This window comes from Bombilactobacillus mellis (assembly GCF_000967245.1).
GTDB lineage: Bacteria > Bacillota > Bacilli > Lactobacillales > Lactobacillaceae > Bombilactobacillus > Bombilactobacillus mellis.
In genome coordinates, this window is sequence record NZ_KQ033878.1 from 520,519 (window position 1) to 578,189 (window position 57,671).

Below are 57,671 nucleotides of genomic sequence, written 5' to 3' on the forward strand. Positions count from 1 at the left end.
CCAAAAGTAATAATGAAATATAAAACCATAGTAACGACTAGTGGCATAACTCCCCGATAAGTATCAGACTGTACAATCTTAGATTGATAAATTAAATCTTTAACACCGATCACAGAGACAATTGAACTCTCCTTAATTAGTGACACAAACTCGTTTCCAAGAGCCGGCCAGATATTTTTCATCGCTTGCGGTAAAATAATATATTTCATTGTCATTGAACGTGACATTCCTAATGAACGCGAGGCTTCAGTTTGTCCAACAGGGATAGAATTAATACCGGAACGAATAACTTCAGCAACATAGGCAGCGGAATTTAGGGAGACTGCAATTATTCCTGAAAGTAATGACGGGATATTAACAATTAAACCTAAACCAAAATAAACAAACAACAATTGAACCATCAAAGGCGTGCCCCGCACAAACTCGATATAACTGGTAGCAACTACTTGAGCAAACTTATTATGACTTAACCGCATTAAAGATAAAATTACTCCCAGTAAAAATCCAAAAACAACCGAAATTGCAGAAATAAGGATTGTATAACCTAAACCAGCGGCAAAGAAATCTTTATAAGCCCACATAGAGTTATTAGCCTTAGACTTTTTTTGTGCCTGCTTTCCTTTTTGGGCTTTAAAACTGCCGCTGACCATATATTTGCCGGCCTCAGGTAGATATTTTTTATTAATAAGATCCTTCGACTTAATGTCAGCAATAGATGTATTAGCTGCATTAACTAAAGACTGAGCTCCTTTAGGAAAAGCAATAGCCGTTCCGGGAACTTTGACATTAAAGCCGGCATCAATCGCCATTAAACCCTTGGTATTATTAGCATAAGCTTCTGCAGAGGCTTGATCCAAAACTACTGCGGCTACTTTATGGGTTTGTAAAGCTAACATTAAATCAGTAATTTTATCCATACCTTTGAGCTGAACTTTTTTGACATCTTTTTTCACCCAATTATACTGAATAGATCCTGTTTGCGCCCCTACGGCTTGTCCTGTTAGGGCTTTATAACTAGTAAATTTGTTCTTATCGGCTTTATTAATAACTAAATCCATGCCACCATGAAAATAAATATTACTAAAATCAACACTTTTAGCTCTTTTGGCTGTTTTACTCATTCCGGCCATTACCATATCCACTTTACCGGTTTGTAAAGCTACCAGTAAAGAATCAAAGTCCATTGATTTGATTACCAATTTAACGCCCATATCTTGAGCAATCTTTTGTGCAATTGCAACATCCATTCCAACAATTTTAGATTTTCCATGAGCAATAAATTCATAAGGGGGAAAATCCGGACTGGTACCCATAACCAAGGTACCCTTATTTTTTACCTTTTGTAAATATTCATCATTTGTCGGCGTATTGTTATCCGCTGCCTGAACTCCCAAAGTACCAATATTACCAATAAATAAAATTGTTATTAAGATTACTGTTAGCCAGTGCCCCAATTTTTTCATTTGTTCTACTCCTTTTCTCTAATTACAATCTACAAATCCATTTGTCATACAGTAGTTTTTTCATAAAATACCTCATCTTTCCAGAAAATAAAAAGAGGAACCCCCATAATGAGGCTCCTCAATTGAACAAAGAAAAAGCCTGCATCTGAGAGAACCCATGCAGACTTAGTTATTGCTGGAGTTAGAAGTCGGCATGGACACGATCTGACGTCTCAGGTCGCATCCATACGGATCAACCCGAGTATTACCGGCTTCGCAGGCGAATATTTAATTGTAATAAATATGAATTAATCATTGCCTTTCTCCTTAACCTTGTCTAATTAATTTCTAATTTTAAAGTATTGATAACTGTATGTCAACCTTTTTTTAATAATATTAATTTGATTTTTTTAAAGAAATGAGAATAATTTTATATTAGGCCTTGCAAAGAGGAATAGTATTATCTTATAATGCGCATTAATAAATAGGCAGGAGGAATAATCATGGAAAAAGAAAAAGTTGTATTAGCATATTCTGGCGGTTTAGATACGTCAGTTGAAATTGCCTGGTTAAAAAATAAAGGTTATGATGTTATTGCCTGTTGTATTGATGTAGGTGAGGGTAAGGATTTAGAATTCGTTAAGCAAAAGGGATTACGGATAGGCGCGGTTGATTCAATTGTAATCGATGCCAAAGAAGAATTTGCACGTGACTATTGTCTTCCGGCCTTACAAAGTAATGCTTACTATGAGAATGAATATCCTTTAGTTTCGGCACTATCACGTCCCTTAATCGTTAAAACTTTAGTCAATGTTGCTCATAAATATAACGCCGTAGCTATTGCTCATGGCTGTACCGGCAAGGGAAATGATCAAGTACGTTTTGATGTCAGTATTCGAGCTTTAGCGCCACAACTAAAAATCGAAGATCCCATTCGTGAAAATCATTGGTCTCGAGAAGAAGAAATTGACTATGCTAAAAAAAATGGTATTGAAATTCCCATTAATAAAGAAAGTCCTTATTCCATTGACGAAAACTTATGGGGACGGGCTAATGAATGTGGAATTTTGGAAGATCCATGGGTTAGTGCTCCCGCTGATGCGTATGATCGTACGGTAGCTATTTCCGACGCACCAGAAAAACCGGAAATAATTACTTTAACTTTTTTAAAGGGTGTTCCTACGCAACTAAATGGTGAAAGTTTATCGCTCGCAAATTTAATTATGAAATTAGATAAAATTGCCGGTAAACATGGTATTGGTCGTATCGACCATGTCGAAAACCGTCTCATTGGAATTAAATCCAGAGAAATTTATGAATGCCCGGCCGCCACCGTTTTATTAAAAGCTCATAAAGATTTGGAAGATATTACTTTAGACAAAACCTTAGATCATTTTAAACCAATCATCGAAAAAGAAATTGCCGAATTAATTTATAACGGACTTTGGTTTTCTCCTTTGATGAAAAGTCTCTTTGCCTTTCTAAAAGTAAGCCAAAAAGATGTGAACGGTACTGTACGTGTTCGCCTTTTGAAAGGAAATGTTATTTGTGAAGGTCGTAAATCAGCCAATTCACTTTATGACAAAAATTTGGCTACTTATACAGATGCAGATGCGTTTGATCAGGAAGCTGCTACGGGATTTATCGAATTATACGGATTGCCAAGTAAGGTTTATGCCCAAGTCCATCAAAAATTAGTGGAGGCTAAAAATGGCAACTAATAAACCTTGGGGTGGACGTTTCCAAGAAAATTCTTCTTTGGCAGCTGACGAATTTGGTGCTTCTATTGGCTTTGACCAATTAATGGCCAATGAAGATCTAGAAGGATCCCTAGCTCATGTTGAAATGCTGCGGGATACTAAAATTATTTCAGCACCAGACGCCGCCACAATTATCACAGGCCTCAAAAATTTACAAACGAAACTACAAAATGGCCAATTACAGTTTACAGTGGCCAATGAAGATATTCATATGAACATCGAAGCCTTGCTAGCTAAAGAAATTGGACCGGTAGCGGGAAAATTGCACACTGCTCGTAGCAGAAACGATCAAGTAGCGACCGATTTTCATTTGTATCTGAAAAAGCGCTTACCAAAAGTCATTCACGAAATTAAGCACTTACAAAATGTTCTGGTAACCAAAGCCCAAAAACACATAGAAACTATCATGCCTGGCTATACACATCTTCAGCATGCCCAGCCAATCTCTTATGGACATTATTTAATGGCTTACTTTTTCATGTTTCAACGCGACGTGGAACGGTTTAATTTTAACAAAAAGCATACTGATATTTCTCCCTTAGGAGCAGCAGCTTTGGCGGGTACAACTTTTCCGATTGATCGTCATCAAACAGCTAAAAAGCTCGGTTTTAAAAAAATTTATTCTAATTCGATAGATGCTGTATCTGATCGTGATTTTGTTTTAGAATTTCTTAGTAATGCTGCTATTTTAATGTTGCATTTATCACGTTTAAGTGAAGAAATTATTCTTTGGTCGTCTTATGAATTTAATTATTTAGAATTATCAGACCAATACACCACTGGAAGCTCTATTATGCCGCAAAAAAAGAATCCCGATATGGCAGAATTAATCAGAGGAAAATCGGGAAGAGTTTTCGGTCACTTGATGAGCTTGTTAACAGTTATAAAAGCCTTACCGCTAGCCTATGATAAAGATCTACAGGAAGATAAAGAAGGCACATTTGATACTTTAAAAACAATTATACCCTGCTTAAAAATCATGTCTGAAATGATAGCTACTGCTAAAGTGAAGACACAAGTTATGCAACAAGCAACAACTGATGATTTTTCCAATGCCACTGAGCTAGCTGATTATTTGGCAGCTAAGGGAATCCCTTTTCGGCAAGCCCACGCAATAGTAGGAAAACTAGTACTTAAAGGACTCAAAACGGGCGTGAATTTACAAGATATACCTTTAGCAGAATATCAAAAAATTATGCCTGAGATTGACACCGAAATTTATCACGACCTGCAAGCCCGCATCGCAGTCCAAAGAAGACAATCATTAGGTGGAACTAGTTTTCAACAAGTACGCCAACAGATAGCTGAAGCTCAGCAAATCTTAAAAAATTCTTAATTAATAACTAATATAAGCTGTTAAAATTGTTTTCTGAACAGTTTAGCGCATAATAAAGGTAGATGATAATAAATTTATTAATTTTTAATGTTAGGAGGAAATTATGAAAAACATTAACAAAATTGCTGTTTTAATTTGTCTATCAGCTGGGCTTGCTGGCTGTAATCAACAAGCCGATAAACCAGCCAAAGACACATCGTCAATTAAAACTACTAAAGTACAGAAGAGCCATCAGAATCATAAACCTCAGGCTAAGGAAAAGAATGTCGCTAAAACTGCCCAACAACAGCCACAAACTGAATCTCAGCCAAAAGTTTCCGATACTACTGCCGAACAAGCAAATAATCAAAACCGTCAGCAAAATCAAAATCGTCAGCAAAATCAAAATACAGCTGCAAATCAGGCTCCAACTAAAAGCGAGCAGTCGCAAACAACGGCAAATAATTCTGTTACCAAACAAGCGCCAACCAGCGCAGTTGTTAATGATGCCTCACAAGCTGCTGGTGTACTAGCTAATTATTTTGGCAATAAATATGGTAACGGTGCCACTTATGTTCCAGCAGGATCGCAAATCTATAATGGCCAGCAAGCATATATAGTTAATCTCTACTTACCTAACGACATTCATCCCGCTGCAGCTTATTTTGTTTTAAGTAACGGCACTATTATTAGAAAATGGTAAACATTAACAAAAACGGCAAAGTAAAATTTACTTTGCCGTTTTTATTTAATTTAAGAAGTCAATTAATCAAATTCCAGTGATTAACTTGCCTATGGTTCTAAGACTAAATGATAATTAATAAATGATTCAATTCCCAGAGCACTTAGTTCACGACCATAGCCGGAATTCTTTACTCCGCCAAAAGGCATATCCGGTGTAGAAGACCAGCCCGCATTAATAAAGGACATTCCGGTTTCTACTTGTGCAGCAACTTTTTTAGCATGCTCCAGATCACTGGAAAAGACAGTCCCACCTAATCCATAACTGGAATCATTAGCTAAAGCGATAGCTTCTGCTTCATCATGAACACGGTAAACGGATGCTACCGGCCCGAATAATTCCTGATTAAATATCGGATTATCATGAGCAATATCAGTCAAAATGGTCGGCTGGAAGAATTGGCCCGGCAAATCAACAGGCTGATTGCCATAATAAACTTGAGCTCCACCAGCGATGGCTGCATCAACTTGTGACTGTAATTTTTCTTTAGCTCCTTTAGAAGATAAAGGTGCCAAAGTAGTAGCCTTATCCATAGGATCTCCCATCTTTACTTGACTAAAGGCAGCCTGCAGCAGTTCCAAAAATTGATCATACATACTATCCATTACAATAAAACGTTTTGAAGAAGTGCAAACTTGACCAGCATTATACAGACGTGCTTGAGGAACAACTTGTTTTAATTCATCCCAATCAGCATCAGCCAAAATAATAAAGGCGTCATTTCCCCCTAATTCTAAAGTTGATTTCTTGAGGGCTTTACCTGCACTCTGGGCAACAGAAGCTCCAGCGCGTTCGGATCCTGTTAAACAAACTCCGGCTACTCTAGGGTCTTCAATAGCACGAGCCACCTGATCATAATCAATAAATAAATTAGTAAAGGCCCCTTTAGGAGCACCGGCATCTTGCACTAAATCTGCAAACATTTGCACTGATGTTGGGCAAATAGAAGCTGATTTAAGAATAATAGGATTTCCAACCATATAATTAGGTGCGAAAACCCGCATAACTTGATATAACGGAAAATTCCACGGCTCTACTGCTACTAAAACTCCGGTAGCTTGCTTTAAATAATAACCATGTCCTTTTTTAGTATCCAAAGGTTCCGGTTGCAATAAATAGGAACCATGTTCTGCATAATATTCTGCAATCCAAATACATAAATCTACTTCGCCTAAAGACTCAGTCAATAGCTTACCCATATCATAAGTCATAGCTTGAGCTAAATCTGTTCGCTTTTGTTTCATTAAATCAGCAACTTTTTGAAGAACAACTCCGCGGCTACGGGGATCTTCTGTCCGCCATTGCTGATAAACCTGATGACCAGCACTTAATGCTTGTTCTAAATCTTCATCCGAAGCGTTCTCATATTCTTTGAGAACTTTATTGTTGTAAGGATAAATTGTTTTATATGCCATACTTATTCTCCTTTTAAATGCTTACATTACTACTGGTACCGCCATTATCAAAATTGCATCGCACCATTGATACTTTCATTATAAATTGCAAGCGCTTAAAAGCCAATATTCCAGCTTGTTAACTATTCCACTATTTGGCAACTAAGTAATCATATAGTTTTTCGGCTGTTAATTGTTTTCTGGCATTGCCCGTCATGTCAACTTGAATCTGTCCCTGATTAAGAACTAAGATCCGATTACCGTATTTTAAAGCATCTTCTAATTGATGAGTGATCATTAATGCTGTTAAATGTTCTTTTTGGATATATTGATTGGTGGTTTGCATTAAGGCCATACTAGTATGAGGATCTAACGCCGCTGTATGTTCATCCAACAGAATAATATCCGGCCGTTTCAAAACTGCCATCAAAAAGCTTAAAGCTTGTCTTTGACCCCCGGATAATGCTCCGGCGGGTGTGTTTAAATGCTGGTCTAAGCCATTATGCATTGTGGCGGCCAACTGCTGAAAATGAGCTTTGTGTGCTTTTAAATTTCGGGGATAAAAATGCCTTCTTTCACCGCGTTTAGCTGCTAACAACAAATTCTCTGCTACAGTCATACGTGGTGCTGTCCCCATTTTAGGATCCTGAAAAACTCGACTTAAAAACCGTGTATGTTCTTCTTCGGAAAGCTTAGTTACATCTTTGCCATTATGAAATATCTGACCCGAATTAACAGGCAAGAGACCACTAATAACATTAAATAAGGTCGACTTTCCTGCACCATTAGTACCGACAATAGTAATAAAATCACCGGCATTAATTTGCAGGTTAATCTTTTTTAAAATAGTTGCAGCTTGGCTGGTTCCCTGATTAACAATGGTTTGAACATCTTTTAATTCCAGAATCGGTTTATTCATAATGATGCACTCCCTTCAAAAAAGTATTCTTTAGACGCAAATGCTTCTCTAATTGAGGTAGCATCATACATGCCGCCAAGACTAAAGATGATAACAAGTTCAAATCATTAGCATTGAATCCTAATTGTAAAACGGCTAATAATAATAACCGATAAATAATACTGCCCAAAGTAACAGCAGCTAAACGCTGATTCAAAGTTAATTCTCCAAAAACCACTTCCCCGATAATAATCGAGGCCAAAGCAATTACAATGGTTCCAATTCCCATATTAATATCCGCATAACCATTACTTTGAGCTACCAGAGCGCCACAAACTCCTACTAAACCGTTGGAAATGGCTAATCCCATAATTATCATATTATCCGTATGAATTCCTAAAGCTTTAGCCATTTGCGGATTATCACCGGTGGCAATGAAAGCCTGTCCCCATTCAGTATCTAAACCGAAAATTAAGATTACAGTTACGATAATAATAACCACTATGCCAATCAGCACACTGTCAAAATATTGCGGTAGTGACTGTAAAAACTGATTATTAAATAAAGTGGCTTTACCTAAAAGTGAAATATTTGATTTGCCCATAATTCTAAGATTGATAGAATAAGCTGCTGTCATCACCAAAATTCCGGCTAAGAGACTGGGGATCTTGCCTTTGGTATAAAGTAAGCCCGTTATTACGCCAGCCAAAACTCCAGCTCCAAAGGCTAAAAATGTAGCCATTAACGGTGAGACTCCATGGGTAATGGCAGTAACCGCTGTGGCGGCGCCTAAAGGAAAAGTTCCTTCCACTGTCATATCAGCAAAATTCAAAATACGAAAAGTTAAATATAAACCTAATCCCAGTAATGCCCATAATAATCCTTGTCCGATTGCGGAAACCATTAAATTCATTATTTAATTACCTCCCCTTTAGTTTGTGCATCCTTTAAAAAGTGCGGTGGTATTTTGAGTCCTAATTTTTGGGCCTGCTTGACATTTACTATTGGATCTCCGTGGCGAACATATTGGATTGGAGTAGTTGCAGGACGCTTTTTCCCTTGTAAAATGGCTGCCGTTAAACGACCCCCAATTAAGCCTAATTTGTACTGGTTAATACCATAGGTAGCCACTCCGCCTTGTTTCACCATCGTATCTACTGCCGGAAACACAGGTTTGTTTACGGCGTCGGAATTTTTAATCAACGTTTGCATAGCTCCGGCAATCACATTATCAGCCGGTACCATAACTGCATCTACTTGTTGCAGCATTTCTTGAGAGACCTGATTCAAATCATTACTATTAGAAATAGAATAGGATTTTATCGGAATTTTCATTTGGCGGGCTTTTTGTACAATTACTTTATGTTCGGCTACAGCAGAACTATCGCTGGAAGTATAAATCACTCCGAGAGTTTTTAAATGTGGCAAAAACTCTTTAATCAATTGTAATTGAGCAGCTATTGGTGATAGATTCGAAACTCCGGTAATATTTCCTCCCGGACGTTGAAAATTCTGAACTAAACCCGCTGCTTTAGGATCAGTCACAGCGCCTAAAACTACTGGAATCTTTTTAGTAGAATTAGCTAGCGCTTGAGATGCTGGTGTCGTAATGCCGACTACCACATTGGAATGTTCATTGACTAATTTATTGGCCATGGTCTTTAAGTTGCTCTGATCTCCTTGGGCATTTTGATAATCAATTTGAATATTTTGGCCATTATGATATCCCTTTTCGGCTAAACCGGCAGTTACACCTTTTTGAATTTGATCTAAGGCTGGATGGTGCATCAAAGTTAGCACTCCGACACGAGGCTTAGATTGGGCAGACAAAGGACCACTTTCCTGAAAAAAGGCTACTGCCAAAAAAGCGATTAAGATTCCCACAAATGTCATCATTCTCTTCATTTCCTTAACTCCTCTCCAAAAAATAAAAAGAGGAGCCTCAATATTTCAGGCTCCTCTTTAGAAAAGAAAAAAGCCGGCATGTTCACAAGATCATGCAGACTTTTAATTATTAAGATTAGCCGGCATGAATACGAACTGAAACCTCAGGTCGCATCCATAACGGAATTAACCCAAGTTACCGGCTTTGCCAACGAATATTAAAGTGTAAACTTGAATTAATCATTACTAATCTCCTCTTTTTATTTAAGTTAGGTTGATTATACTGGTAAAAATCTTCACTGTCAATAATTAATTTATTATTTAAATCCAATGTGGTTACTGCTAACCAATTAATTGAAATTAGCTCTAACGATTTTTAAGCCCTAACTGACACCATAAAACTACCACCATACTTTTTTTATCAGCAATTTATTCATCACTCATTGCAAGAAACATTTTAAGTTATTTCTTTAAAAATTTGAGTGCGACACTTCTATAATTAGCTGTAAAATTATATTTTAAAAGTCCCTTATTGTAACTGACACTTGGGCTATCTCCAAAGATTGAATCAAGAGAGTATTCAGGGTTAATTCGCACTGAGCCCCTATTAGAACCACCAGAATTACTAAAATTATGAATAAATACTACACAGGACTCATAATCTGTACTATATCTTATTAAAACTTGTTTACCCGTAAGCTCACGCTGACTCATTAGAGGTGGTTCACATCTCAATGATTTGCCCTGCTTAATTATCGGACTTATACTTTGATAAAATCTCAGTCCCTTTAATACTTCCTGTATTTGAGTCTCACTTAAAGCAGTTAAATCTCCTGAAAGACACGGACGGCCCAAAAAAGAAGAAATAAGCGTGTAGTCAATAACATCCAGCGAATCTTCTGCATGTAAAACCGCCCAAACCAGTTCTTGTGCCGGCAACATCAGAGCATGTAAATTAGCCGCAATTACAGGGATATTTTTAGTTTCATGAGAATCAGAAAAGGAGGAGAGATCAGTTAATTTCATAAAAGTTGTCTCCAATCTATGGCCACCGGAAGCACAATTTTCAATAATGAGATGAGGCAATTGCTGATGTATCAGTTCGATAAAATTTTGTGTGCCTCGAATTTGCTTTCTAGCGGCAGCTCCCCAAGATTCAGGAGAATCAAAACCAGTGCCAAAATTTTCGTTATAGTCAATCTTTAAATAGCCAAAATTATAGTCTCTTAAAAAATTAATAACTTTTTCTTTTAAATAGTTAATCACCCAAGGATCATTCATATCCCAAAATCTTCTATCACCAACAGTTAAGGGACTGCCATCTTTCTGCAATAAATGATCTTTTTGATTAAACGCCGCTGAGGCACGGCCTACATTCTCTAATTCAAACCAGATTCCAGGAATCATTCCTGCCTTTCTAATATTATTAACGACCTTCGGAAAATAATTTTTAAAAAGTAGATTACTGGGCTTCCAATCTCCTAAAGCAATCTCCCAATTGTTCTTGCCTCCATACCATCCTGCATCAATTATAAAATATTTAACGCCTAATCTTTGAGCTATGGCAATTTGTGAATTGATTTGTTCGTAAGTGGGTCTGCCCCAATCAAAACAAAAATCATTATACTCAATTGCCAAGGGTAGATTATGGATCGCTTTAGTGGTCTGATTTGCTTTTAAATCAGAATTCAAATAAAAGGCACAGTCTTGATAATCACCGCAACATACTGATAAAAACGCATGATCAGATGTGTAAGAATCACCGGGGTTAACAGTTTTTGTCCAACAGCCGTAATCTCTATCGGCGATTCCTCCTGAAAGGCACAAATCCTCATCCAAACGATAAGCCTCGATTTGCCATGATGCAGGGGCTTCAATCTTTATTCCCCAAGTACAATTATTTGCGACATCTTGAACAAAAACCACTGGGAAGAAACCTCGCACAGGCATTGAACCCACTTGTCCAAATTTTAAGACCCCAGCTCCTGAAGGCTTCCAAGATGGTTCCAATTGAAATTTTTCAATTGGTTCAGTTTCAGGATACCCTTCCATAGCCCATTTGGACCGAAATCTTGTTAATAGAAGATTTTTGGAAATATTATGTTTATTAAAAGGAGATAAATTAGAAAGTGAAAAGCTGCTAAGCATTTCAATTTTTAATTGTGCCTTGCTATTATTAGAAACAGTCGTATAGGTCTCAATTAATGGACAATTTTTTTCAATTATTGCGTGATGACTATAATAACAATTACGTTGATCTTTGAAACGAACCTGAACTTTAATCTGGTCTTTATTTTCATTTTGTTTTAAATCTATAAATTGCAAATCTTTTACAGTAGCACTGTTTCTCATGCTACTGCCAGTCACAAATCCTTTTGAATAATCATCACCTGCTATTTTAATCTGGATTAAAGAATCCCCTTTAGTTTTTTGAGGTAGTTCAATGCTTTCTTCCAGATCAGAGGGGACAATTATCCATTCAACGTTCTGATTATCATTCAGATAATAAACGACAACGACCTGATCAGTTCGAATTTTAGCCAGAGTTTTAATTATAATTCACCTCCCCTAACATAATTATTCATCGTCTTCATCAATCTCGGCCTTTGCATTATTGACGTAAATAATCGAGGCTTGGGCTTCACTAATTAAGTTTTCTATTGCAGTTGTAGTTAAATATTCTGGGGAGCTGTCTAAGGCAATTGCCATGATTAAGGGAAGATTCATTCCGGTAATTAAATGTGTGTGGTCTTGATCTAAATACTTTTCAAATCCTTGATTGACACTCCCCGCCATCATATCAGTAAAAATAAAAGTTTCTGCTGTTTGCGGTATTTTAGCCATTATCTTTTCAATTTGTTGATTAACCGGGGTATTATCTAAATAAGCTGCCAAAGTAATAATTTCTAAATCAGTATTTGTGATATAGCGTAATGTGTCAGCCATTCCTAAGGCTAATTTATGATGTGAAGCTATTACAATAATTCTTTTCATAATCAATATTATCTCCAGAAAGATTTATTTTATTTTAAATTAAATAAGTGTAATTAAATCACAATGATTATTACACTCATTTTTATTAGTTTATAATTTTATCAGTTCCTTAAATTTATCTTTGGATCTCTTCCGGCAGAATAAAGGAATCTGATCTAGAGGAGCCTCAATTACTATATTCTGACCTCCTTGATACATCTGAGAATCATTAAAACAGTACCAAGTTTCACCAGCTGGTAAATATAATTCTCTTTTGACTTGTTGTGGATAAATTATAGGCGCAATTAACAATTCTTCACCAAAAAGATATTCATTAGCGCCCTTATCTGTCCAAGCATTGCTATCATTAGGAAAATGATAAAAAATAGGTCTCATTATTGGATCACCAAATTTATGTGCCTGCTCCATCAGCTCCGCAATGTAATCTTTTAAATTCTCACGGATTTTTATATATTTAACTAAAATATTTTCAGTTTTCGATCCGTAGCTCCAAACTTCATTGCCCGCACCGGAAGCCATGGCTCCACCACCTGAACTAGCTAAGGGCTCATCATGCGGTTGTCTAAAACCATGCATTCTTAATACAGGACTAAACGTTGCATATTCAAACCAGCGTGTCATTAATTCCTGGTAATCGGGATCTTTCGGATTACCGCCATGAAATCCGCCAATATCAGTTGTCCACCACGGGATTCCGGCAATTCCAACGTTTAAGCCAGTGTTAACTTGATTTCTTAAAGCTTTAAAACTAGCATCAATGTCCCCCGACCACAAAAGAGCACCATATTTTTGTGATCCTGCCCAGGCACTTCTAACCAAAGTTACAACATTATCATGTCCTGCATCAACCAATCCCTTAAAAATCATTTTCAGATACCTGTCTGGAAAAATATTTCCACAGCAAAGGTCGGTGCCTTCATAATAATGATAGTTATCATAGTCATAAACGGCATAACCTGGTTCTGCCACGTCTAACCAAAAAGTATCATAACCATTGGCAAGATAATTATCATGTAATAATTTCCAAACTTCTCTTCTGGCCAGAGGATTAGTCATATCGATAAAATTAGTATCAGATTGCGTTTGCATTGCGACTTTAACACCCCGGCGCTCTTTTACTAATAATCCTAATTCCTGAAATTTATTGTAATTTTTAGAACCCTTTTCAATTGTTGGCCATACTGAAACTATAGGAGTAACTCCCAACTTTTTCAGCTTTTTACTTAATTCCAGTGGATTTTTCCAATATTGACTGTCAAAGCAATAGTCTCCCTGATAAGGCCAATGGAAAAAATCAATTACGATGGTCGACAAAGGAATCTTTTTAGCTTTATATTTGTCAACAACTTGCAGTACTTCTTGATCTGTTTGATATCTTAACTTACTTTGCCACAGGCCCAACAAATTACGTGGCATTTGTGGCACTTTGCCAGTCACGTCAGCATACTGACGTTCTATTTGTTGAGGAGTGTCACCAGCTGTAACCCAATAATCCAATCTATCAGTCGAAGGCAAATGCCATAAAGTAATATTTTTAGCAAAATCAACTGTTCCAATACCCGGATTATTCCATAAAAAGCCATAGCCCAAACTTGATAAATAAAATGGTACTGTGGTTTGAGAATTACGTTGTGCGAGTTCTAATTTAGTATATTTTAAATCTAAATAAGGATGCTGATATTGTCCCATACCATATATATGCTCATTAATTCCCGATTCAAACCGGGAAAACAACTCATAATCGCCACCAACATTCGCTTTAAATTCTCGTGGTGCCAATTTCAAAGTTGAATTAAAATCTGCTGTTACAGTAACGTTATTAATATCCTCACTTCCGTCGTCATTTTTAACTGCTCGTTGTCGAACAAATTCTTTTAAAAGCACTTGTCCTTTGGAATTCTTAAAAGTGAGTCTGTTTCTATGATCAAGTAAAACCTCAATCTTACCATTAATCAGCCTTGCTTCATCATCATTTATTAAACTGGCCTGTGCCTCATGTGAAACCTTATTATTTAAAGCTCCATCACCAGGAAGAACTTTAGAATTAGGGAACGAACGAACTCTTACGCTATTTTTTCCCCAAGCTTCAATGATTAGAACTTCACCATTATTATGAAATTCAATTCTATTGTTAATAATATCGATCAAGTTTGTTATTCTCCTTTTTAAGCTTTAAATAAACCAAAGAATGTACCAGCAATAGCAATAACGATAACTAAAAATATAATTCTAGTAGGAGTCCATTTTTTGCTATCTAATAATTTATAGACAAGTAAAGTTAATAACACCGGCAGTAAAGCAGGCATAATTTTATCTAAAATATCAGTTTGTAAGGCTAATTTAACCTGTCCCGTTTTATAAACAAAAGGAGTAGATACTTTTACAACTGTTGCTACTAAAGATCCAATAACTGTTAAACCCATGATAGAAGCAGCTTCTGTAAAAGTAGTTAATCGATCTCCCAGTCCGTCAATTAACTTTGTTCCTGAGGTATAACCGATATCAAAAAACCAAAATTTCATTATGAAAAACAGAATATTAACAATAAACCAAACTATTGCTCCGAGAGGATTCCCTTGTAAGGCCATATATCCTGAAATTGATCCCATAATAGTGGGCCACAATACCCAAAAAATGGTGTCGCCAATACCGGCTAAAGGACCCATCATACTAGTTTTAAATGATTGAACGGTATCTTTGGCTTTAATTCCATCTTTTTCTTCCATTGCTACTACAGCTCCCAAAACTAGGTTAGCCATAGTAGGAGTAGTATTAAAATATTTAAAATGGTTTTCTAAGGCCGCTTTATATTCATCATCATTTTTATAAATTTTACGTAAAACAGGAGCTAACGACCACGCGACAGCAGGTCCTTCCTGCGTTTCATAGTTAAATAAATTAACGGTCATCCAATTCCAACGCCAAGCGGCTTTACGTAAGTCTTTTTTGGTAACTTTATAATTATTCGTATTAGATTGCTCATTACTCATCGTAGTCGTCTCCTTCCGCTTCGTCAGTTATGTTTTGCGTGTTAGCGCTTGGAGTAACGGTTTTATTATTTTTCATAAAGTAAATATAACCTGCAGCAAAGCCAATCAAAGCAATACCCAAGACAGGAACTTTCATATAGGCTGCTAAAACAAAGCCAATAATCGCATAAGGAATAAATTTTTTAATCGGCATATAATGCAGTAACATAGCAATACCAACAACCGGTAGCATACCCCCGGCAACTGTTAATCCATTTGTCACCCATTTAGGTATTACTTTTAAAATAATATTGACAATTGTTGGACCTGAAAAAACGATTAAAGCTGTAGGAATAGCTGTTTGCAAGAAAAATAACGTGGGTCCCAGATATGCTCTTCTCTCCATCTTTTTCCATTCACTCTGTTGGTTGAGAGTTTCTAAATGATGCACCAAAAAGTTGTTAATAATACGAGCAATAACTTCCAGTTGAATAGCCAATAATCCTACCGGAATTCCAATGGCAATCGCTGATTTAATACCTGTTCCCGTTCTAATAGCTACAAAAGATCCGATAATTGTGGCCAAACCATAGTTTGGAGCAGAGGCTCCGCCTAATGCGGCAACCCCCAACATCATTAACTGAAATGTTCCCGCTATTTGTAAAGCCGTCGCCAAATCTCCCATAATTAGACCGGTAATGGTTCCGACAATAACCGGGAACCAAGACATGATAACTGGTCCATCTTGATCAACGGTCATATATCCAGCTAATATAATAATCAAAATATCTTGGACAAGATGCATGTTTAATCACTCCCTAACTTACTATATCTTATAGGTTTCTTCCGGATCATTAGGCACATATTGAATAGTGATGGGAATCCCCTTATTATTTAAAATCTGTAAATCATTCTTTTCTTTGTCATTTAAAGCAACAAATTTGGTAACAGGTTTGCGCCCATCTTCATTAAAAATTATCCCCAAATTAATTTTGGGAATACTGATACCTGCGTCTACTAATCTAATAATAGTTTCCGGTTCTTTTACTAAAACAAAAACCCTTTGAGAATCATATTTTCCAGCCAAAAAATTAGTAATAGCCTTTTGCGTATCAATTATGGACATTCCCGTTCCCGCTGGTTTTGAAAGTCGCATACTATTTTTTATAGTTTCATTCTTGCTGATAACATCATCAATAACCATAAATCTTTTTATTTTTAAATACTGGGCCCATTGATTAACAATCAAGCCATGAATCAAACGCTGGTCAATCCTAGCCAAAACAACTGTCATTTTTATGATCTCCTATTTTTAGTTTAATAAATAGCTATTAATTACTATTTGAAGGTAATTAAAACTTTTTATTATCAAAATCAAGATTAAATGATAAAAAACTATGACTAAGCTTTTTTATTGATCACTCCTTAAATAATGAAAAGTACAGAATGAAAGTTGTTACTAAATTTATTCTCTATATTAAGCATCCACAAAATAATCTGTTGTTATCTCGACAAAATTATAAAAATGTAATCGCTTAACATTACAAATAAGCTCACCTATTTCCATAGTAAAAATAGTAAACATCTGTCGAAAAAGATTATTATTTTTAAAAGTAGATAAAACTTTCCATCCAATATCCAATCATTTATAATTAGTTTAATAATTATTTAACAAATTTGAAATCCATGAAATTCTAATATATGGGTGCTGGTAATTTAAGTTTTAGAATTAGGTTTCCATAGTAATCTCCTTTATTTTATTCGTTTGTTTTTAAAACTAACTAACTTTAAAAATATGATAACATTGCACTAAAACAGAGTCAATAATTAAATACCCGAAATTATAAAATTCTAAAGTATCCTTATTAATTAGTGACTGACAATAACTTTTTATACCAACGTAATAAATAAAATAATTAAAATGTTGACACCCGCGTGAATGAAATGTACTCTTGTAATGTAAGTTTGTATTAAAAACCAACCAATTAAAAAGGAGAAAATTATGGCATATTGGCAAGTAAACAAAATCAAATATATCGGACCGCACCAAAGTCTAAAATCGGATTTAGGCTTTCAATATTATAATCCGGAAGAAATTATTGGTGGCAAAAAAATGAAAGATTGGTTACGCTTTTCAGTAGCTTACTGGCATACTTTTGATCAACGCCTGGTGGATCCTTTTGGCGATGGTACAGCAATTCGCCCTTATGATAAATATTCTGATCCTATGGATCAAGCACTGGCAAAAGTGGATGCAGCCTTTGAATTTTACGACAAACTGGGAGTTAATTACTTTGCCTTTCATGATCGTGATTTGGCTCCTGAAGGTGATACTTTACGAGAAACTAATCAAAATCTTGATAAAATTGTGGACAAAATCGTGGAGTATCAAAAGACTACAGGAATGAAAGTTTTATGGAATACTTCCAATCTTTTTAATAATCCCCGTTTTGTAGCGGGAGCAGCTACTTCGCCCTATGCAGATATTTTCGCTTATAGTGCAGCACAATTAAAACACAGTTTGGAAATCGGCAAACGTGTGGGAGCAGAAAATTATGTCTTTTGGGGTGGTCGTGAAGGCTATGAATCTTTGTGGAACACTGATATGAAACGTGAACAAGAACATGCTGCCCGATTTTTCCAGATGGCTAAAGACTACGCTAAGGAAATTGGTTTTCAAGCACAAATGCTATTGGAGCCCAAACCTAAAGAGCCGACGACTCATCAATATGACTTTGATGCTGCGACTACGATTGCGTTTATGAAAGAATACAATTTAGATCAAGATTTTAAACTTAACCTAGAAGGAAATCACGCTAATTTAGCTGGTCATAGTTATCAACATGAAATTCGTGTCGCCCGTACTGCCGGACTATTAGGATCTTTAGATGCTAATCAAGGAGATAAACTTATTGGTTGGGATATTGATGAGTATCCTTCTAATTTGTACGAGACAGTCGCTGCTATGTATGAAGTCGTACAAGAAGGTCAGATTGGTCCTCATGGTGGTTTAAACTTTGATGCCAAGCCGCGGCGGTCATCCTTTGAACCTAACGATCTATTTTACGGTCATATAGTGGGAATGGACAGTTTTGCTGCAGGTTTAAGAGTAGCTTTAAAAATGAAGGCCGACCATGTACTTGAAGATATTATAAATGAACGTTACAATTCTTATAACTCTGGAATCGGTGCTCAAATCGAAGCTGGTACGGTTAATTTTACAGACTTAGAAAAATATAGTTTAGATAAAACTCAAGCCCAGCTGCGAGCTGCAACCCATTCTGATCATTTAGAGCAAATTAAAGATACAATTAACCACTATATTATCGAAACATTAAGTTAATTATTAATTATAGGTAAAATTATGAAAAAATATGTTTTAGGGATTGATATAGGCACTGGTTCTGTAAAAGTAACCGGAGTAGATTATTACGGAAAAATTGTAGCTCAAGAAAGTGCTTCTTATCCATTACTACATCCGCAGGTCGGATTTAGCGAACAAAACCCCGACGACTGGGTAAACGCAACAACCAAAGCGATTCATAATTTATTAACATTGGATAAAATTTCTGCCGCTGAAATTGCCGGTATTAGTTACTCGGGACAAATGCACGGTTTAGTTCTTCTTAATAAGAATAATGAAGTTTTACGACCAGCAATTCTCTGGGATGATACTCGTACTACTAAACAATGCCAGCTGATTGAACAGCAAATGGCGCAACATTTTATTCAAATTACCCACAATCGTCCCTTAGAAGGATTTACTCTTCCCAAAATACTCTGGGTCCAAGAAAATGAACCAGAAATTTGGCAACAAGTCAAAATTTTTCTCTTACCCAAAGATTATGTGCGCTACCAAATGACTGGTCAATTAGCAACTGATTATTCAGATGCTACCGGAAGTGTTATGCTCGATATTAATACACAACAATGGAGTTCTACCATTTGTGATCAGTTCCATATCCCGTTGAGCATTTGCCCATCACTGTTACATTCCAGTGAGATAGCCGGTACTATTTCTTCTGAATATGCACAAATCTCTGGTCTGCAAAGTGGAACTCCCGTTTATGCTGGTGCAGCCGATAATGCTGCTAGTGCGGTTGGTGCCGGCTTGCTGCAGCCGCAATCTGTACTTTCCAGTATTGGTACCTCGGGTGTAGTCCTCAAATATGAACCAGATGCACAAACTAACTATCAAGGGGTGCTTCAGTTTGAGGATCATGCTTTGAATGATGCTTATTATTCTATGGGAGTCACCTTAGCTGCCGGCGATTCTCTCAATTGGTTTCAAAGAACCTTTTGTCGCCACCAAAGTTTTGCCGCACTGCTCAAAGAAGCAGAACAATCCCCTGTAGGAGCCAACGGTTTAGTTTTTACCCCCTATTTAGTTGGTGAAAGAGCACCATACGCCGATGCATTTATTCGTGGAAGTTTTATTGGACTCGACAGTAGTCACAAACGAGCAGATTTTATACGGTCAATTCTAGAAGGAATTATCTTTAGTTTCGAAGATCTTATGCAGATTTATCAACATAATCAGCATAATTTTGACACTGTTATTTCTATCGGCGGTGGGGCTCAAAGCCCTCTTTGGTTGCAAATTCAGGCGGATATTTTTAACAAAAAGGTGGCCAGCCTAATGAATGAACAGACCGCTAGTTTAGGAGCTACTATCATCGCAGCTGTAGGAGCTGGTTGGTATGCTAACTTTCAAGATTGTACTGATGTTTTTGTCAAAACTAAAAAATTTTATTATCCTATTGCGGATAATGTTACTAAATACCAGAAACTATACCCAATCTACCATCAAGTCTATCAACATACCCGGGATTTAAGTTTTAATTTAATTCAATTTCGACAACAAAATCATTAGCTGAATCTTAATGGCTTTAAACCTAAAATAGGGTTGAGCCTAGGATTTATTGAGTAATTTCCAGAATATTGGCAGCAAAAGAGCACTCCGCAGTCGTTTTACGACTTAAGCGGAGTGCTTAATTTTTACTTAGGGGGTAGAGTTTTGTCTCTGACCATTTTTATTGGTCCTGAAAAATTAATATTCTTTTTAGAATATTCAAAAGTAAAAGATATGTTATTCTATAATTAAGTAATTTAGTCACAAGCACAAACGAAAGTGAGATGGCTCAACATACTAAGCTCTTGGTTTAAACAATTTAAAAATATTAAATTGGTTGGAGGATTACTTTTATCATTAATCTCCTGCATTTTTTTCATAATACCACCTTTTCCCGGATTAACACGTCCAGCAATGAATTATCTGGGAGTTTTTCTGCTTATTATTATTTTAATGATGGTTCATTTTGTAGCCGATTACATTATTATTATTCTGGGATTAATGCTAATGGTAGTTGTCGGGGTTGGCAAATTTCAGGAAGTTTTTAGTTTATTTGGCGATACTTTCTTTTGGAATCTAATTGGGATTTTCGGCTTTTCAGCGGGAGTTACCAATTCCGGTCTTTTAAAGCGCTTAACTAATAAAACTTTTTCCATTTTTCCCAATACTATCAACGGTCAGGTGACGGCAATCTTCATTACCGGGCTTATTTTGAGTCCCTTAATTCCCAGTGTTACTGCAAAAATGACTTTATTAGCCTCTTTTGCTGTTGTTATAGCTCAAGAATATGGTTATCACAAATCTTCCCGTGAAGCAATCGCTTTGTATCTAGCAATGTATCTCTCAGGGTATGTTTTTGGGTTGGCTTTTAGTACCGGGGGAACCTCGGCAGCTATCATTATTGGGATGTTAGAAAAACAAAATCTTAATTTTGGCAGTTATTTAGCCAATACTATCTTATGGCTTATTTTAATTGCGGGTTTATTCTATATTATTTTATTGAGTATGTTTCACAATTCCAAAAATTCGCAAGTTTTAACGACGGTCTCTTCTCACAAAGACTTGGGTCCTATGAGCAGTAATGAAAAATTCACCGTCTGGGTTCTCATTATTGCCCTCTCTTTTTGGATTTTTGGACCTCTCTTTCATATCCCCTCATACTTAGTAGGAATCGTCGCCTTGTGTGCATTTTTAATTCAAGGTACTTTATCTACTAAAGATTTTCGGGGAAAAATTAGCTGGGATATGGTAATTCTAATTACTGGTTTTATGTCGACAGCCAAATTACTAACTGATTTAAATATCGATACGTGGCTGGCTCAAAGTATGGCTCCAGTATTAGAACCGGTTGTTAATAATATTTTTCTATTTATTCCTATTCTGAGCTTACTAGTAGTTATTGTGCGCACTTTTGTAGTTTCAGAAGTGGCTTGTATGAGTATTTTTTATGCTCTTTTTGCCAAACCCTGTTCTCAAGTGGGAATTAGTCCCTTTATCATTCTCTTTATAACTCTAATTATTTCCCAGACTTGGCACATGTCTTATAATCAAATGGGGATTGATGCTGCAGCGGCGGCCACTGATGACTCTTTAGTTACATATCATGATATTCGTAAATATTCTTTTATTTACATTGGACTATGTATTTTAATCTTTGAACTCTGCATTCCACTGTGGCATTTAACTGGCATGTTAAAATTATAAGAAGGAGAAAAGCCTTATGAAATATGACATTATTTTATTTGATATTGATGATACCTTGTTAACTTTAGAAAGTGATGATACTTGGCAACGAATGTTTACCAGTTTATTGGCAGAACAAAATCTTAAAGCTACTAAACAAGAATATGAAGCCTTTCTGGCCCGTAATCATTTACTTTGGCAACAAGCTGAAAATAAGGAAATTAGTGTTGAAACCGTATTTAATGAGCGGTTTGATTTGCCTTTTTTACAGGATTGTCCGCAAACACCAGCGGTGTTTGATAGGAAATTTCAAAATATGCAAAAAAAGCAAATGACCCCTACTGCAGGTGCAGTATCTTGTTGTCAGAAATTAAGTTCTCAGATGAAACTTTATACGGCCTCCAACGGAAAACAAGAAACTCAAAGCCCAAGAATCAAAAATTCAAGTCTGGGTCCCTTTTTTCAGGGAATTTATACTTCTGAAAATTTAGGTGCGATTAAACCACAACCAGAATTTTTTACAAAAATTCTCCAACATATCGGTTGTTCTGATAAAAGCAGAGTCCTCATGGTGGGCGATACTTACGATGAGGATATTGTTGGGGCTCATAATTATGGGTTGGACAGTTGCTGGCTTAATCTTCATCAATCTCCCGTACCTCAAGATAACTTATGTACTTATCAAGTTAGCAATTTGGGGCAACTACCGGCTTTAATTGAGGAATAATTTCAAAGACTTATATTTTTTAAAATAAAATCCTGAAATAAAATTTATTTCAGGATTTTTGGTTGTTTTAAAAGCTATTGATAGTGAAATTTCAAATTATAATTATCCAATTGTAAAACATGATGAATAATTAAAGAACTCGCTCCCAAAAGAGTAGCATAATTGGAATTACCAATTAAATAAAGCCGAGGAACCAGGCCCAATTTTTCAGTACAGGCCTTGATCTTTGCAAATAAAGCAGGCAATTCTTCCAATAAGGGTGAACTCAAATAAATTTCTTCCGGTGCTAAAGAAACCGAAACATTGACAAGTATTTTAGCTATTCCACGAATAAATTCTTGTAAAATCGTTTGGACATCTGAGTCGCCCTGAGCTGCCAATTTGACTAAATCTGATCTTTCTAAATTATTATTATTTTTTAAAGATTTTAACCGTTCGACTACTGCATCTTCTGAACAAACATCTTCTATCTTGGTCTGATTAGAAGAAGAGATCAACATTCGACCAATTTCCCCGGCAGCTCCTCGATAACCGCGATAAATCTGTTGATTTAAAATTATACCCGCACCAATGCCTTTGTGAATGCTGACGCAAAGAAGATTAGCTTTATTTTCTTGATTATTAAAATCATGTTCGAAAATGGCTGCTAAATTGGCTTCATTTTCTAATAATACCGGTACCTGGTATTTTTCAAAATAACGTTTTTGTAAATCAATATTTTTCATATCCAAAAACGGAGAATTAACAATTTGCGTTTGATCAACAATTCCATGAATCGAAAAAGCAATGCCTAATAGACCATGCTGAGTTTTTTCTTTTTGGGCTATTAAATTAATCTGGCTATCGACGGTTTTTAAAATATCATGAATATTAGAATTATGATTTTTAATCCGTTGATAATAAAAATCATGTCCGTTAAGATAATTTGCCATAATATGCAAATGTTTATATCCTAAGTCAACACTAATTGTATAACCATACTTTTCATTAAAGGCCACCAGGATTGGTTTGCGTCCTCCAACTTTAGAAGCCTTACCAATTCCAATTTCTTTTAAATAACCTTTTTGTTCGATTTCGTTATATAAAGCAGTAATAGAAGACTTATTCATCTTCAGATTACGCGCAATATCAATCCGAGAAATAGGGGCGTAATTAATAATTTGTTGTAAAACTAACTTTAAATTGCGATGGTGAAATGATTGTTTCTTAGATATTTCTGCCATTATTTACCTCACTTGTGTCATATTAGGTTAGTTTAATTATACAACTTATTGGCAATTCTTAAATTTAAATTATAAAAGAAATTAAATTAATTTTATTTTCCCATAATAGTTTCCCAAGCTTCAATACGAATAACTCTTTGCTAAGCCTAAGTTACACCACTTTTGAGGAGGATAAGCCAAATCAGTCCGGTTAGTAATTTTAATTAACAACAAACTTAATAAACTTATAAAAGACAATTTTATGTATATAAAAATCTGATTAAGCTTTAGAGTCTATAAGTCCCAACCAGATTAAATTTTTACTAACTATTATTCTCAGGCCGTCCATTCCATTAAAAGGCAATTAGATTTAAACTTCGTCAAAATTAATCTCTAAATTTTTTTCTTCTGCTTTTCGTTCTTCTTCTAAGTATTGTTTGTCTAATATTTTAATAAAAGGATAATAAACAAACACTCCAATCACAATCTCAATAATTTGTAAAACCGACCCTTTCCAACTACCAGTAGCCAGCCACCCGGAAATAATCGGTGGTGTCGTCCAAGATAACTGCACTCCATTGGTATAAGGCAATAGCTTTAAGGTAAAGGCCATTCCGGACAAAAAAGTATTGAGTGTAGGCATGATAATGAAGGGGATCGCAATTATCGGATTTAATACCACCGGCAGGCCAAAAATAATTGGTTCATTAATACCAAAAATTCCCGGCATAATTGCCAATTTTCCTAGTTCCCGAATTCTTTTAGATTTGCAAACAGCAAACATTACAATTAGTAACGATAATGTACTTCCTCCACCACCATAAGTAGTAAACATATCAATAAATGGCTGTGTATAAATGTGAGGTAAAGGTAAATGATGTTGAAAAGCATGTAAATTATCTTGTGTCAAAACAAAGAAAATAGGTGACCAAACTGAATTCGTAATGGTTGGTCCGTTAATACCCAAACACCATAAAAGACTGGCTAAAAAGTTATACAGCAAAACTGAAGGCAAAGTATTACCTACATTTTTCAACGGTGCTTGCAGTAAAGTATAAATAAAATTATAGGCAGTATTAAAACTGGTTAAACTAAAAATAATTCTAATCAGGAAAAATACTAAAATAACTAAAGCTATAGGAATTAAAGCATCAAAAGATTCACTCACGGCAGGCGGAACTCCGGCAGGCATTTTAATTGTCCAATGCCGCTTAAAAGCAAAGCGATAAATTTCCACACTCAAAATAGCAATCACAATTCCTAAAAAGACCCCATTAGCTCCTAAATACATCGTCTGCACGGCTTCGATTTTCTTTTTACCGGCTGTGATAGCAGTGGGTGTTAAAATTAAAAAAGAAACCAAGGAAACTACAGCTAGATAAATTCCTTGCAATCCGCGATTCTTACCATAGGCATAGCCAATACCCATACAGGATAAAATACCACTAAAACTAAAGACTGATGTCGAAACGGCACTAAACCATTCATTCCAATTACTACCTAAAACACTAGTCCAAAATTCATTCCATCCTGGAATGGGGAAGTTACCTATTAATAAGAAAAACGAGGTTACCATAATTAAAGGCATCACGATCATAAAACCGTCGCGTAAGGAACGTAAAACCACATTGTTGCCCAATTTAACTGCTACGGGCATTAAAATTTTTTCCAGTTGTTTCTGCATTTCTCAGCCACCCCTTTAGGATTTATCAATAACAATAATTACTTTTGAACGTTGTTAAGTCTTCTTTTTGAACTACTTGTAAACAGCCGGCCACTAAATGATCAATGGCCGCAGCTAAGCCGCTGCCACCTTTGGGCGGCATTTTTACGATTAGCAAATGCTGGCGGTACTTTGCCAGCAAATCAGCGTTTTTCTCTTGAGCCAGCATAATTAACACAGGCAGTGAGGTATTTTGTTGGATATAATCTCCAATTTCGCAAGCCATCTGGGCAAAATCATGATAATCATACGCTGGACCTAAAACTACCACATCAGCTTTCATTTTTTCTGCCATTTTGGCAAATTTTTGCTGGACTAAAGCCTGATTATTCTGATAATACTGCGTCCCGCAATAAAAAGTTCCTATAATGGTACTGTCAGATTGAGCTAAAGCCTTTTCAATAGTGGCCGCACTTCCCATGGCGATTTTTTTACCACCGAGAGGTGTATCTGCATGTTCTTTACCTCCCAGACCGGATTGAATTTGATCTAAAATGACAATAACTTTCATCTCACTTCTCCTTTTTCAAAATAATTATTCCAGGGGAGCTTTGATCCGTTTTTCATAAGCATCCAGCCAGTCTTGAGTAACAGGTTCAATCTTAGTAGTTTGCTGCTGGGCGGGATGGGCTATTAAAATCTGGGGTTTTTGCTGTTCACTAGCAATGCTAAAAGTAAATTCCACATTGGTTGCAACTCCCCATTCTCCCTTATTGTTTAAAGCAATTAAGGAAAATTCGCCCGCTTTACCATAGCGTTTTTTTAATTTATGAACAAAAGAATAAACTGCTTGATCACAGGCTTGTTGCGGAGATTGACCAGCGCCCATTTTCTGGACAATTTCATAAGACAGACAGCCCTTCATAATATCTTCACCAAGCCCAGTAGCAGCGGCTCCGCCAATTTCACTGTCAACATAAAAGCCCGATCCAGATAAGGGAGAATCACCGATGCGCCCGGCCTTTTTCATAAAAAGTCCCGAAGTAGAAGTCGCCACTGCCATGGAATTATTATTATCTAAAGTAATAGCGCCCACTGTATCATGGCCATTATAAGCTGAGAGATTGCGGCTTTGTTGTTCTTGCAACTGCTTTTGCCAACGTGCTTTGGCGCGCTCAGTTAACATATTTGTTATTTCAAAACCGTGGAGTAAAGCATATTTGGTCGCACCTGCACCCACACGAAAACTATTATAATGTTGTTGACTTAAAGAACGTGCTACGGAAACAGCGTGTTTAACATTCTGAATGCCGCCTACAGCTCCCTGCGCTAAGGTATCACCGTCCATAAACGCCGCATCCATTTCCACAATTCCTTCTTCATTCGGCAAACCACCGTAACCTACCGATTTATAATACGGATAAGCTTCAACTTGATTAATTAATTTTTCTACAGCATCTCCGGAACTTTTGCCTTCTTGTAACATTTTGCTGGCTGTTTGTACTCCTTCATAGGACATGCGCCAGGTAGCAATGGTTGCCCAAGTCATTGGTTTATTCCTCTCTTTTGCATAATTTTAAAATTGCTTGAAGATAAATTTTAATATTTAATTGTAAATCTTGAATACTCATCCACTCATCTTGCTTATGTGCTATTCCCTTTTGCCCAGGAAAAGAAGGACCAAAAGCAATAATATTAGGCATAAAACGTGCATAAGTAGCACCGGTAGTGGTCACGGGAGTTGCATCCAGCCCTGTAATCTCTTGATAAGCTTGTGAAAGAGCTATCACATTAGGGTCATGAGGATCATGCCTGACACTTTTTAAACTACGAATAATTTGCAGTTGACTATGAGGCAAAAGGGCTTTTTTTAAACCAGCAGTAACCTCCTCTTCTTGATAAGAAACCGGATAACGAATTGCAATTTCTAAGCGCAAATTTGTTTTGGTCTTTTGTAATAAATAAGGAGCAACAATTAATTTGCCACTAGCAGCATCTGCAAAATTAATTCCTAAGCCTTCTCCATAATGTTGTTCATGAAAACTATTAGCTAACCAAGAAAAATAGCTTGCTAACTCACCTTGAACTAAATGTTGCTGACAAATTTTTTCAGCCAATAAAGTTAAAGCATTTTCTCCCAATTCAGGAGCATTAGTAGGGGTTCTTCGACCGCTAATGTGAAGTGGTTGTCCATTTACTAGAACCTTTATATCATCCGGAACATGATCCAACGCTTGCTCACCTTCTAGAGAACTTAATTGTTTTAAACTGCCATCATCAATAGTGGTGGTAATAGCGTAGTTGACAATCCCGCGTTCACCATATACCGCAGGGTATTTACAATCCGGTGTAAAACCAAAGACGGGAGCGGGTTGTTGTTGTAAATACATTTTGATATCTTGACTGCCACTTTCTTCATCAGAACCCAAAATCAATCTGACCGTTTTTTGAGGTCGTAGGTGTGTCTCGTGAAGTATTTTTAAAGCATATAAACAAGCCAGGCTGGGACCTTTATTATCTAAAACTCCCCGCCCGTAAAGACGACCATTACGTTGCGTTAAAGTAAAAGGATCACTGGTCCAACCACTACCAGCCGAAACCACATCCAAATGGCCCACAACTCCCAAATAGTTAGACGAATCTTCACCCCACTGAACGTAAGCCATAGCATCATTAACAATTCCCGTCTGAAATCCATAGCTTTTTGCTATTGCAACTATTTGCTCTAAAGCACGGCGCGGCTGCTCACCAAAAGGAGCATGAGACTGACTCGGTCCACGGGTGCTGGGAATAGCAATAAGTTTGGCTAAATCTTCTGTAAATAATGGCCACTGTTTCGCAATAATAGCATCAATATCCTGCAGCGTTTTCATCCCCTTTCTTGCAAGTAAAGTTAGATACTTTATTAATAATTTAACTAAATTCTACTCTCTGGTCTTTGTTAGTGCAATTTTCTTTTATCAGGAGTTATAAAATATTTTTAGTCTCACAAAATTTATCGCCCAAAGAAAAATTTATAAAATAAAAAGATATATTATTTCCATGAGAAATAATATATCTTAATAATTTTACGGCACGTGCGTCGCGGCCGTTATAATTCTAATCATTTGCTCAACTTAAATTAAAGTCAATAATTGCTCTACCGCCTCAGCATGAGTAGCCCATGAAGTTACAAAACGGAGAATTGTCTGTGTTTCATCATATTTTCCCCAACGGGTGAATAATACTTGCTGACTTAAGTCCTGTACTTTTTGATTATCCATGATAAAAAATTGCTGATTAGTAGGTGAATCTATATACAAGCGATAACCTTTATCCAAAAATCCCTGTTTTAACTGGAGAGCTAATTGCACCGCATGGCGACTAATCTCAAAATATAAATTATCAGTAAATAATTCTAAAAATTGCAAACTGTTCAGCCGTCCCTTAGCTAATAAGGCTCCATGCTGCTTGACAAAAGAATAAAAATAGTCAGGCTGATTATTTTTTGTAAAAACTACTGCTTCCCCACATAGGGCTCCAATTTTGGTCCCACCAATATATAAAACATCCGCTAATTGAGCTAGTTCTTGAATAGTTAAATCCGCTTCCGGACTCACTAAACCATAACCTAAACGAGCACCATCAATATATAAAGGTAAATGATATTCTCGGCAAACTGCTGCTAAAGCAGTCAATTCCTGTTTTGAATATAAAGTACCATATTCACTCGGATAAGAAATATAAACCATTCCCGGAAAAACCATCTGTTGGCGACTATCATCATCGTAAAAATCCTTAAGATAGTTAGCCAGTGTTGGAGCAGCTATTTTCCCATCTTGACCAGGAACAGTTAAAACCTTGTGCCCTGTTAATTCAATCGCACCAGATTCATGCAAACTAATATGACCACTATCAGCTGCAATAACTCCTTGATAACTTTTGAGCAGCGAGCCGATAACAATTTGATTTGTTTGCGTACCACCAGTTAAAAAACAAATTTTGGCTTGGGGACAGTCCAGAGCTTCTTTAATTTTAGCAGTTGCTGCAGTCGTAAAAGTATCCGTACCATAACCAGTTTCCTGCTGCATATTAGTATCTATCAAGCGCTGTAAAACTCGCGGATGGGCACCTTCAGAATAATCATTTAAAAAAGAAATCATTTTTTCACTCCTTACTTTTGTGAAATAATTCAAAATATAAAAAAAGTCTGATACCAATCAGACTTCATTAAAAATTATTCCCACTCTAAGCGTACAATTGACGAAAAATCACTTTTACATCAATGTGTATGTCAACCATTCCCCAATCTGGCAGGAATTTAGAAGAACTTTTTAATGTTTGATTGCCATTGGATTGAATCGCTGTTTTTAGAGCAATACGTATATCGACATTTTCTGTTATCTCTTCAGCAATACCTTACCATAAATGAGAATAATGTTTCAATATAATTTCCGGAATACAATAGCTAAGCCTGTTTGTTTTGGAATCGTTTTACTCCAATTATATAGTTAATAACTTAGAATCAATTCAACAAGCTCTTCGGGTACAAGACCAAGCGCTTATCATTGTAAAATGAATATCCTTTTGTACCATAAATTTATTTTGTTTGTCTAATAATGTTGGTAGTTATTACTTATAATACCCTCACTGAATTAACTCATTTTTAGTAATTAATTCATTTATAAGTACAAATAACTCTTTTTAGTTTTGTTAATAAAGCACGTGGAAGTTTAAAACCTGAATGGTTCTCATGTGGTTGTCCACATTTGTCTGCGACACTTTTAAAGCTCGAGCGGCTGTACGCTAATATCATTTAACGATAAATACACTTCACTTTGCTAGTCTAAAAAGATGTTTAAAGTAATTTTTTTTTACTTGCTTTCTATCATTTGTTTTCAGATATAATCAATTTAATTTTCTAGCTTGATTTGAAAAGAAAAAGGTTTAATTTTCTCCTTCCCTTTATTTTGAAAATGACTTTAGACCACGCTACTACCAATATCCGCTAGCGTGGACGCCCACGGGGGTACCGTTAAATTATCATTTATTATCCGACAGAAAAGCCGCAGTAAAGATCGCATTGTTCTACTGCTTATCCAACACAATCTCTACCTAACATCACTATAACACGTTGGCACAATACAGTAATCCCTGATCATTGTGTAAACTTTAATATAGTTAAACACCCTTGTAAGATTATATGCAATAAATATTTGATGCTTTATAATTTCTTAACTTTTTCTATTAAAATTACGTTGCTTAATTTTAGCGTTCAATTTATTAACTGTTTGTCTTTGCTCTAACAAAATAATTAACCAAATTATGATATATACCAAAATAAAAATAAATATAGAATCCCAACCGATTAGCCAATTATTAATAAAACTCATAGTTAAAAACAAAATAAAGGATCCAATAAAATGAATAATTATTGCCGAAAGTAAGGGTAAGTCTGTCTTGAAAATCATTGATAAAATTCCAATCAATCCCGAAAGAATGAAAATAGAAACTACCCCCTTAGCAGTTGGAGGTACTCCGGGATTAGCAAAAGTTAAAACACAAAGATAACAAATTGATCCAAAGCCCATTCCTGTAAAGAAATAATCTAAAAACTTACCAAATTTTCTCATACTACAGTCCCAATTCCTTTTCTAATTCGGGTAAATATTTTCTTGTAACATCTGTCTTTAGATTATTAGCTAGCATAACAATCATATTACCCGCAAAACCATTTTCAATTGATTCCAAGTAATTTAAATTAATTATTGAGTGACGTGATACTTGAACAAAATTATCATTTAAAACTTCAAGAACTTGATATAACCTTCCTGTGGTTTTTACTACTTCTTCAGTAGTGTAATAAGTTAAACTAGTTGCTTGAACTTCAATTTTAATCAAAGTATTCATTTTAATAGTTACTATTCGATCACTTGTTTTGATAGGCAATAAGCTACGCTCCTGCTTATCGAATTTACTGATATACGCTAATAACTTATTTATTGTTGAATCTTGCTCAGCAGATTTTACTTCTACTTTAATTTCATCATGCAAAGATTCATCTTTTTTGAATTCGACCTTCACCTTAATTATTTCTCTTTCTCTCAGCCCAAAATGTTAACACTATTATTAGGATTATTAAAACTATGGTCATCCCTAGCATAATCAAAGCATTATCTATTTGATTTAATTGATACCCATTAATTTTAAAATAAATACCTAGATAAGCAACAAGGTATTTTCTCACGTTAGGTGAAAAATCATTTTTAATTATTGGGTTTAATAATAAACTTCTTAGAGCTGAGGTTTCATAACTACTGGGAATTAATTTTACCAAAGTTTGCGCATGTGAGGGCAGTGTCCCATAAGGAATATAAGTTGCGACCGCAAATCCGGAAGCCGCACTTATCACAGCAGATAATCTACTAAAAGTAGTCGAAGAATGAATAAAGAAAACTATAATTGCATTTAATGAAGCTGCCGCCATAGAAGTAATTAGTATATAGCTTAATGCAGGTAAATATGCACTTGTAGGAATAGAAACATGATCAGTAGCTGTAAAATAACTGCTCATCACAATAAAAACTATAATTTGCATTATTAGACCGATTATAGCCCCTGATAAAACATATGCTAACAATTGTTGTGAAGCAGAAACATCAGTTAACTTCATGTCATCAATAGTTCTAGTTTCTTGATCCTTTACCCATTGTCCTAATGCTTGAAAGGAAGTTGTAATACCTGCAATTGCTACTATACCAGCAATCATCCATAGATCTAACATTTCATTAGCATTAGAAATATGGCTCCAGGAGCTTGCAAGATTTTTCTGTAAGAAACCAATATAAATAAAGAATGAGATTAATGCCCCTAAACAAGACATAATTACTCCAGAAATATTTGAAAAGTAGATTTTGATGTTTCTCTGTAACAAAGCAAACATTTTACTGCAACTTCTTTCCTGTAATCTTAATAAAGGCATCATTTATTGAGCCTTTATAGTATTCAAAATTAGTAATTACATTATGATTAACACTGAGGAAATCAATTGTTTCACTAGCTGTCAATGACATAATTTCTATTAGCTTGGGATTAATCACTTGATATTTTTGAGATGTCTTTAATGATTTAATATCCCTTACATTGACCAACAACTTTGTGGATGCATACTTCTGTTCAATTTCGGTAGCAGAACCACTAGCTAAAATATTCCCATTTTCCAAAATATACATTTGATCAGCATTTTCTGCTTCTTCAAGATAGTGTGTTGTCAAAAAGATGGTCAAACCTTGTTCTTTTTGTAGTTTTTGTAAAAGAGTCCAAATTACTAATCTTGTCTGTAAATCCAACCCAGCTGTAGGTTCATCTAAAAATAATAAATTGGGTTTATTGATTAACGCTCTGGCAATATCAACTCTACGTCTTTGACCACCAGATAAAGTACCATATTTTTGTTTCAAATATTTTCTAATACCGATTAAATCGATTAATTGATGCAACCATTCATTTGAATAGTCCTTATACATTCTTGCTCTTAGATACAAATTATTTTTGACTGTTAAGTTGTTATCTAGGACACTATTTTGAAATACAATTCCAATCCTACGGCTATCGGCATAAGTTATTGCACCTGCAGTTGGTTTTAATAATCCTGTCAAAAGATTGATAGTAGTGGTTTTACCAGCTCCATTCGTACCTAGATAGGCAACAAGCTGTCCTTTGTCGATTTTTAAATTAACCGCATTTAAGGCTAATTTTTTACCATATTTTTTTGTTAAATCATAAGTTTCTATCAGCATATTAAAAATACCCTCTAGTAATACACTGACTATGATACGTAACTAGTAGAAATATGTTTTCAAATTTCAAATAAGTGGTAAGGATCAGATCATAAACAGCTGTATTTTCAACATTAAATTCTTCCACATAAAAAAGCCCTTAGTTAAACTAAGAGCTTTTTAAATTGGCATACTTTGGCAAACATGATATTCCTTGGAATCAAATATCATTATTTTCCAATCATTGACATTACTAAGGTTCTACCATGTATTCCTTTTAATATTTGGCATACAAACTTATCTTTTTTATGGTTTTAGAGTTATTTCTGTTCCTTCAAATGCTTATAAATCAAGGTTTACCATTCAAATTACATTGTCACTTTATTCCCTAAGAATAAGACATGTCCTTTTATATCCAATACTTAAGCGGTCTTTTACTTCTTTTAGTATACTTTTGCATACCGATAATTCTGTTCGCAGAAATATTTTGATTGCCGTTCAGTTCAAAGTGTGACTTTTCAGCAGGCTTAATATTCATACTGAGTTCCATCTTTGAAGCAATGACAATATCATTATCTGGACACATATGAGCATAGTATTTTTTATCATTGATCTCGTAAAAGTTTCGTAATTTACAGCACTTTTTAGTATTCATAATTTTTTTATGATAAAAAAGACGAGTAAAACTCTCCTTTTTTGATAAATATTTAAAACTAAAATTTTCTAACAGATTCTTTTTCTTCTTCACTTAACCCATAAGCAGTCATAACTAGCTCATCTACTATGGTATTTTCATTATACGGTTTATTATTCTTAATAAGGTCTTGAATCTTACGTACATTATCAGCTATCTTATTTTGTATATCTTTATTTGTTTTTGGAATGGGAAATTCTGCTAATTCATTAACTTTAAATTGAGGAAACAATCGTCTTTGAAACTTATCAAACCGCATCAAAAACCATAATGTCATAGGTTTAGAATTAACAAAACCAAGTAGCGCCAAGGGATTTATATCTGTTATATCTTCAATAACCATTGAATTTAAATCATTTATAACATGTGCATCCAAATAGACACCATTAATTGAATAAACTGATTTTGAAGGTATCTGTCTCACCAAAATTCTTGGCATTTCAAAATTTGTTGATCTTCTTGGCTCAGCAAGTCTATCGCTATATTCAATATATTCGCCATTCCAAGTTAGTTCATAACGTTTCACATTATTCCCATCAACATATGGAAAATATAAATTGTTTAATTTAGATTTACTATGTAAAAACCTATCATCTTTATCTGCACCTTTCTGTGCTGGTTTTCCTTTTCCAATCTGATATGCTTTTACCCCAGTTTTTACATTAGATAAACTTTCTACTTTTAACTGAGCATTATTCATTTTCCAATAAGCATTAATTGCGTCTTTATATTTAACCATAGATATACTAATCAATGGATTATTTTCACCAAAGAAATCTTTTTTTATAGTGCCTACAGTTTGAAAATCTCCTTTAACTAATTCACCTACTGTAACCTCATCAGATTTTTCTTTCTTAAGAAATACAAGACAATTATCTACATTAGCATCTGCAAAAATTTTATCTAAAGAATTGATAATAACTAAGCTACCTGATTTTTTCAGTAAGAAATTACGTATTTTTGATTAGACTGAATTGTAAGCATATTATTAGGCACAATATAAGCAAAAGTACCATTATTTTTTAGCAATTTATAGCCTAATTCCATAAATAGGTATACGTATTTGCTTGGTATTCATCTACTTCGTAATGACTTAAATAATACTCTTTAGTTTTATCATCAAATGATTGATTTCTAGCAAATATATAAGGAGGATTAGCAATTACAATATCAAAACCAACATAATTTCCTTTATCATCTAAAACCTCTGGAAATTCAAGTCTCCACTCTAACGCATTTCTATAAAATGGATCACCTTGCCTATTTTCATAAACTTTTTTAGCTTGATCGGGTTTTTTCTTTAACTCTGCGAATTTCTTTGGATCAAAGTTTGAATCAAATAATTCTGTACCACTAGCTTCAGTTAATTTAGCTAATGCCTCATCATAAGCAATAGCTTCTGGAGGTCTAAATTGATCTAAAAAACTAGTCTTTATATCAGTAATTTTTTTATTTACATCTGCCTTAACCGTTTTATCACTTGTATCTTTATATTCTTTGACCAAATTAACGTATTGCTTAAAGTCTTTGTGACGCATATCAATCTTATCAACCAAATCAAAACGATGAACTAAGCTATCTCCTGTCTTAATATTAATATTTGGCAAAGTTGTAAGATATTTATTCCCGTCTTCATTAGTTGAATAGTATGCATTTTTAAGTAGTTCTATCTAGAGTCTTAAGCGACAAATATTTACAGAGTTAGGATTTAAATCAACACAATATAAACAATTTTCAATAATGCGTTGTTTTTGATGGAACAGTGCTTTTTGTATTCTTAAAGTTGAAGGCTTATTTACATCATAGTAAAAGTTATTACCTGTGTGTGTTTGAACAGTTAATTCATCATTTACTACAGTACATTGAATGTCATTTAATAGGTTACCTTCATTATCAAATAGAACACGCAAAGAAGATTTAATAGCAATTAATTCATTTAAAACGGAAACAAGAAAATGTCCTGATCCAACAGCAGGATCAAGAACTTTTAAATTATCAATTGCGTTACTTATCTTCTTCCGATCTTCAATAGAAAAATCAAAGTCTCTAGTAAGCATTCCTAGCTGAATTATATCTTTATCATTCTATCCCATCACTTCATTAACTTTAGTTAATACTGCCTGTCTTACAGCCCTTTTAGCCATATACATAGTAATTTTTCCAGGTGTAAAGAAGGACCCATCCTTATACCCATTAATTTTTTCAAAGATAAGTCCTAAAACTGAAGCATTAATTAATTGATCCTGCTCTTTTTTACTCTTTGCCTCAACAGCTGAAGTAAAGTCATAAGCGCTTAAGAATTTAAACAAATAATCCAAGACTGATATCTTTCCAGTTAATTTCTTACCATTATTATCTTTTAATTTTGTCTTAGAGTAAACCTCAATATCCCCTTCACAAAGTTCATTAATTGTTATTCCTTGAGATGATTTTTCCAAAGCTGTAGCTTCAAATAAAGATGAATTCATATAGGGAACATTAGGATATTCTGCTTTGATTCTTGGATGTCTTTAATCTAATCTCTTTGCCATAACTGCAAAGAACAAATCATTAATATCATCAAAGGTATGAAGCTTCTTATAATTTAAAAATTTATAATCATTGCTGCCATTGAAAGATACTAATGAAGACTCTAGTAGTTTAAGAAATAAAATTCTGTTAACCCAAACAACAACTAATTGAATAGCGATATCAAATCTATCCTTCTCATGAACATCTTTTATATCTAATTGTTCAATAGTATTTTCAATGAGGGATGCATATTGACGCTTATTTTCTTTTAAACGATCAATAACCTTATTACCACTTTTCTTATGCTCCTCTAATCCCATAATATATAAGAGTTCATTATAAAAATTCTTGTTAAGACTATTTGAATCTGTGAAAATCTCCTCATTTAATAATCTTGCAAATTAAAGTAACCAATTTTGATCTTTTTGTTTAAAGCTTTATCAATCTCTGGAGCTACAACCTCATCATAAAGAAAATCTGTTGTCGTCCCTGATAATTGCCTTTTTTCAAACTTCTTAAAATTTTCAATTAACTTTTTATTCTTAATAAAGTACTTTTCTAATTCTTTTGAATCGATGACAAAGAATTCATAACCATTAGTTACAATTCCACGTTTAACTTCAAGGTTTTTATTAATAATTCGTTCTTTTAAGTAGTATGAAATCAGTTCTCTAAATCCCTTGGCATTAAGATTATCTTTACTAATCATTTCAGCTTTATTGTCTAGTTTTTTGTATTCAACAATTACGCCTACACTACTTTCACTAGACTTGCCATTATAGATCGCTAAATCAATTCGATCACTGGTATTAATTTGTTTGTCTGGAATAACTTCTTCAAGAAAATCTCTAAAAATACCTTTTTGAAATTCTTCACTTTGATTTTCATTACCTTCAAGTTTAGTAATATACACAGTTATAATATTTTTAAAGTTTTCTTTTTGGTCTTCTTGAGGCATTACTGCCTGAACATTTCTATTTATTAGTTGCTTCAAATTCAGAAGCCGTTTCTCTGCCATTAATATTTCTCCTTGATATATACTTATTCAAATTCTTTGTAGAAAAGGCTCTCAGTTTTGTATAACTTAAAGTCCCTTTCAAAATTTTTGGCTTTTATTTGGCTTAAACAAAATACTATTAGCATAGTAATCATTGTATATACTAGATATACCATATAATAAAAAATCACATGACTCTTTTTGTGTTTTTCCTGTATTATGATGATCTACTGAATTTCTTAATGTAAACAACGAATTAATATATGTTGCCTCTCGTGAAGTAATTGCTATTGGATCTTTCTTAAACCACAGTACATAATCTTTAGCTGTTGGGTTTTTAGGAAATCCTCTAAATAGCCCATCACCCTTTTCATTTCTATAACCATTATTATCATAATTTGTAAGAATAATTAGCATAAGATGTTCCAAACAACTTCCTAGACCAACAGCACATAAAAACCATTTTTCATGTTCATACGCAAAAAGACATTGATTAAATTCATCAGTGAATTGACTATCACTCAAGGTAGTGAGCATATCATCAAAATGATATCTATCAATAAAAAATTTTTGATTATTTTTAGGAAATGGCTGAACAGGAGTTGGTTTTTCTTCTACTGCCCTAGTAGCATCATATTCGCTAGCTACCCAACTCCGAGCCCAATCATCACATATAAAGTTAACTCCATTTTCTATTTTCCTGTAGCTGTAAGTTACAGAAGATCCAATTATTTTTGAATCAATTACTCCATTCAATAAATTATGACTATGTAACCATGAGAGTTTATCTCTAGGTGATCCATAAGAAATTCTAAAAAAGTCAGGATTCTTCGTTTCGTTTATCAAATCCATTTGAACTAATTTATTTTTCTTATCATTATTCTTAACTGCAAAATACAAAGTATAAAATTTATCACTTGCAATATCGTCAAACACTTTAATGGCATAAATAGTAACTGTTTTATTTTCTGTCCATGAAAACCTAGTCAAGTCTTTATCTGGAACATGATAAAGACTGACTTTATCTAAATATGCTTTATGTAAATTATTGATAAAAAAAGATTCATTAAAGTTATTCAAATCTATATCCTCCCTTTAAAGCAAAAACTCCTAGTACACTAATTATACTAAGAGTTTCTTTCATTTGGCATACAAACTTATCTTTTTTATGGTTTTAGAGTTATTTCTGTTCCTTCAAATGCTTATAACTCAAGGTTTACCATTCAAGTTATATCGTTCTCTTATTCCCATTCGATCGTTGCGGGCGGCTTGGAAGTAATATCATAGACTACCCGGTTAACATGATCAACTTCATTGGTAATCCGCGTAGAAATTTTAGCCAACACATCCCAAGGAATCTGAGCAAAATCAGCAGTCATTCCGTCAATAGAAGTTACTGCCCGAATTCCCACAGTATAGTCATAGGTTCGTCCATCACCCATGACGCCCACACTGCGCATGCCGGGCAAAACGGTAAAGTATTGCCAAATAGATTTTTCTAAACCGGCCTTTTTTATTTCTTCACGTAAAATGTAATCACTATCCCGTACCATTTTTAATTTTTCGGGAGTAACTTCACCAATCACCCGAATACCTAAGCCCGGGCCTGGAAAAGGCTGTCGCCAAACTAAATCATGAGGCATGTCTAATTTTTCACCCAGTTCACGCACTTCATCTTTAAATAAAGTCCGCAAAGGCTCAATTAATTGAAAATGCATATCCTCAGGCAGGCCGCCCACATTATGATGTGATTTAATTGTTTGGGCAGTATTAGTGCCACTTTCAATTACATCAGTATATAAAGTGCCCTGCGCTAAAAAGTCAATCCCATCTAATTTTTGGGCTTCATCATTAAAAACTTGAATAAATTCATTCCCAATAATCTTACGTTTTTGTTCCGGATCGCTGACACCTTGTAATTTCTTTAAAAAGCGTTCTTGGGCATTGACCTTAATAATATTCAAGCCAAATTTACCCTCTAAACTTGCCATTACCTGCTCAGCTTCACCTTTACGCAAAAGCCCATGATCAACAAAAATACTAGTCAATTGTTTGCCGATTGCTTTATGCAGCAAGACACCGACTACTGAAGAATCAACACCGCCAGACAAACCTAACAAAACTTTTCGGTTACCAACAGTTTGACGAATATTCTCGATTTGTTGGTCAATAAAATCATTCATACTCCAATTAGCCTGAGCATGGCAAATTTTAAAAGCAAAGTTTTTCAAAATATCTAAACCGTATTCGGTATTACGCACTTCAGCATGAAATTGAATACCGTATAATTTCTTTGCGGCATTTTCTACAACTGCATAAGAGGTATTGGCACTTCCAGCAACAGCCTTAAAGTCATCCGGAATAGCAGTGACACGATCTCCATGACTCATCCAAACATATTGTTGAGCAGGCAAACCGGCAAATAATAAAGATTGCGGCTCATTGACTGTAATGTCGGCATGTCCATATTCGGGGGCCCCTGCTGCTTTAACTTTACCACCCAGATCATACATCATTAACTGCATACCATAACAAATTCCTAAAATTGGAATCCCTAATTGCCAAATATCCGGATCAATTTTTAAAGCATCTGCGTCATAAACACTATTAGGCCCTCCAGAAAGAATAATACCCTTAGGAGCTAGTTCTCGAATTTTGGCAGCAGTAATGGTATGGGGTAGTAATTCAGAATAAATACCCAGATCACGAATTCTGCGGGTAATTAACTGATTATACTGACTGCCATAATCTAAGACAATAATGCTGTCGGCCTTGACTTGCATTTTCACTGTTCACACTCCTCTATTAGACTTAATAATATTGTACAAAAAAAAGTTCCTACTGTATAGCGCCGCTAGTGTAAAACAAATTCATTCAAGGCTTGGGCTACTCCGTCATGAGCATTATCGGCAGTAATATAATCTGCCATGTCCTTCATTTCATTATTGCCGTTTCCCATCAATACTGCAGTTCCGGCAGTTTGAAACATTGTATAATCATTTTGCTCATTACCAATCGCCATTACTTCATCTAATGATAAATTCAACTCGCCTGATAAATCCCGTAAAGCACGCCCCTTAGTGGCCAAAGAATGGGCTACTTCTAACATCACAGGCAAAGAACGTGTAATAGCATAATTATGACCAAAATTTTGTCTTAATAAAGGCTCAATAGTGTCCAACTGCTCTTTTGTTCCTGTTAAAACTCCCTTTACCAAGGTAAAATTAATAGGCAGATCCTGCTCTGTCAATACGGTTAGACCGCTTTTAATTCCTGTAGCCTGCAAAAGTGTATAATAATTAATCTGATGATCCAGAGTATAGATGTTACTCTGATCGTCTAAAACATTAAAATGTACCTGTTCTTGTTGACAAAAATGAGCCAATCGCTCAAAGTCCGACGCAGATAAAGTGTGCTGTTGTAAAATGTCCCCAGCAGCATTTTGAATAATACTACCGTTATAAGTGATAATATACTGCTGCCGGCCGCTAATTCCCAGTTCTTGAATATACGGTTCAACTCCAGCCAATGGCCGGCCGGAGCAAAGCACAATTTTAACTCCCTGATCTAAAGCTGCGGTAATTGCTTTTTTGGTTAATGCCGTTATTTGTTGGTGCGGATCTAATAAAGTATCATCAATATCAATAGCTACTAATTTGATTGTCAATGCTTTTCATCCCTTTTAAAAATTTTAGCACTCCCTATCTTAACAGCTTTTAATAAATTTAAAACAAATATGATTACTCACATCCGCACTCAGCATTGTTAATATTTTTTCAGTAATACTTTATTAATTACGTGACCCTTAGTTTTATGCAAAATAACATCCGCACGATTAATTGTCGGTGCAATATATTCGACAAGATTTTTATAGTTCACATCATGCCAAACCTGATGTGCATACTTCATAACTTGTGCACGGGGTTGTTGGGTAAACTGATAGTAATAATTATTAGGATCAGGATGATCAATTTCTGCTTGTAAAAAGCCCTCAAACCGATGAATATACCATTGCTCAATTAGTTTAGGATTAGCATCAACATAAATCGAAAAGTCAAAGTAATCGCTCACATAAATGTTCTGATTATCCGGTAGTTGTAAAACATTGATTCCTTCAATAATTAAAATATCGGGATCTGCAACTACGTTGGTTGTTTGAGGCACAATATCATAAATTTCATGAGAATAACTCGGATATTCTACTGGCGCGCGATTAGCCTTAACCTGTTCCAGAAATAATAACAAGCGCTCATTATCATAACTCCAGGGAAATCCCTTATCATTTAGGATTCCCCGTTTTTTTAATTCCGCATTGGAATACAAAAAGCCGTCCGTAGTAATTTGCTCAATATTATAATGTGGATAAGCTCTTTGCAGCATGACTTTTAATAAGCGGGCAGTTGTACTCTTTCCAACGGCCACACTGCCGCTAATGCCAATAATAAAAGGCACTTTATGCGGTTTGACACCCAAAAAATCAGCTTTGGCGCGGGTTAAATGTTGATAATCATGTAGATATAAATGAAGTAAATGCCGCAAAGGAACATAAATTTCGCGGACATCAGCCAAAGAAACCTGATCATCAACTGATTTAATTTTCTCTAAATCATGATCATCAATTTCGTTGAAATATTCTCCATGAAATTGGGACCATTCTTGGCGTGAATATTCATTATAATTCATAAAATTTTGCATAATTATTCCTCACAAATGATATGATAAAATAGTTGAAAAGGAGTTTCCCATGAAAAAAATAGTTCTGTTTGGCGATGCCATTTTAGCAGGTGTGCAACATGAACGAGTTACTGATTATTTTACCCAACGAATTCAAACAGCTTTTCCCCAAACACAAGTAGTGAATTGTTCGATCCCCGGCCATAAAACCAGCGATGCTCTGACCCACGTTCAACGTGATGTCATTGCCTTACATCCAGATATTGTGGTTTTATTTTTTGGTGCCAATGATATTTTAACCGTTCATGAAATGAAACCGGGATATTTCACCAATAATCTAGCTCACCTGATTACTGAAATTGGTGCCAATAAAGTAGTATTAGTTTCTCCACCTTATGTAGATTACCATAAACACCCGGAAAGAAGTTGGCCACGGCAAATCCAATTCGGTCTGGCAGCCGAACAAATGGCTAAAAACTATCACCTGCCCTTTATTAACCTTTTAGAAGCCATGCAAGCGCAGCAGCAGCCGGAAAAATATTTACAAGCTGATGGCTTACATTTTAATGAAGCCGGTTATGATCTGCTAGAGCACTTACTAGTTCCGGCGATTAAACAAGTTTTATGATATTATTTTTTTTTAAAAATCTCAACTAAACTTATTTTTTTATACAATAATCTACTTACAACAATATAAAAGAGCTGAACTTCATCGAGGTCCAGCTCTTTAATTCTTATTTTTCAGACTCCTGTAAACTTCGCGGCCTAAATGCAAAATAACAAATGATTAACAATATTTCAAAAATTACTCCTACAATAATGGAAGCTTGAGTTTCAGGATTAATAAACATAAATAACAGAATAATTACTAACCCAATTAAAGCAATCCAATTAGTCCAAGGAGCTCCCGGCATTTTAAAGGGATGATTAACTAGTTCCTCTTGATGAAGTTTACGAAAACGCAAATGACTAATCAAAATAACAAACCACGGAACCATTCCCGGTAAAACACTCGAACTATAAACTAAAACAAAAATATTAGCCGCAGAATGTGTAAATAAAGGCAAAACATAATTTAAAATCGTACCAACCAAAATACCGGCAGAAATGGCAATGACAGGCCAATAAGGTACTCTTCTGCGTGAAACTTTAGTAAAAGCTTTAGGTAAATCACCATTTTGCGCCAAAGTATACAACATTCGACTGGCACTGAAAATACCGGAATTACAACCGGAGAGTGCTGCTGTCAAAACAACAAAATTAATAATTTCAGCAGCAAAGGTTATCCCAACTTTTGCAAAAGTTTTGACAAAAGGAGAGCCAATGCTTCCTAATTGATTCCAAGGATAGATAGCTACAATTACAAAAATAGCTCCGATATAAAAAATCAAGATCCGCATTACTAATGACTTGATGGATTTCACAATACTTTCTTGAGCATTGGCAGCTTCGCCGGCTGTAATTCCTACTACTTCAATTCCCTGATAGGAAGCTGCGACAATGGACAATGAAAACATAAAGCCCTTAAAGCCGCCAGTAAAAAAGCCGCCATGTTTCCATAAATTACTGATACCTACAGGATGACCGTGATTCCCCAATCCAAAGATAATGACCAACAAACCTAAGATAATCATGAATATAATCGTGATAACTTTAATAATCGAAAACCAGGATTCCAAATCACCATAGGCTTTAACCGTTGCTAAATTGGCTAAACATAAAGTTACTACCACTACTATTCCAGCCACCCAGCCGGGAAAATGCGGCCACCAAAATTGGAGATATTGTCCAACAGCAATAACTTCACTAATTCCCACTAAAGCCCACTGAAAAACATTACTCCAGGCAGTTACAAATCCAGCTGCTGGATGCACGTATTCGGAAGCAAAATCAGCAAAAGATCCCGTAATGGGATGCAAATAAAGCATTTCGCCTAAAGCACGCATAACTAAATATAAAATAACTCCCGCTAAGGCGTATGCTAACAAGACTGAAGGACCGGTCCATTTGATAGTTGAAGCTGACCCCATAAATAACCCGACGCCAATTGTTCCACCTAAAGCAATCATTTGCATTTGGTTAGAAGACAAAGATTTGTTTAATTCTTGCTTTTCCATGAATGGACCTCCTTAAAATTAGTTAACATGCATTTTACCCGACTTCATCTAAGAAAGCAAAAATTTTTTTAATTTATCAAGCAGTAATAAATTGTGTAAGTATCAAAAAAGTCCGCTCGTAAGCGGATTTTTTCTTAAAAATTATTAATTTTAGGATAATTCCAGTAAAGCTTGATTCTGCTTAATTTCACCTGTAGCAAGAGTTTTTACTTGATGATAATTCTTTGTATTAGTAATAATAATTGGCGTGGTGATCTCTAAACCGGCTTGTTGAATGATATTAATATCAAAGGTAATTAAAACTTGACCTGCAGTAACGTGGTCTCCCTTTTGGACTAAGGTGTTAAAGCCTTTTCCATCTAGCTGAACAGTATCCATTCCTACATGAATTAAAATTTCTGCTCCTGTATCAGTAACCAGTCCAATCGCATGCCCTGTTGGAAAAACCATTTGCACAGTAGCAGCTGCTGGAGCAACAACTTCACCCACACTAGGATCAATGGCAATACCCTGGCCCATAGCTCCGGAAGAAAATACTTCATCTTTAACATCTTTTAAGGCTACAATCTTACCAGTTAAGGGACTATTAAGACTAGTAGCTTGGTTATATTTCTTTTCCGTATTACTGGTTTCAGTCTTAGTGCTGGGCGCAGTAGCTGGGGCCTCAGTGGCAAGTGCAGGTTGGCTATTCACGCCACCCCATAACATGGTAAAGACTGCTCCTAGAATAAAGGCTGCCAAATCGCCAATAATCGAAAGTCCCAAGCCTTTACCGATAAAGGTCGGAATGGATAGAACTGAAGCCAAACTGACGGAATTAGCGTGAGCACCGGAAAGAGCAACAATGGCTCCGCCAATAGCACCGGCTGCCATAGCACAATAGAACGGTTTTTTCATCTTTAAAGTAATACCGTAAACTGTCGGCTCTGTGATACCAAAAATTGCAGTAATAGTATTGGAACCAGCCAAACCTTTCATTTTGTCATTCTTAGTTCTTAAAAAGACTCCTAAAGCGGCTCCGGCTTGTGATAAAACAGCTGCCAACAAAATCGGCATTAATGGATCATAACCCCATTTGGACAAATTATTCATCATTACCGGAACAAAAGCCCAGTGTACACCAAAAATAACAAATACTTCCCAGAAAGCACCTAGAACTAAGCCGGAAACAATCCGAGCATTTTGGTAAAGGGCTAATACGATACTTGCCAGGGCATTACTGATAGCAGAACTAATCGGTCCTACGACAATAAAGGTTAAAGGTACTAAAACCATTAAGACGCACAAAGGGGATAAAATATTACGAACTGATTCATGCCAAAATTTATTAAAGATCGGTTCCAAATATTTTTGCACCCAAACTACTAAAAGTATGGGAATTACCGTACTAGTATAAGTGGTCGGAACAATAGGAATTCCCAAAAAGTTAATAGCTGCATGTTTAGAAGTGAGGGCTACCATTGTGGGATATACTAAAGCCATCGCAATTGCAACAGTAACATATTGATTGACTTTAAGTTGTTTTGCGGCTGTAAACGCCAGTACAATCGGTAAGAAATAGAAAATTCCATCGGCAGCAGCATACCAAATTTGATAAGCACCGGTCTGGGGCGTCATCCAATGCAGCGCTGTAAATAGTGCTAATAACCCCTTTAAAATACCGGCGCCGGCCATGGCTCCCAAAAATGGAGTAAAAGAACCGGAAATAAACGCGATAAAGGCATCAAAAGCACCTTTAAAAGTCAGTTTTTGCTTTTCAGTGGTCGCCGCCGCTGCCGTTTTGTCAGTATCATCGCCAGCACCTAAACGCCCATCTAAAGCTACTAAAGCATCATAAACCTGGGATACATTATTACCAATTACAATTTGGTATTGACCACCAGCTTGAACTACTGTAATTACACCATCCAAGGCCTCAATTTTTTCTGTTTGTGCCTGTTTTTCATCCTTTAATAAGAAGCGTAAACGAGTGGCACAATGCCAGGCAGACTTAATATTTTCATCTCCACCTACCAATTGTAAAATCTGTTCGGCCAAATTTTTATAATCCATTGTTTGCCTCCTAACATAAAAACCCGCCAATAGCAATAACTCTAGAAAAGACTTCTAGATTTATAACTATCAACGGGTTAATGCCTGATCGTATCAGTAACACGCCGCATTTTGATTAGTTATTATTTATTTGACGATGCGTGACTCGCCAAATATGTAAAGTTAAATAGACCTTATCATCTGGTTGTAACTGCCAACCTGCCTGTTGCTGTAAAAACTTATCTATTCGCTCAACTGTTTCATAAGCCTTAGGATATTTGGCAATCATTAATTCCAAAATAGCAGGATCCAAGTCATTATTACGATTTTCAGATTTCTTTAAATGCTGAATCATAAAAGAACGCAAATGCGTAACAAAACGATTAAAATTAAATGAATCACTGTCTAATTCAATTCCATATTGATATTGGACAATTTCCACAATTTGTCCGATTAATTGGGAAATCTTAATAGTTTCATGCAAACCGGTTTCATCTGAGTCCAAATTTAAAAGATGGTAGGTAATAAGCACTACTTCTCCACTAGCTAACTTTGTCTGCGCCATTTTTTCAATTAAAGCAACTGCCTGCTGGGCAGCATCGTATTCTCGCGGAAATAACTTTTTGATGCTCCAGCGCGTTGTGCCTTCAGTTAAATCTAAGCCTTTTGATGACCGCTTTAAGGCAAAGTCAATATGATCTGCCAACGCCAAATATTGATAACCAGTAAATTTAACATTTAATAAAGGTTCTACTAATTTGACAACTTCTGTTGCAATGGCAATAGTTTGCGGTGCAATTTCCGCTAAAGCTTCCATTTCCACATTATCTTTTTCAGCAGCTATAAAACGCCGACTAATTTTGGTCTCATCCACTAAATCTCCCGGCTTTTTACCAAAACCGATTCCCTTGCCAATCACCACCCATTCTTTGTCATTTTTGTCTTTAACCAGAGCGACATTATTATTAAAATTTTTAATAAAAATCATCTTAGCCTCCAGATTAAAAACAATAAAAAACCTATCTCCTCTAAGATAATCACTACAATATGTCTATAAAGAGATAGGTTAATGCCTGATCGTATCAGTAACACACCTTATTACAGTTTAATATTATAAATACTGCTGGAAACGGTGTCAAGCAGAAAGTAAATAATACTTTTTCTAGATAATAATCAATTAAGAGAAATACAATTTTGACTGACAATCCGCTTAAAATACCATTGATTAACAATATTTTTTAATGAGTTTTTTTCTTTGATTAGCATTGGGGATGCCTAATTTATTCCGATATTTAGTTACTGTACGCCGAGAAAGATTAATATTCTGCTTTGCTAATAGAGTTACTAGCTTTTGATCACTTAAAGTAGAATTAGCATCTTCTTGCTTAATCAATTGTTGTAATTGAGTTTGTACTTGACTAATAGATTGATGAGAATTAGGACTAGCTTGTCTGTTAAAAAAGTATTTAAGTTCAAACATTCCAAAATCAGTTTGTAAATATTTGCCATTTATAGTTCGACTAACAGTAGAAATACTGATATTCAATTTATTAGCAATGTCTTTTAATAACAAAGGTTTTAATTCCCGGGTCTCTCGCAAAAGAAAGGGAGTTTGTAAAGATATAATACAGCGTCCAACCATCGCAATGGTTTGGAGACGGTGATTTAAATTTCTTCTGAGATTCTGATATTCCTGATATTTAGTTCTAATATATAGTTTCACTTCTTGATCTGTATTATTTTTCAATTGATTATACGTTTCTTCGGCAAATACAATTTGTGGATAACCATTACGAGTAATATGAAGAGATAATTTCCCTTTATTATTAATCATGATTAATTCAGGAATAAGATACTTATTGGCTTTATAATTATTCCAATAAGGATACGGTTTAAGGGATTGAATAACGGAAAAAGCTGACAAAATATTTTTAATTGAAATGTTCAGACTGTGAGCAATATTTGTCCAGTTGTGATTAACTACATCCGCAAAATAATCTTCTAAAAGAGAGAGTGCCAGCAAGTTGGAGGTGGTTGCCTTTTTAGACTGTAATTGTAAAATCAAACATTCTTTGAACGACTGAGCACCTACACCGGAAGGTTTCAAATCATACAAGCAATCTTTGGCCTCTTTTAAGGTCCTATTATCAATAGATAATTCTTGTAAAATTTCTGCATCAGAAAGCAATAAATATCCATGTTCATCCAAATTTTCAATTAAGTATATCACGATCCTACGCAAGGAATTATTTTTAACACTAAAACGAATTTGTTCCAGTAAATAACTGTATAAGGATTGATCTTGTACTAAACTATTTTGGGGAATCGCTAATAGTTCCACATCACGTTTTGTTAAACTGGGATTTACATCAAATAATGGATTGGACATACTTAATTCTTGAAGATAAGCCGTTAAATCTACTAAATCAGTCTGAAGCATAAAAAGAGACTGTCTCATGCTTTGATTTAATATTAATTTATGCAGTTGTTTCTGATTTATTTGATAACTTGATTTTATTAACATTTGTCAACCTCATTAGTAGGCTTGAGTACTTTTAAAGATTAATGATAGAATCTTCACAACTATTATTATTGTGTGAACAATGGTAATTTTTATGGTTGTCGTATAGGTTTACTTCGGAAATTCCCTTTAATCCTTTGGTATTAATTACAACTTGGTTGTCTTTTTTAATGGCAGTTACCACACCATAATCGGTCCCTAAAGAGTTAAAAATTTTTTCCTGAATAGGCTGATTAAAGGCGAGATTAAAAATGTTTATTTGTGGTGATAATAAATAATTATAATCAGCATGTATTTCCTTGTGACTTCCGGTAATCAGGATACTATTTTCTCGAACCATTACCGGCAAAGACAAATCAGAATACTTTTCCTCAATCCATGATCCATTTAAACTTGTATATTCCTGTTTTGTTAATAAATTAAACCATGTTCCTTTTGGTAAATAATAATTAACTCGGCCATGATCATTAAAAATAGGGGCAATTAATAACTTATTTCCCAACATATACTGTTTATCCAATCCTAAAGTATTAGGATCATTATAAAATTCTAAAAATAATGGCCTTAAGACCGGAATACCATATTTGTGAGCATATACTGCCATACTATAAATATACGGCATTAGCGAAATCTTTAATTTGACAAATTTTCTTGTATTTTCAATGGCTTTTTCTCCAAACAGCCATGGAAATCGGTATTCTGTATCTGCATGATAGCGAGAGTGCGATGACAAAAGTCCGAACTGTGTCCAACGAATATAGAGCTCTAAAGAGTCCTTTCCTGTAAATCCACCTATATCATGACTCCAAAAACTATAACCAGATAAAGCCAAGGACAAGCCGCCACGTAAGGCATTTGACATAGATTTAAAAGTTGCTTCTGGGTCTCCTGCCCAATGTAAAGGGAATTTTTGTGAACCTGCAGTTCCCGATCTAGCAAAAATAACAGCCTGACCTTCTCCTTTGTTTTTTTGGGTTATTTCAAAAACAGCTTTATTATACTGATAAGCATAAAAATTATGCTCCTTAAGCGGATCGGATCCATCATAAAATACTACATCTTTCGTGGGTATCCGTTCTCCAAAATCTACTTTAAAACAATCTACTCCCATTACTAATAATTGATTAAGCTTATCTTGGAACCAATTTACAGCAGCTGGATTGGTTAGATCAATAATTCCCATTCCTGCCTGCCAACGATCCCATTGCCAAACTTGACCATCTATTTTTTTTATTAAATATCCCTTTTGTTTAGCCTCATTAAATAAAGGAGATCTTTGTGCAATATAGGGATTTATCCATAAACAGACCTTAATACCTTTTTTATGAATCTCTTGGAGCATTTTTTGGGAATGGGGAAAATTATCTTGATCCCATTCCAAAGTACACCATTGTGACCGTTTTTGCCAACCACTGTCAATATGCATTACATCTAAGGGAATATCATATTTTTTCATCCCACTAATTATTGATTTAACTTGTTTTTCGTTATATTCAACTGCAGAAGAAGTAGACAGCCATAGACCAAAGGACCAAGCTGGAGGTAAGGCTGGTTTACCAGTCAAATTGGTATATTTTTGTAAAACTTCTTTGGGTGTGGGTCCGTCACAAACAAAATATTCTAAAGATTCACCGTTAACACTAAACTGAACTTTATCAACATTCTCGGTCGCAATTTCAAAAGAAACGTTCTGTGTTTGATTTACAAAAACACCATAGCCTTTATTAGTTAAATAAAAGGGAACGTTCTTATAAGCCTGATCAGATCTAATTCCTCCATCTTTGTTCCAGATATCTACAGTTTGTCCATTTTTTATAAGAGAAGTAAAGCGTTCCCCTAAACCATAAACTACTTCTCCTATATCCAAAGATAATTGTTCTCTAATATATTCTTGGTCATTTTTCTTATTTTTTACTAGGGCTAATGAGGGAAAATTAGATTGTGTCAATACTGTATTTTGATGTTTAAATGTAAAAGATAACGCTTTATTAGTAGGTATTTCCAGAGATAAATCTCCTGTACTAAAAATTATATTCTGATCTTCATTTATAATATTAACTGCATGATCTTCTTTGTTTAATTCAAAATTAGGACCATTATCGATAGTGTCAAAATGAACTATTTTAACACCAATAACTCCGGCAATTGGTGAGGTCACTGTGATAGTAAACATACCATTACTTATTTCATCACCCAAATCATTTATTACTTTAAAAGGCGTAAATAAAACTACAGATTTTTTATGAATCTTATATTGCCATACTTTCTGAGGATTTTGAATTTCATATTGAGGGTAAATTATAAATTGACCATTTGTAAATTTCATATTAATATCCTTTTTTTATTAATCCATTTATCAGCATATCCGAAGCCACTTTAATAAAACTCCTAAAATAATAATGGAAATAATCATAAAATTGGCTCCCCAATTTTTCTTTTGCATTAGCCAAAAAACTAGCAAAGTAAACGAAATTGGCACCAAACCTTTAAAAATAGAATTCAAAACACTTTGAAAATTCATTATTTTTTGCCCATTCATGGAAATCGACAAAACTGTTTTAAATTTGACTAATTGGCTTGTCATAGCTCCTACCATTAACACACCAATGATTTCTGCAGCTTTAGTAACTATATTTATTAAACCGCTATCAATTAATTTCTGAAGATATGTCGTCCCCAGTGAATAACCATAGAAACCAGCAAAGTATCTAACAATCCATGTGGGAATATTAAACATAATTAAAAATAAAATCGGTGTGAATACGTTACCAGTTTTTGCCAAACCAATACCAATACCAGCACAAATAACCCGCCAAACTCCCCAAAACAGTGGATCACTTATTCCTGATAAGGGGCCCATCAGGCTCAACTTAATAGCATTAACTGAATCAGAATCAAAATCTGAATTTTCCGCATTTCTTTTTTCCATGGATGCAACTAATCCCATAATAAATGTTGACAGTGGAATAGCGCAGTTAAAGTAAACAAGATGTCTTTTTAATGCTTCTATTTTGCCTTTCTGGTCATGTTTATAATAACGATCAATTGCTGGCATCATAGAATAAACAAAGCCGGTACCTCCCATTTTAGAAGGGGTAACTGAAGTAAACAATGTTAACGACCGCCAAAACATTTGGCGAATCATTTTCTTTTCGTCTTTAGACAATGTTGTTATTTTCTTATCACTCATGACAAAAATTCCTCCTCTTCTTCGTCAGAATTATTTTCATTATTATCGCTAGCATTCATTACTTCTTTATTATCTTTATTCTGTAATTTACTAATTTGGTAATCGCGAATACCCATAGTAATTGCAATAACAAAGGCGATAACAGAAATAGCAATTAATGGTAAATTTAAATAAGCTGATAAAATAAAACCTAAAAAATAGAAAGCAGCATTATTTTTATTCCATAACGATTTTAATAACATGGCCATACCAACGGCAGGCAGTAAATTTCCAGCAACCGTCAATCCACCCATTATTACTTTAGGAATTAAACCAATGGCTGTTTTTACAGTATTAGCGCCTAATAAAACCGCAAAAAAAGGAACTAAAGAATAGATAAACCACTGTAAAGCCCATAAACCAAAATGCAGAAAAACAATACCTTTTTCCATACCCTTTTCAGCAAATTTATCAAATAATGAAGCAAAAGGCCCAATTATAGCTACAAATTCTAAATTTTTAATTTGTAAACCAATTACAGCTAATGGTAAGGCCAGCGGCAAAGCTGTAGCTAGGCCGCCACCTAAGATGATAGCAAAAGCTGTAGAAAGCGCCGTTGCCATCCCTGGTTCCGCCGATGTTGCTCCACCGATATTCACTACCCCCATAAAAATAGCTTGTAATGAAGCCCCAATTTTTAATCCAGTTTGGATATCACCTAATAAAAAGCCTACTAACGGTCCAACTACTATAGGCTGATATAATTGACTAAAACCGCATAATTCAAATCCACCAACTGTCAGCCATACACAAAGACCCACAACAAGAGCTTGATAAAACATCATAACACCACCCATTTCAGACTATAAATAAAATTTAAGAGATTAATTTAGACGCCAATTCTTTATTTTCATATGGAGTACTTTGGATTGCAGTTTGAGGATACATTTTTATTAATTCTTTCAATGACTCTATTTCATTTGGTGTTAACATAACAGTTTTTGCTATCTGCTTCAGGTCAGTATTGCCACTCATTCTGCCGACATTGCCAATATTCATATATTCAACATGTGGGATCTTCTGAGCAACCTTAACAGCATCCCTTACGGTTGAGACTATAACTAAAAGTTTCATCTTTTTAGTTCGGGGATCATTAAGCAATCTAATTATTTCATTGACAGATTTAATAATAATTTTGACACCATCAGGAACCGCCATTTTCAGAATTTGCTTTTGTGGTTCATCTTTAGAAACCGCATCATTCCCGACAACAATTCCATTAATTCCTAATTCTTTAGTCCATAACATAGTTATTTGGCCGTGTACTAACCTTTCGTCAACTCTTAAAGCCTTAATCATATTTACACCTCGCTTTAAAAAAATTCATTATCATCTGTAGAATCAGTATTTTCTTTTTCAATTTCTGATAATTTTAAATTCTTGCGACCATGTTCAATTAGATCCATCACATTTCTTCTATTCATGTCTTTCTCAGATAAGGCCGCTTCCAAGACAATAGGCAAATTAAAACCACAAATAATAAAAGCATTCTTCATATTCATAGTTTCCTTCAAGAAAATTTGATCGACACTTCCTCCGTATATATCTGTAAAGATTAACAGATAGTCCTCTTCTTTAATTTGTCGCATTAAACGTGATAGCCCATTAGAAACGTCCGTACTAATTTTATTGTTTCCATCACTATATAAAGATAAGTACATAATTTTATTGCTATCCTGTCCCAAAAACATATCGACAGTATTTTTTAAACCTTCGGCTAAGTTGCCGTGTGATGCAACAATGATTTTGTTACCCAATTTAGTAATCCCTCCTTAATAAATAGATTTCAACCTTTTATAAGCAAATATGGTGCCAATTCTTCTTTTACCCAGCCTGTAGGGTAAATAAAAAAAGTGTCTAAAAATAAAATTAATTTTTAGACACTTTTTACGAGGACATTAATTCATAAAGTAAAGATATTTCATAATTACTAACACTTACATTATATTTTAGCTCTAATGGATGTAATATCTTTTTGCTGATATTTAAAAAATTTATTTTTTTCTGATCAGTCACTGCAGGCAGTTTATCAGAATCACTCTTTTTATTAGAAAGCAATAACCTTTCCAGCATTAGTGCCAAATGCATATATAAATTTAATCTAGTTTTTTCTGGAAAATTATATTCCAAATAATTCTCGTATCTCAAAATAACTGTTTCTATATCGTTAATAACAATTTTAGGATTTAATAAATGTAATCTAGCCGAGATCCCTTCTATAGAAAAAAATTTAATCAACTCTTTGATAAGGGTATTATATTTTTTGAGCCCGATTTGATTAACTAAAATTTCTTGAAATAAATTACTATTTTTAGAATCAAAAATATTATAAATATTAAAATGAGGTATCAAAAATGAGGTTGGTAAATTTGAGGTTGTAATTATTAAAACAGTTTTTTTAAAAAAGTCATTGTCATTTTTATCAATCATTTCTTTCAGCTGAGTGTATTTCATTGTATATATTTTAAAATTATTTTTTAGATATTTTTTAAAAATAATCTTTAACTGTTTAGAAATGCCTAGACCGGACATACATGAGATAATAATATTATTTTTATCAGAAAAACCATCAAAACTTTTAATATCAATCCGATAATAAGGTTTCAATTCTTTGGTAATATCAATAAAATTTTGTTGTGAATTAATTTTTATTCCTACATCTAGTGCAATAGATGTCGTTAAGTTATTGATTACTATTAAATTGCCTTTAATTTCGTTTTTCAAAAGTGTATAAATTTGATTTAGTGAGCCAGTATCAATTATTAAAATTAAATCGTGTAAATATGACTGATCATGAAGATATTTTTTTACCTGATCAACAACATCAGTTAGGCTACTATTTATAGGCATATCAATAGCCTCGTAAATATAATTACCGCATAATTGATTAACAACTTCTTGAATACTGCTGGCAGTTGATTTACCATGAGCAATTATTAAACCATTAATATTAATTTTTTCATTAACAAAGTCTGATATCAACAGTGCTGTAACAATTTTCAAAAGTAGTACCTTGTCTTCATTAAAAAAGGCTATTTTTTTAAAAAATGTTTCAACAATATAAGTTGTTCGACAGTATTTTTTACATATTTTTTTATATACACTGTTTAATAACTGCTGATTTAAATAAAGAACTGTATTCTTTAAAGTAAGGCAAAGTTGAAACGTAGATAGGCTATTGACTACCCCATATCTTTCTACAACATAATTATTCCATAAATGTAAAAGATTGCGCGATTGATAATCTTCAAAATTATAATCATTCTCATTTTTGATGAGAAGTAAAAACTTTTCTAATTTGTTTTTTATGATTTGGATATCAACATTTTTGAGTACCTGTTGCAATAAATTTTCTAGGTGATCACTATAATTATATTTATTATAATTAGATAATAGCGATTGTTTCTGATTAGGATCTATCACTAAAGTATCTAAAGTCTTCTGCATAGTTAATTTACCAGGAAAAACAGCAGTTGTAATTTCTAAGCGCTTATCTGTACAAGCCGCATAAGCTTGAGCACAACTTATTTTAATCAAATTTTTTAAGGTACCTATATTGCCAGAATATTCATTAAATGTTAACGCATTCATTATTTCGCTGCTTATAATAATTTGCTTTTCTAATTTATGAGCTTCTTTTAAAAACAATGAACTTACTAATTCTATACGTTCAGTAAGCGGACGTTGAGAAAAATCCTTTAGCTGGACTCTAATAGGTATTCTTCTTAAAAAAGTATCAAGAAAATATTTTTGGGGATCCTCAGTGGTGGCCATTATTAAGCGAACCTTAGAGGTATACCATTTATTATATTCTCCCACTGGGCGATACTTATCAGTATCCATAAATAGAAACAACTTCTCTTGATTTTCAGATGACAGTCTGTGTATTTCATCCAAAAATAAATAGCCTTCATTAGCATTAGCAATTAAGCCTTGAACATCATGATCAGCTCCAGTAAATGCCCCTCTTTTATAGCCAAACAACGTAGCAGATAATAGTTCGGGGTTATCAGCATAATCAGCACAATTCAGTACAACAAAGGGAGCATTTGTAGAAATAATAGAACTTTCTTTAGAATATTCGAATAACTTTTTAGCCAAATAGCTTTTACCGACACCACTATTTCCAGTAATTAAAATATTTAATCCTTGAGGAGGATATTTTATTCCAGCAATACATTTATTAATAACTGACCTTAAGCTTCCATTGTAGCCAATAACACTTTTTAAACAACTTTGGGTTAGATCATTTGCTGGCTGAGTACTTGGGACTATCCAATAATTTGGTCTACCATTAATTTTTTGTATACGGCCTTCTTGGGCCAATTGAATTAAATAATGATTAATATTTTGTCTTGATAAATTTAATGAGTTTGCTAACTGATTAGCTGTTACTTTACCCTGGGAACTGCATATTACCCTTAATTGCTTTAACACCTTTTCCTTGGCTTTGGTCTTCATAGTACACCTTCTTTCTAAAAAATTTCCCCCTTAATTTAAGTTAGGTCTTATTAATTGAAATCATTTCAACTGCTAGTTATAAAATATCAATACATATTATCCCTTTAATAATTCTAATACTAATAAATAAAATCCATATCTTTCTTCATTCAACTGTAACATATTACGTTCTCTTCTCCTAAACAAGTGTTTCTAGTACAACTAATTATTGTCCAAAATAATTCATAATGTAAAAAATCTCTGATAACTTAGTATCAGAGAAATTCTTATATAATATTTTATAATCATTAGTTGTATAAGCCACTGAATACTTATTACATTAAGTAATATCAACGCATCATCCGCATACCGTTTTGTTTATTCATAACTTCCAGTATTTCTTTTTCATTAACCAGATTTAAATCGCCACTAATTGTTAGTTTTAAAACGCTAGCAGCCAGCGCAAAGTTTAAACAATCTTGCGGATTATAATTTTTTACGAGTCCATGAATTAATCCAGCCCCAAAAGCATCGCCAGCAGCTACCCCTTCCCAAACATGGATTTGATAAATTGGAGTTTCAAATACTTGATCGTGATCAATCATCAAAGCCATCCATTGTGAATCTTCTACTGAGTAGATATTACGCAGAACACTAGCTACCGTTTTAATATTCGGATATTTAGCTATAATCGCTTTCATGCCACTAATAAAGTCATCCTTTTGTTCAATTCCATGGCTCATATCTCCATCAAAGGCTTTAATCCCTAAAGAAGCTTCGAAGTCTTCATCATGTGCGAGACAGATATCGACATAAGGCATTAATTGATTCATTGTAGCTTGGGCTTGTTGTGGAGTCCACATTTTGCCACGATAATTTAAATCACAAATGACTTTAATCTGATGATTAACGCAAAATTGGCAAGCTGATAATATTGCCTGTGTTAATTCTGCAGAAATAGCCGGTGTAATTCCGGAAAAATAAAAATAATCCGCATCAGCTAAAATCTGTGCCCAATCATACTCAGCGGCTTTACTAACAGCAAAAGAGCTTCCTGCGCGGTCATAAACAACACTCGTATTGCGAATACTAGCTCCTTTTTCAAAGAAATAAATTCCTAAACGAGGACCACCCAGCAGAACTTGTGATGTATCGACGCCATAACGCCGCAAGGT

At 34.6% G+C, this 57,671-nt stretch carries 45 protein-coding genes and 1 pseudogene (2 of these 46 only partly in view); 8 read left to right on the forward strand and 38 right to left on the reverse strand.

Going from position 1 to position 57,671, the window contains the following annotated elements; translation table 11 throughout:
• Positions 1-1,463: the 5' portion of an ABC transporter substrate-binding protein/permease gene (locus JG29_RS06695; protein WP_045923177.1), read on the reverse strand. It extends 49 nt beyond the left edge of the window; the window shows 1,463 of its 1,512 coding nt (coding positions 1-1,463); it begins with the start codon at positions 1,461-1,463; the stop codon falls past the left edge of the window.
• A gap of 482 nt (positions 1,464-1,945) precedes the next feature.
• Between JG29_RS06695 and JG29_RS06700 the strand changes: the two genes are divergently transcribed.
• The 3 genes from JG29_RS06700 to JG29_RS06710 all read left to right on the forward strand — a co-directional run bounded on the left by JG29_RS06700 (position 1,946) and on the right by JG29_RS06710 (position 5,220).
• A complete protein-coding gene (locus JG29_RS06700; RefSeq protein ID WP_045923178.1) occupies positions 1,946-3,163 on the forward strand; it encodes an argininosuccinate synthase in 1,218 nt (405 codons plus the stop codon).
• Positions 3,153-4,538, forward strand: coding sequence for an argininosuccinate lyase (gene argH, locus JG29_RS06705; RefSeq protein ID WP_045923179.1), 1,386 nt, complete (start codon positions 3,153-3,155; stop codon positions 4,536-4,538). The genes JG29_RS06700 and argH overlap by 11 nt, the downstream gene beginning before the upstream one ends.
• Before the next feature lie 103 nt (positions 4,539-4,641).
• Positions 4,642-5,220: a hypothetical protein gene (locus JG29_RS06710; protein WP_045923180.1), complete on the forward strand. Its 579-nt coding sequence runs from the start codon at positions 4,642-4,644 to the stop codon at positions 5,218-5,220.
• Between the two features lie 89 nt (positions 5,221-5,309).
• Here JG29_RS06710 and JG29_RS06715 read toward each other — a convergent pair whose 3' ends face one another.
• The 10 genes from JG29_RS06715 to JG29_RS06760 all read right to left on the reverse strand — a co-directional run bounded on the left by JG29_RS06715 (position 5,310) and on the right by JG29_RS06760 (position 16,692).
• Complete coding sequence (locus JG29_RS06715; protein WP_045923181.1) at positions 5,310-6,674, reverse strand: NAD-dependent succinate-semialdehyde dehydrogenase; 1,365 nt, start codon at positions 6,672-6,674, stop codon at positions 5,310-5,312.
• Positions 6,675-6,804: 130 nt separating this feature from the next.
• Complete coding sequence (locus tag JG29_RS06720; protein ID WP_045923182.1) at positions 6,805-7,572, reverse strand: ABC transporter ATP-binding protein; 768 nt, start codon at positions 7,570-7,572, stop codon at positions 6,805-6,807.
• On the reverse strand, positions 7,565-8,464 hold the full coding sequence (locus JG29_RS06725; RefSeq protein ID WP_045923183.1) for an ABC transporter permease: 900 nt from the start codon (positions 8,462-8,464) through the stop codon (positions 7,565-7,567). The genes JG29_RS06720 and JG29_RS06725 overlap by 8 nt, the downstream gene beginning before the upstream one ends.
• Positions 8,464-9,456, reverse strand: a complete 993-nt coding sequence (trpX, locus tag JG29_RS06730; RefSeq protein ID WP_045923184.1) for a tryptophan ABC transporter substrate-binding protein — start codon at positions 9,454-9,456, stop codon at positions 8,464-8,466. Before trpX ends, JG29_RS06725 begins: the two co-directional genes overlap by 1 nt.
• Before the next feature lie 441 nt (positions 9,457-9,897).
• Positions 9,898-11,787: a glycoside hydrolase family 36 protein gene (locus tag JG29_RS06735; RefSeq protein ID WP_052696329.1), complete on the reverse strand. Its 1,890-nt coding sequence runs from the start codon at positions 11,785-11,787 to the stop codon at positions 9,898-9,900.
• 225 nt (positions 11,788-12,012) lie between these two features.
• A complete protein-coding gene (locus JG29_RS06740) occupies positions 12,013-12,429 on the reverse strand; it encodes a PTS sugar transporter subunit IIA (RefSeq protein ID WP_045923186.1) in 417 nt (138 codons plus the stop codon).
• Between the two features lie 90 nt (positions 12,430-12,519).
• Positions 12,520-14,577, reverse strand: a complete 2,058-nt coding sequence (locus tag JG29_RS06745) for a glycoside hydrolase family 31 protein (protein ID WP_045923187.1) — start codon at positions 14,575-14,577, stop codon at positions 12,520-12,522.
• A 17-nt stretch (positions 14,578-14,594) separates the two neighbouring features.
• The gene (locus JG29_RS06750; protein WP_045923188.1) at positions 14,595-15,419 is read right to left on the reverse strand and encodes a PTS system mannose/fructose/sorbose family transporter subunit IID; all 825 of its coding nucleotides are present in this window, start codon (positions 15,417-15,419) and stop codon (positions 14,595-14,597) included.
• Complete coding sequence (locus JG29_RS06755) at positions 15,412-16,203, reverse strand: PTS mannose/fructose/sorbose/N-acetylgalactosamine transporter subunit IIC (protein WP_045923189.1); 792 nt, start codon at positions 16,201-16,203, stop codon at positions 15,412-15,414. Before JG29_RS06755 ends, JG29_RS06750 begins: the two co-directional genes overlap by 8 nt.
• Before the next feature lie 21 nt (positions 16,204-16,224).
• Positions 16,225-16,692 (reverse strand): PTS sugar transporter subunit IIB, encoded by a 468-nt coding sequence (locus JG29_RS06760; RefSeq protein ID WP_045923190.1) that lies wholly within the window; start codon positions 16,690-16,692, stop codon positions 16,225-16,227.
• Positions 16,693-17,400: 708 nt separating this feature from the next.
• Between JG29_RS06760 and xylA the strand changes: the two genes are divergently transcribed.
• From xylA to JG29_RS06780, 4 genes are all read left to right on the forward strand, one after another.
• On the forward strand, positions 17,401-18,741 hold the full coding sequence (gene xylA, locus JG29_RS06765; RefSeq protein WP_045923191.1) for a xylose isomerase: 1,341 nt from the start codon (positions 17,401-17,403) through the stop codon (positions 18,739-18,741).
• Positions 18,742-18,762: 21 nt separating this feature from the next.
• Positions 18,763-20,271, forward strand: coding sequence for a xylulokinase (gene xylB / locus JG29_RS06770; RefSeq protein WP_045923192.1), 1,509 nt, complete (start codon positions 18,763-18,765; stop codon positions 20,269-20,271).
• Positions 20,272-20,529: 258 nt separating this feature from the next.
• Entirely contained in the window at positions 20,530-21,954 is a 1,425-nt protein-coding gene (locus JG29_RS06775) for an SLC13 family permease (protein ID WP_084232635.1), read from the forward strand.
• A 16-nt stretch (positions 21,955-21,970) separates the two neighbouring features.
• On the forward strand, positions 21,971-22,660 hold the full coding sequence (locus JG29_RS06780) for an HAD-IA family hydrolase (protein ID WP_045923194.1): 690 nt from the start codon (positions 21,971-21,973) through the stop codon (positions 22,658-22,660).
• A gap of 74 nt (positions 22,661-22,734) precedes the next feature.
• Here JG29_RS06780 and JG29_RS06785 read toward each other — a convergent pair whose 3' ends face one another.
• The 16 genes and pseudogenes from JG29_RS06785 to coaA all read right to left on the reverse strand — a co-directional run bounded on the left by JG29_RS06785 (position 22,735) and on the right by coaA (position 42,179).
• The gene (locus JG29_RS06785) at positions 22,735-23,883 is read right to left on the reverse strand and encodes an ROK family transcriptional regulator (protein ID WP_045923195.1); all 1,149 of its coding nucleotides are present in this window, start codon (positions 23,881-23,883) and stop codon (positions 22,735-22,737) included.
• Between the two features lie 349 nt (positions 23,884-24,232).
• Complete coding sequence (locus JG29_RS06790) at positions 24,233-25,546, reverse strand: PTS sugar transporter subunit IIC (RefSeq protein ID WP_045923196.1); 1,314 nt, start codon at positions 25,544-25,546, stop codon at positions 24,233-24,235.
• A 25-nt stretch (positions 25,547-25,571) separates the two neighbouring features.
• Complete coding sequence (locus tag JG29_RS06795; protein ID WP_045923197.1) at positions 25,572-26,096, reverse strand: GrdB-related putative oxidoreductase; 525 nt, start codon at positions 26,094-26,096, stop codon at positions 25,572-25,574.
• 24 nt (positions 26,097-26,120) lie between these two features.
• Positions 26,121-27,074, reverse strand: coding sequence for a glycosylasparaginase (locus JG29_RS06800; RefSeq protein ID WP_045923198.1), 954 nt, complete (start codon positions 27,072-27,074; stop codon positions 26,121-26,123).
• Positions 27,075-27,078: 4 nt separating this feature from the next.
• Entirely contained in the window at positions 27,079-28,398 is a 1,320-nt protein-coding gene (locus JG29_RS06805) for a Sapep family Mn(2+)-dependent dipeptidase (RefSeq protein ID WP_045923199.1), read from the reverse strand.
• Between the two features lie 243 nt (positions 28,399-28,641).
• Positions 28,642-29,667 carry a threonine aldolase family protein gene (locus tag JG29_RS06810; RefSeq protein WP_045923200.1) on the reverse strand — a complete coding sequence of 342 codons (1,026 nt, stop codon included), beginning with the start codon at positions 29,665-29,667 and terminating at the stop codon, positions 28,642-28,644.
• Between the two features lie 1,071 nt (positions 29,668-30,738).
• Positions 30,739-31,137 carry a DUF3021 domain-containing protein gene (locus tag JG29_RS06815; RefSeq protein WP_045923201.1) on the reverse strand — a complete coding sequence of 133 codons (399 nt, stop codon included), beginning with the start codon at positions 31,135-31,137 and terminating at the stop codon, positions 30,739-30,741.
• Between the two features lies 1 nt (position 31,138).
• A complete protein-coding gene (locus tag JG29_RS06820) occupies positions 31,139-31,588 on the reverse strand; it encodes a LytTR family DNA-binding domain-containing protein (protein WP_045923202.1) in 450 nt (149 codons plus the stop codon).
• A gap of 1 nt (position 31,589) precedes the next feature.
• Positions 31,590-32,447 carry an ABC transporter permease gene (locus JG29_RS06825; protein WP_045923203.1) on the reverse strand — a complete coding sequence of 286 codons (858 nt, stop codon included), beginning with the start codon at positions 32,445-32,447 and terminating at the stop codon, positions 31,590-31,592.
• A 1-nt stretch (position 32,448) separates the two neighbouring features.
• Positions 32,449-33,303 (reverse strand): ABC transporter ATP-binding protein, encoded by an 855-nt coding sequence (locus JG29_RS06830; RefSeq protein ID WP_045923204.1) that lies wholly within the window; start codon positions 33,301-33,303, stop codon positions 32,449-32,451.
• A 388-nt stretch (positions 33,304-33,691) separates the two neighbouring features.
• Positions 33,692-33,937 carry a hypothetical protein gene (locus JG29_RS08905; protein ID WP_232297099.1) on the reverse strand — a complete coding sequence of 82 codons (246 nt, stop codon included), beginning with the start codon at positions 33,935-33,937 and terminating at the stop codon, positions 33,692-33,694.
• A gap of 58 nt (positions 33,938-33,995) precedes the next feature.
• Positions 33,996-37,505, reverse strand: a pseudogene (locus JG29_RS06840) (type IIG restriction enzyme/methyltransferase).
• A 78-nt stretch (positions 37,506-37,583) separates the two neighbouring features.
• Entirely contained in the window at positions 37,584-38,564 is a 981-nt protein-coding gene (locus JG29_RS06845) for a hypothetical protein (protein WP_045923206.1), read from the reverse strand.
• Between the two features lie 161 nt (positions 38,565-38,725).
• Complete coding sequence (gene guaA / locus JG29_RS06850; protein ID WP_045923433.1) at positions 38,726-40,267, reverse strand: glutamine-hydrolyzing GMP synthase; 1,542 nt, start codon at positions 40,265-40,267, stop codon at positions 38,726-38,728.
• Positions 40,268-40,338: 71 nt separating this feature from the next.
• Positions 40,339-41,151 carry a Cof-type HAD-IIB family hydrolase gene (locus JG29_RS06855; protein ID WP_045923207.1) on the reverse strand — a complete coding sequence of 271 codons (813 nt, stop codon included), beginning with the start codon at positions 41,149-41,151 and terminating at the stop codon, positions 40,339-40,341.
• 98 nt (positions 41,152-41,249) lie between these two features.
• Positions 41,250-42,179: a type I pantothenate kinase gene (gene coaA / locus JG29_RS06860; protein ID WP_045923208.1), complete on the reverse strand. Its 930-nt coding sequence runs from the start codon at positions 42,177-42,179 to the stop codon at positions 41,250-41,252.
• 49 nt (positions 42,180-42,228) lie between these two features.
• On the opposite strand from coaA, the gene JG29_RS06865 reads away from it, so the two are divergent.
• Positions 42,229-42,786, forward strand: coding sequence for an SGNH/GDSL hydrolase family protein (locus tag JG29_RS06865; RefSeq protein ID WP_045923209.1), 558 nt, complete (start codon positions 42,229-42,231; stop codon positions 42,784-42,786).
• Between the two features lie 106 nt (positions 42,787-42,892).
• On the opposite strand, the gene JG29_RS06870 is transcribed toward JG29_RS06865, so the two are convergent.
• From JG29_RS06870 to JG29_RS06920, 11 genes are all read right to left on the reverse strand, one after another.
• The gene (locus JG29_RS06870; protein WP_045923210.1) at positions 42,893-44,275 is read right to left on the reverse strand and encodes an amino acid permease; all 1,383 of its coding nucleotides are present in this window, start codon (positions 44,273-44,275) and stop codon (positions 42,893-42,895) included.
• A 150-nt stretch (positions 44,276-44,425) separates the two neighbouring features.
• Positions 44,426-46,327, reverse strand: coding sequence for a beta-glucoside-specific PTS transporter subunit IIABC (locus tag JG29_RS06875; RefSeq protein ID WP_045923211.1), 1,902 nt, complete (start codon positions 46,325-46,327; stop codon positions 44,426-44,428).
• Between the two features lie 115 nt (positions 46,328-46,442).
• On the reverse strand, positions 46,443-47,294 hold the full coding sequence (locus tag JG29_RS06880; protein ID WP_045923212.1) for a PRD domain-containing protein: 852 nt from the start codon (positions 47,292-47,294) through the stop codon (positions 46,443-46,445).
• A gap of 237 nt (positions 47,295-47,531) precedes the next feature.
• On the reverse strand, positions 47,532-48,830 hold the full coding sequence (rpoN, locus tag JG29_RS06885) for an RNA polymerase factor sigma-54 (protein WP_045923213.1): 1,299 nt from the start codon (positions 48,828-48,830) through the stop codon (positions 47,532-47,534).
• A gap of 31 nt (positions 48,831-48,861) precedes the next feature.
• Entirely contained in the window at positions 48,862-51,153 is a 2,292-nt protein-coding gene (gene yicI, locus JG29_RS06890; RefSeq protein WP_045923214.1) for an alpha-xylosidase, read from the reverse strand.
• 30 nt (positions 51,154-51,183) lie between these two features.
• Positions 51,184-52,017 carry a PTS system mannose/fructose/sorbose family transporter subunit IID gene (locus tag JG29_RS06895; RefSeq protein ID WP_045923215.1) on the reverse strand — a complete coding sequence of 278 codons (834 nt, stop codon included), beginning with the start codon at positions 52,015-52,017 and terminating at the stop codon, positions 51,184-51,186.
• Positions 52,014-52,838 (reverse strand): PTS mannose/fructose/sorbose/N-acetylgalactosamine transporter subunit IIC, encoded by an 825-nt coding sequence (locus JG29_RS06900; RefSeq protein ID WP_045923216.1) that lies wholly within the window; start codon positions 52,836-52,838, stop codon positions 52,014-52,016. The genes JG29_RS06895 and JG29_RS06900 overlap by 4 nt, the downstream gene beginning before the upstream one ends.
• 34 nt (positions 52,839-52,872) lie before the next feature.
• Positions 52,873-53,355 (reverse strand): PTS sugar transporter subunit IIB, encoded by a 483-nt coding sequence (locus JG29_RS06905; RefSeq protein WP_045923217.1) that lies wholly within the window; start codon positions 53,353-53,355, stop codon positions 52,873-52,875.
• Positions 53,356-53,369: 14 nt separating this feature from the next.
• Positions 53,370-53,813 (reverse strand): PTS sugar transporter subunit IIA, encoded by a 444-nt coding sequence (locus JG29_RS06910; protein ID WP_045923218.1) that lies wholly within the window; start codon positions 53,811-53,813, stop codon positions 53,370-53,372.
• Positions 53,814-53,943: 130 nt separating this feature from the next.
• A complete protein-coding gene (locus JG29_RS06915; RefSeq protein ID WP_045923219.1) occupies positions 53,944-56,517 on the reverse strand; it encodes a sigma 54-interacting transcriptional regulator in 2,574 nt (857 codons plus the stop codon).
• Between the two features lie 329 nt (positions 56,518-56,846).
• Positions 56,847-57,671, reverse strand: partial view of a sugar kinase gene (locus JG29_RS06920; RefSeq protein ID WP_045923220.1) — the 3' portion only. The gene runs 201 nt beyond the window's last position; the window shows 825 of its 1,026 coding nt (coding positions 202-1,026); the start codon falls outside the window, past its right edge; its stop codon occupies positions 56,847-56,849.

Coding starts and splice junctions, on each gene's coding strand:
- xylB (WP_045923192.1), top strand. CDS start 18,763: ATGAAAAAATATGTTTTAGGGATTGATATAGGCACTGGTTCTGTAAAA.
- JG29_RS06725 (WP_045923183.1), bottom strand. CDS start 8,464: ATGAATTTAATGGTTTCCGCAATCGGACAAGGATTATTATGGGCATTA.
- JG29_RS06810 (WP_045923200.1), bottom strand. CDS start 29,667: ATGATTTCTTTTTTAAATGATTATTCTGAAGGTGCCCATCCGCGAGTT.
- JG29_RS06800 (WP_045923198.1), bottom strand. CDS start 27,074: ATGACTTGGGCAACCATTGCTACCTGGCGCATGTCCTATGAAGGAGTA.
- JG29_RS06865 (WP_045923209.1), top strand. CDS start 42,229: ATGAAAAAAATAGTTCTGTTTGGCGATGCCATTTTAGCAGGTGTGCAA.
- JG29_RS06905 (WP_045923217.1), bottom strand. CDS start 53,355: ATGATTAAGGCTTTAAGAGTTGACGAAAGGTTAGTACACGGCCAAATA.
- JG29_RS06760 (WP_045923190.1), bottom strand. CDS start 16,692: ATGACAGTTGTTTTGGCTAGGATTGACCAGCGTTTGATTCATGGCTTG.
- argH (WP_045923179.1), top strand. CDS start 3,153: ATGGCAACTAATAAACCTTGGGGTGGACGTTTCCAAGAAAATTCTTCT.
- xylA (WP_045923191.1), top strand. CDS start 17,401: ATGGCATATTGGCAAGTAAACAAAATCAAATATATCGGACCGCACCAA.
- JG29_RS06785 (WP_045923195.1), bottom strand. CDS start 23,883: ATGGCAGAAATATCTAAGAAACAATCATTTCACCATCGCAATTTAAAG.
- JG29_RS06880 (WP_045923212.1), bottom strand. CDS start 47,294: ATGATTTTTATTAAAAATTTTAATAATAATGTCGCTCTGGTTAAAGAC.
- JG29_RS06740 (WP_045923186.1), bottom strand. CDS start 12,429: ATGAAAAGAATTATTGTAATAGCTTCACATCATAAATTAGCCTTAGGA.
- JG29_RS08905 (WP_232297099.1), bottom strand. CDS start 33,937: ATGAATACTAAAAAGTGCTGTAAATTACGAAACTTTTACGAGATCAAT.
- JG29_RS06700 (WP_045923178.1), top strand. CDS start 1,946: ATGGAAAAAGAAAAAGTTGTATTAGCATATTCTGGCGGTTTAGATACG.
- JG29_RS06720 (WP_045923182.1), bottom strand. CDS start 7,572: ATGAATAAACCGATTCTGGAATTAAAAGATGTTCAAACCATTGTTAAT.
- trpX (WP_045923184.1), bottom strand. CDS start 9,456: ATGAAGAGAATGATGACATTTGTGGGAATCTTAATCGCTTTTTTGGCA.
- guaA (WP_045923433.1), bottom strand. CDS start 40,267: ATGCAAGTCAAGGCCGACAGCATTATTGTCTTAGATTATGGCAGTCAG.
- JG29_RS06895 (WP_045923215.1), bottom strand. CDS start 52,017: ATGAGTGATAAGAAAATAACAACATTGTCTAAAGACGAAAAGAAAATG.
- JG29_RS06755 (WP_045923189.1), bottom strand. CDS start 16,203: ATGCATCTTGTCCAAGATATTTTGATTATTATATTAGCTGGATATATG.
- JG29_RS06825 (WP_045923203.1), bottom strand. CDS start 32,447: ATGTTTGCTTTGTTACAGAGAAACATCAAAATCTACTTTTCAAATATT.
- coaA (WP_045923208.1), bottom strand. CDS start 42,179: ATGCAAAATTTTATGAATTATAATGAATATTCACGCCAAGAATGGTCC.
- JG29_RS06875 (WP_045923211.1), bottom strand. CDS start 46,327: ATGGATTATAAAAATTTGGCCGAACAGATTTTACAATTGGTAGGTGGA.
- JG29_RS06870 (WP_045923210.1), bottom strand. CDS start 44,275: ATGGAAAAGCAAGAATTAAACAAATCTTTGTCTTCTAACCAAATGCAA.
- JG29_RS06805 (WP_045923199.1), bottom strand. CDS start 28,398: ATGAAAACGCTGCAGGATATTGATGCTATTATTGCGAAACAGTGGCCA.
- JG29_RS06815 (WP_045923201.1), bottom strand. CDS start 31,137: ATGAGAAAATTTGGTAAGTTTTTAGATTATTTCTTTACAGGAATGGGC.
- JG29_RS06790 (WP_045923196.1), bottom strand. CDS start 25,546: ATGCAGAAACAACTGGAAAAAATTTTAATGCCCGTAGCAGTTAAATTG.
- JG29_RS06780 (WP_045923194.1), top strand. CDS start 21,971: ATGAAATATGACATTATTTTATTTGATATTGATGATACCTTGTTAACT.
- JG29_RS06795 (WP_045923197.1), bottom strand. CDS start 26,096: ATGAAAGTTATTGTCATTTTAGATCAAATTCAATCCGGTCTGGGAGGT.
- JG29_RS06710 (WP_045923180.1), top strand. CDS start 4,642: ATGAAAAACATTAACAAAATTGCTGTTTTAATTTGTCTATCAGCTGGG.
- yicI (WP_045923214.1), bottom strand. CDS start 51,153: ATGAAATTTACAAATGGTCAATTTATAATTTACCCTCAATATGAAATT.
- JG29_RS06715 (WP_045923181.1), bottom strand. CDS start 6,674: ATGGCATATAAAACAATTTATCCTTACAACAATAAAGTTCTCAAAGAA.
- rpoN (WP_045923213.1), bottom strand. CDS start 48,830: ATGTTAATAAAATCAAGTTATCAAATAAATCAGAAACAACTGCATAAA.
- JG29_RS06750 (WP_045923188.1), bottom strand. CDS start 15,419: ATGAGTAATGAGCAATCTAATACGAATAATTATAAAGTTACCAAAAAA.
- JG29_RS06735 (WP_052696329.1), bottom strand. CDS start 11,787: ATGAGAAACAGTGCTACTGTAAAAGATTTGCAATTTATAGATTTAAAA.
- JG29_RS06900 (WP_045923216.1), bottom strand. CDS start 52,838: ATGTTTTATCAAGCTCTTGTTGTGGGTCTTTGTGTATGGCTGACAGTT.
- JG29_RS06830 (WP_045923204.1), bottom strand. CDS start 33,303: ATGCTGATAGAAACTTATGATTTAACAAAAAAATATGGTAAAAAATTA.
- JG29_RS06915 (WP_045923219.1), bottom strand. CDS start 56,517: ATGAAGACCAAAGCCAAGGAAAAGGTGTTAAAGCAATTAAGGGTAATA.